This is a genomic window from Pseudomonas jessenii, from assembly GCF_002236115.1.
GTDB lineage: Bacteria > Pseudomonadota > Gammaproteobacteria > Pseudomonadales > Pseudomonadaceae > Aquipseudomonas > Aquipseudomonas jessenii.
On sequence record NZ_NIWT01000005.1, the window covers coordinates 230,687 to 286,631 of the forward strand.

General features: G+C 60.9%; 56 protein-coding genes (2 of these 56 cut by a window edge). 33 read left to right on the forward strand and 23 right to left on the reverse strand.

What is annotated here, in order from left to right; all coding sequences use genetic code 11:
- The 7 genes from mdcA to pilG form a co-directional block, all read right to left on the reverse strand.
- Window positions 1-497 carry the beginning of a malonate decarboxylase subunit alpha gene (mdcA, locus tag PSJE_RS17800; protein ID WP_008001151.1) on the reverse strand. It extends 1,174 nt beyond the left edge of the window, so only the first 497 of its 1,671 coding nucleotides appear in the window; it begins with the start codon at window positions 495-497; the stop codon falls past the left edge of the window.
- A 232-nt stretch (window positions 498-729) separates the two neighbouring features.
- Window positions 730-1,191 (reverse strand): chemotaxis protein CheW, encoded by a 462-nt coding sequence (locus PSJE_RS17805; RefSeq protein ID WP_090451931.1) that lies wholly within the window; start codon window positions 1,189-1,191, stop codon window positions 730-732.
- Window positions 1,184-7,204: an Hpt domain-containing protein gene (locus tag PSJE_RS17810; protein ID WP_090451933.1), complete on the reverse strand. Its 6,021-nt coding sequence runs from the start codon at window positions 7,202-7,204 to the stop codon at window positions 1,184-1,186. Before PSJE_RS17810 ends, PSJE_RS17805 begins: the two co-directional genes overlap by 8 nt.
- 37 nt (window positions 7,205-7,241) lie before the next feature.
- Window positions 7,242-9,302 carry a methyl-accepting chemotaxis protein gene (locus PSJE_RS17815; protein WP_057712927.1) on the reverse strand — a complete coding sequence of 687 codons (2,061 nt, stop codon included), beginning with the start codon at window positions 9,300-9,302 and terminating at the stop codon, window positions 7,242-7,244.
- A 156-nt stretch (window positions 9,303-9,458) separates the two neighbouring features.
- A complete protein-coding gene (locus PSJE_RS17820; RefSeq protein WP_090451935.1) occupies window positions 9,459-9,998 on the reverse strand; it encodes a chemotaxis protein CheW in 540 nt (179 codons plus the stop codon).
- A gap of 10 nt (window positions 9,999-10,008) precedes the next feature.
- A complete protein-coding gene (gene pilH, locus PSJE_RS17825; protein ID WP_007897961.1) occupies window positions 10,009-10,374 on the reverse strand; it encodes a twitching motility response regulator PilH in 366 nt (121 codons plus the stop codon).
- A gap of 57 nt (window positions 10,375-10,431) precedes the next feature.
- Complete coding sequence (gene pilG, locus PSJE_RS17830; RefSeq protein ID WP_090451937.1) at window positions 10,432-10,836, reverse strand: twitching motility response regulator PilG; 405 nt, start codon at window positions 10,834-10,836, stop codon at window positions 10,432-10,434.
- Between the two features lie 348 nt (window positions 10,837-11,184).
- On the opposite strand from pilG, the gene gshB reads away from it, so the two are divergent.
- The 7 genes from gshB (at window position 11,185) to PSJE_RS17865 (ending at window position 17,190) form a co-directional block, all read left to right on the forward strand.
- Complete coding sequence (gshB, locus tag PSJE_RS17835; protein ID WP_090451938.1) at window positions 11,185-12,138, forward strand: glutathione synthase; 954 nt, start codon at window positions 11,185-11,187, stop codon at window positions 12,136-12,138.
- Window positions 12,139-12,202: 64 nt separating this feature from the next.
- The gene (locus PSJE_RS17840; RefSeq protein WP_057712923.1) at window positions 12,203-13,102 is read left to right on the forward strand and encodes an energy transducer TonB; all 900 of its coding nucleotides are present in this window, start codon (window positions 12,203-12,205) and stop codon (window positions 13,100-13,102) included.
- A 180-nt stretch (window positions 13,103-13,282) separates the two neighbouring features.
- A complete protein-coding gene (locus PSJE_RS17845) occupies window positions 13,283-13,855 on the forward strand; it encodes a YqgE/AlgH family protein (RefSeq protein WP_057712922.1) in 573 nt (190 codons plus the stop codon).
- Window positions 13,855-14,292: a Holliday junction resolvase RuvX gene (gene ruvX, locus PSJE_RS17850; RefSeq protein WP_090451939.1), complete on the forward strand. Its 438-nt coding sequence runs from the start codon at window positions 13,855-13,857 to the stop codon at window positions 14,290-14,292. The genes PSJE_RS17845 and ruvX overlap by 1 nt, the downstream gene beginning before the upstream one ends.
- 79 nt (window positions 14,293-14,371) lie before the next feature.
- Window positions 14,372-14,875: a bifunctional pyr operon transcriptional regulator/uracil phosphoribosyltransferase PyrR gene (gene pyrR / locus PSJE_RS17855; protein ID WP_057712921.1), complete on the forward strand. Its 504-nt coding sequence runs from the start codon at window positions 14,372-14,374 to the stop codon at window positions 14,873-14,875.
- Window positions 14,876-14,902: 27 nt separating this feature from the next.
- The gene (locus PSJE_RS17860) at window positions 14,903-15,922 is read left to right on the forward strand and encodes an aspartate carbamoyltransferase catalytic subunit (protein WP_046039254.1); all 1,020 of its coding nucleotides are present in this window, start codon (window positions 14,903-14,905) and stop codon (window positions 15,920-15,922) included.
- Complete coding sequence (locus PSJE_RS17865; protein ID WP_090451941.1) at window positions 15,919-17,190, forward strand: dihydroorotase; 1,272 nt, start codon at window positions 15,919-15,921, stop codon at window positions 17,188-17,190. The genes PSJE_RS17860 and PSJE_RS17865 overlap by 4 nt, the downstream gene beginning before the upstream one ends.
- Window positions 17,191-17,304: 114 nt before the next feature.
- Here the strand turns inward: PSJE_RS17865 and PSJE_RS17870 are convergent, their stop codons facing one another.
- Window positions 17,305-17,733, reverse strand: coding sequence for an NINE protein (locus tag PSJE_RS17870; RefSeq protein WP_090451942.1), 429 nt, complete (start codon window positions 17,731-17,733; stop codon window positions 17,305-17,307).
- A 251-nt stretch (window positions 17,734-17,984) separates the two neighbouring features.
- Here PSJE_RS17870 and PSJE_RS17875 point away from each other — a divergent pair, with 251 nt between their 5' ends.
- Window positions 17,985-18,605: a C40 family peptidase gene (locus tag PSJE_RS17875; protein ID WP_057712918.1), complete on the forward strand. Its 621-nt coding sequence runs from the start codon at window positions 17,985-17,987 to the stop codon at window positions 18,603-18,605.
- A gap of 131 nt (window positions 18,606-18,736) precedes the next feature.
- Here the strand turns inward: PSJE_RS17875 and PSJE_RS17880 are convergent, their stop codons facing one another.
- Window positions 18,737-19,771 (reverse strand): type IV pilus twitching motility protein PilT, encoded by a 1,035-nt coding sequence (locus PSJE_RS17880; RefSeq protein WP_090451945.1) that lies wholly within the window; start codon window positions 19,769-19,771, stop codon window positions 18,737-18,739.
- A gap of 56 nt (window positions 19,772-19,827) precedes the next feature.
- On the opposite strand from PSJE_RS17880, the gene PSJE_RS17885 reads away from it, so the two are divergent.
- From PSJE_RS17885 to PSJE_RS17930, 10 genes are all read left to right on the forward strand, one after another.
- Entirely contained in the window at window positions 19,828-20,514 is a 687-nt protein-coding gene (locus tag PSJE_RS17885; RefSeq protein ID WP_057712916.1) for a YggS family pyridoxal phosphate-dependent enzyme, read from the forward strand.
- A 35-nt stretch (window positions 20,515-20,549) separates the two neighbouring features.
- The gene (proC, locus tag PSJE_RS17890) at window positions 20,550-21,368 is read left to right on the forward strand and encodes a pyrroline-5-carboxylate reductase (RefSeq protein WP_090451947.1); all 819 of its coding nucleotides are present in this window, start codon (window positions 20,550-20,552) and stop codon (window positions 21,366-21,368) included.
- Between the two features lie 10 nt (window positions 21,369-21,378).
- Complete coding sequence (locus PSJE_RS17895; RefSeq protein WP_057712914.1) at window positions 21,379-21,969, forward strand: YggT family protein; 591 nt, start codon at window positions 21,379-21,381, stop codon at window positions 21,967-21,969.
- A gap of 4 nt (window positions 21,970-21,973) precedes the next feature.
- The gene (locus tag PSJE_RS17900; RefSeq protein WP_090451949.1) at window positions 21,974-22,270 is read left to right on the forward strand and encodes a DUF167 domain-containing protein; all 297 of its coding nucleotides are present in this window, start codon (window positions 21,974-21,976) and stop codon (window positions 22,268-22,270) included.
- Between the two features lie 181 nt (window positions 22,271-22,451).
- On the forward strand, window positions 22,452-23,591 hold the full coding sequence (gene metX / locus PSJE_RS17905; protein ID WP_090451950.1) for a homoserine O-succinyltransferase MetX: 1,140 nt from the start codon (window positions 22,452-22,454) through the stop codon (window positions 23,589-23,591).
- A gap of 7 nt (window positions 23,592-23,598) precedes the next feature.
- Window positions 23,599-24,219 carry a methionine biosynthesis protein MetW gene (gene metW / locus PSJE_RS17910; protein WP_056726485.1) on the forward strand — a complete coding sequence of 207 codons (621 nt, stop codon included), beginning with the start codon at window positions 23,599-23,601 and terminating at the stop codon, window positions 24,217-24,219.
- A 26-nt stretch (window positions 24,220-24,245) separates the two neighbouring features.
- Window positions 24,246-24,680: a DUF4426 domain-containing protein gene (locus tag PSJE_RS17915; RefSeq protein WP_057712913.1), complete on the forward strand. Its 435-nt coding sequence runs from the start codon at window positions 24,246-24,248 to the stop codon at window positions 24,678-24,680.
- Window positions 24,677-25,273 (forward strand): RdgB/HAM1 family non-canonical purine NTP pyrophosphatase, encoded by a 597-nt coding sequence (gene rdgB / locus PSJE_RS17920; RefSeq protein ID WP_007987823.1) that lies wholly within the window; start codon window positions 24,677-24,679, stop codon window positions 25,271-25,273. Before PSJE_RS17915 ends, rdgB begins: the two co-directional genes overlap by 4 nt.
- The gene (hemW, locus tag PSJE_RS17925; protein WP_090451952.1) at window positions 25,270-26,475 is read left to right on the forward strand and encodes a radical SAM family heme chaperone HemW; all 1,206 of its coding nucleotides are present in this window, start codon (window positions 25,270-25,272) and stop codon (window positions 26,473-26,475) included. The genes rdgB and hemW overlap by 4 nt, the downstream gene beginning before the upstream one ends.
- Before the next feature lie 9 nt (window positions 26,476-26,484).
- The gene (locus tag PSJE_RS17930; RefSeq protein ID WP_090451954.1) at window positions 26,485-26,808 is read left to right on the forward strand and encodes a DUF3392 domain-containing protein; all 324 of its coding nucleotides are present in this window, start codon (window positions 26,485-26,487) and stop codon (window positions 26,806-26,808) included.
- Between the two features lie 117 nt (window positions 26,809-26,925).
- On the opposite strand, the gene trmB is transcribed toward PSJE_RS17930, so the two are convergent.
- From trmB to PSJE_RS17950, 4 genes are all read right to left on the reverse strand, one after another.
- Window positions 26,926-27,651 (reverse strand): tRNA (guanosine(46)-N7)-methyltransferase TrmB, encoded by a 726-nt coding sequence (gene trmB, locus PSJE_RS17935; RefSeq protein ID WP_057712910.1) that lies wholly within the window; start codon window positions 27,649-27,651, stop codon window positions 26,926-26,928.
- Window positions 27,652-27,660: 9 nt separating this feature from the next.
- Complete coding sequence (locus PSJE_RS17940; protein WP_007975390.1) at window positions 27,661-28,455, reverse strand: thiazole synthase; 795 nt, start codon at window positions 28,453-28,455, stop codon at window positions 27,661-27,663.
- 60 nt (window positions 28,456-28,515) lie between these two features.
- Window positions 28,516-28,716, reverse strand: a complete 201-nt coding sequence (thiS, locus tag PSJE_RS17945; protein ID WP_007953386.1) for a sulfur carrier protein ThiS — start codon at window positions 28,714-28,716, stop codon at window positions 28,516-28,518.
- Between the two features lie 71 nt (window positions 28,717-28,787).
- Window positions 28,788-29,168 (reverse strand): DUF423 domain-containing protein, encoded by a 381-nt coding sequence (locus PSJE_RS17950; protein ID WP_057712909.1) that lies wholly within the window; start codon window positions 29,166-29,168, stop codon window positions 28,788-28,790.
- 74 nt (window positions 29,169-29,242) lie between these two features.
- Between PSJE_RS17950 and mtgA the strand changes: the two genes are divergently transcribed.
- Entirely contained in the window at window positions 29,243-29,965 is a 723-nt protein-coding gene (mtgA, locus tag PSJE_RS17955; protein ID WP_057712908.1) for a monofunctional biosynthetic peptidoglycan transglycosylase, read from the forward strand.
- 202 nt (window positions 29,966-30,167) lie between these two features.
- Here mtgA and rpoH read toward each other — a convergent pair whose 3' ends face one another.
- The 4 genes from rpoH to ftsY all read right to left on the reverse strand — a co-directional run bounded on the left by rpoH (window position 30,168) and on the right by ftsY (window position 34,362).
- Window positions 30,168-31,022: an RNA polymerase sigma factor RpoH gene (gene rpoH, locus PSJE_RS17960; protein WP_007975386.1), complete on the reverse strand. Its 855-nt coding sequence runs from the start codon at window positions 31,020-31,022 to the stop codon at window positions 30,168-30,170.
- Window positions 31,023-31,142: 120 nt separating this feature from the next.
- The gene (gene ftsX / locus PSJE_RS17965; RefSeq protein WP_057712907.1) at window positions 31,143-32,165 is read right to left on the reverse strand and encodes a permease-like cell division protein FtsX; all 1,023 of its coding nucleotides are present in this window, start codon (window positions 32,163-32,165) and stop codon (window positions 31,143-31,145) included.
- Window positions 32,162-32,833 (reverse strand): cell division ATP-binding protein FtsE, encoded by a 672-nt coding sequence (gene ftsE / locus PSJE_RS17970; protein ID WP_007975383.1) that lies wholly within the window; start codon window positions 32,831-32,833, stop codon window positions 32,162-32,164. The genes ftsX and ftsE overlap by 4 nt, the downstream gene beginning before the upstream one ends.
- Complete coding sequence (gene ftsY / locus PSJE_RS17975; RefSeq protein WP_090451956.1) at window positions 32,830-34,362, reverse strand: signal recognition particle-docking protein FtsY; 1,533 nt, start codon at window positions 34,360-34,362, stop codon at window positions 32,830-32,832. The genes ftsE and ftsY overlap by 4 nt, the downstream gene beginning before the upstream one ends.
- Window positions 34,363-34,704: 342 nt before the next feature.
- On the opposite strand from ftsY, the gene PSJE_RS17980 reads away from it, so the two are divergent.
- The 5 genes from PSJE_RS17980 to PSJE_RS18000 are packed head-to-tail and all read left to right on the forward strand — an operon-like array spanning window position 34,705 to window position 40,052.
- Window positions 34,705-36,060, forward strand: a complete 1,356-nt coding sequence (locus PSJE_RS17980) for a M16 family metallopeptidase (protein WP_057712905.1) — start codon at window positions 34,705-34,707, stop codon at window positions 36,058-36,060.
- Window positions 36,053-37,543, forward strand: coding sequence for a M16 family metallopeptidase (locus PSJE_RS17985; protein ID WP_090451958.1), 1,491 nt, complete (start codon window positions 36,053-36,055; stop codon window positions 37,541-37,543). Before PSJE_RS17980 ends, PSJE_RS17985 begins: the two co-directional genes overlap by 8 nt.
- Window positions 37,543-38,154 carry a 16S rRNA (guanine(966)-N(2))-methyltransferase RsmD gene (gene rsmD, locus PSJE_RS17990; protein ID WP_090451960.1) on the forward strand — a complete coding sequence of 204 codons (612 nt, stop codon included), beginning with the start codon at window positions 37,543-37,545 and terminating at the stop codon, window positions 38,152-38,154. Before PSJE_RS17985 ends, rsmD begins: the two co-directional genes overlap by 1 nt.
- Window positions 38,155-38,210: 56 nt before the next feature.
- Window positions 38,211-39,209: a hydrolase gene (locus PSJE_RS17995; protein ID WP_090457712.1), complete on the forward strand. Its 999-nt coding sequence runs from the start codon at window positions 38,211-38,213 to the stop codon at window positions 39,207-39,209.
- Between the two features lie 3 nt (window positions 39,210-39,212).
- Complete coding sequence (locus PSJE_RS18000; RefSeq protein WP_057712902.1) at window positions 39,213-40,052, forward strand: AraC family transcriptional regulator; 840 nt, start codon at window positions 39,213-39,215, stop codon at window positions 40,050-40,052.
- Window positions 40,053-40,183: 131 nt separating this feature from the next.
- Here the strand turns inward: PSJE_RS18000 and PSJE_RS18005 are convergent, their stop codons facing one another.
- Both PSJE_RS18005 and PSJE_RS18010 read right to left on the reverse strand, forming a co-directional pair.
- Complete coding sequence (locus PSJE_RS18005) at window positions 40,184-41,038, reverse strand: sulfurtransferase (protein WP_090451962.1); 855 nt, start codon at window positions 41,036-41,038, stop codon at window positions 40,184-40,186.
- A gap of 32 nt (window positions 41,039-41,070) precedes the next feature.
- On the reverse strand, window positions 41,071-41,742 hold the full coding sequence (locus tag PSJE_RS18010) for a TetR/AcrR family transcriptional regulator (RefSeq protein ID WP_057712900.1): 672 nt from the start codon (window positions 41,740-41,742) through the stop codon (window positions 41,071-41,073).
- 145 nt (window positions 41,743-41,887) lie between these two features.
- On the opposite strand from PSJE_RS18010, the gene PSJE_RS18015 reads away from it, so the two are divergent.
- From PSJE_RS18015 to PSJE_RS18035, 5 genes are all read left to right on the forward strand, one after another.
- Entirely contained in the window at window positions 41,888-43,318 is a 1,431-nt protein-coding gene (locus PSJE_RS18015) for a coniferyl aldehyde dehydrogenase (RefSeq protein ID WP_057712899.1), read from the forward strand.
- 28 nt (window positions 43,319-43,346) lie between these two features.
- Window positions 43,347-43,892 carry a twin-arginine translocation pathway signal protein gene (locus PSJE_RS18020; protein ID WP_090451964.1) on the forward strand — a complete coding sequence of 182 codons (546 nt, stop codon included), beginning with the start codon at window positions 43,347-43,349 and terminating at the stop codon, window positions 43,890-43,892.
- Between the two features lie 140 nt (window positions 43,893-44,032).
- On the forward strand, window positions 44,033-45,628 hold the full coding sequence (locus tag PSJE_RS18025) for a GMC family oxidoreductase (RefSeq protein WP_090451966.1): 1,596 nt from the start codon (window positions 44,033-44,035) through the stop codon (window positions 45,626-45,628).
- Window positions 45,629-45,743: 115 nt separating this feature from the next.
- Entirely contained in the window at window positions 45,744-46,223 is a 480-nt protein-coding gene (coaD, locus tag PSJE_RS18030; protein WP_046039203.1) for a pantetheine-phosphate adenylyltransferase, read from the forward strand.
- A gap of 171 nt (window positions 46,224-46,394) precedes the next feature.
- A complete protein-coding gene (locus tag PSJE_RS18035; RefSeq protein ID WP_003195146.1) occupies window positions 46,395-46,646 on the forward strand; it encodes a YfhL family 4Fe-4S dicluster ferredoxin in 252 nt (83 codons plus the stop codon).
- A 135-nt stretch (window positions 46,647-46,781) separates the two neighbouring features.
- On the opposite strand, the gene mutM is transcribed toward PSJE_RS18035, so the two are convergent.
- Both mutM and PSJE_RS18045 read right to left on the reverse strand, forming a co-directional pair.
- Window positions 46,782-47,594: a bifunctional DNA-formamidopyrimidine glycosylase/DNA-(apurinic or apyrimidinic site) lyase gene (gene mutM / locus PSJE_RS18040; RefSeq protein WP_057712896.1), complete on the reverse strand. Its 813-nt coding sequence runs from the start codon at window positions 47,592-47,594 to the stop codon at window positions 46,782-46,784.
- Between the two features lie 42 nt (window positions 47,595-47,636).
- Window positions 47,637-48,506: an HDOD domain-containing protein gene (locus tag PSJE_RS18045; RefSeq protein WP_090451968.1), complete on the reverse strand. Its 870-nt coding sequence runs from the start codon at window positions 48,504-48,506 to the stop codon at window positions 47,637-47,639.
- Between the two features lie 153 nt (window positions 48,507-48,659).
- Between PSJE_RS18045 and PSJE_RS18050 the strand changes: the two genes are divergently transcribed.
- From PSJE_RS18050 to ilvD, 4 genes are all read left to right on the forward strand, one after another.
- On the forward strand, window positions 48,660-49,856 hold the full coding sequence (locus tag PSJE_RS18050; protein WP_057398123.1) for a class I SAM-dependent rRNA methyltransferase: 1,197 nt from the start codon (window positions 48,660-48,662) through the stop codon (window positions 49,854-49,856).
- A gap of 252 nt (window positions 49,857-50,108) precedes the next feature.
- Complete coding sequence (locus PSJE_RS18055; protein ID WP_090451970.1) at window positions 50,109-51,305, forward strand: MFS transporter; 1,197 nt, start codon at window positions 50,109-50,111, stop codon at window positions 51,303-51,305.
- A gap of 204 nt (window positions 51,306-51,509) precedes the next feature.
- Window positions 51,510-51,968, forward strand: a complete 459-nt coding sequence (locus PSJE_RS18060) for an REP-associated tyrosine transposase (protein ID WP_090451972.1) — start codon at window positions 51,510-51,512, stop codon at window positions 51,966-51,968.
- 356 nt (window positions 51,969-52,324) lie between these two features.
- On the forward strand, window positions 52,325-54,166 hold the full coding sequence (ilvD, locus tag PSJE_RS18065) for a dihydroxy-acid dehydratase (RefSeq protein ID WP_057712890.1): 1,842 nt from the start codon (window positions 52,325-52,327) through the stop codon (window positions 54,164-54,166).
- Between the two features lie 180 nt (window positions 54,167-54,346).
- Here the strand turns inward: ilvD and PSJE_RS18070 are convergent, their stop codons facing one another.
- Window positions 54,347-54,634, reverse strand: coding sequence for a DUF6124 family protein (locus PSJE_RS18070; protein WP_057712889.1), 288 nt, complete (start codon window positions 54,632-54,634; stop codon window positions 54,347-54,349).
- Between the two features lie 538 nt (window positions 54,635-55,172).
- Window positions 55,173-55,945, reverse strand: the 3' portion of a protein-coding gene (locus PSJE_RS18075) for an HAD family hydrolase (RefSeq protein WP_090451974.1). It continues 283 nt past the right edge of the window; the window shows 773 of its 1,056 coding nt (coding positions 284-1,056); its start codon lies beyond the right edge, outside the window — the gene reads right to left on this strand; its stop codon occupies window positions 55,173-55,175.

The following is a 55,945-nucleotide window of genomic DNA, read 5'->3' on the forward strand; positions in this document are numbered from 1 at the left end:
CCGGTGTAGATGTTGCCGGCGCGGTCGGCCATGAACCCGGCCGACAACACGACGTTGGGAATCAGGTCCACCACCAGCCGTGCGTAAAGTTCGATGTAGGTGTGGATCGCGCCGACTTCCAGCAGGCCGTCTTCAAGCAACTGGCTGATGCGCAGGCTCTGGGTGCCGGCGAAAGAGAAGTCGAGTTTGCGGGCGATGCCCCGTTCGAACAGATCCAGGTGCTCGGAGCGTCCGACGCTGGGCATGATCATGTGCAGGTCATGCAGCTTCGCGGGGTCGGCCTTGGCCAGGGAGCGCGAAAGGAAATCCGCCTGCTTCTGGTTGTTGCCTTCGAGCACCACGCGGTCGCCGGGCAGAATCAGCGCTTCAAGCGCCGCGACGATGTTGTCGGTGGGCAACACCACACCGTCGGCAAGACCTCGCACCAGCTCGAGGCGCCGCTGCTTTTCGCTGCGCCGCCGCGTCCATCGCGAGTCGGGGGATATTGTTGTTGTCATGACCACTCCACGGGTTCGCTGTCGTGGGGGTCACCTTAGGAGTGTTGGTTGGGGGTATCAATCAAGCAGAGTGGTGGATCGTTACGCTCAGGTTAATGATCGAGATCTGCGTCGTTCATGCGGGCCTCTTCGCGGGCAAGCCCGCTCCCACAGGGTTTTGTGTTCACCACAGATCAACTGTGGGAGCGGGCTTGCCCGCGAAGAGGCCGGTGCAGTCAACGCAAGACCGCGATCAGATGGTCAACCCGGCATCCACCAGCAACGCCTCCAGCGCCAGCAGATCCGGCACCTTGGCCACTTGCTCGCCCACCTGTACCGCTGCCTGCTCCAGCGGACACAACGGCACATCCACATAACTCAACTGGCTATCGAGCTTGCAGGAGCGCGGAATCCCCTGCACCAGCAGGGCGATGAATTTCAGCTCGGGGCGCCCGCCCAGGGCGTTGAGAATGACGATCCGCGCGCGTTCGCCGATGACAATTTTCTGCGCGCATGCCGACTCGAAACTCAGCAGCGGAATCTGCCGGTCACGCCATGTCACCAGGCCTAGGTACCACGGCGGCGTGTCGAGGTCGAACGTCCCCGGCTGCTGGTAATCGATCAGCTCGGCAACGGCGACGTTGGGCAGGATCAGGTTGCGGTCGGCCAACGGCAGCAGCAGGCCGGTGAGGTTGCTGGTGCGGTGCTCAAGCATGGGTCTTGCTCCACAAGGCGATGCTTTCGAGCAGCACCGATTCCTGGTACGGCTTGCCAAGGTAGTCGTTGACGCCAATGGCCATGGCGCGGTCGCGGTGTTTCTGTCCGGTGCGGGAGGTGATCATGATGATCGGCAGGTGTTGCAGGCGTTCGTCGTTGCGCACCTGGGTCGCGACTTCGAAGCCATCCATGCGCGGCATCTCGATGTCCAGCAGCATCAGGTCGGGCATGTGCTCTTCCAGCAGCAGCATGGCATCGACTCCGTCCTTGGCGGTCAGCACGCTCATACCGTGGCGTTCGAGCAAGCGGCTGGTGACCTTGCGCACGGTGACCGAGTCGTCGACCACCATCACCAGCAGCGGCCGATGCGGTTCGGCCTCGACCTCTTGCCCCGCCGGACGCTGGGGCACACGGGCCTGCATGGCGCGGATCGGCGCCAGCAAATCCAGAATCAGCACCACCCGGCCGTCCCCGAGAATCGTCGCCCCGGACACCCCTTGCACCGCCGCAAATTGCGGCCCCAGGCTCTTGACCACGATTTCGCGAGTGCCGGCCATGGCATCCACCAGCACCGCGATGTGCCGTTCGTTGCACTGCACCAGCAACACCGGCAATGGCAGGCTCTGGCCCAACAGCTTCGGGCGCGGGCTGGTTTTCAGCAGCTCCCCCAGATAGCACAGCTCGTAATGTTGGCCGGCGTATTCGTAGATTGGCGAATCGAAGCGGAAATACCCTTCGAGTTCATTGGGCAGAACGCGAACGATGCCGTCGATGGTATTGAGCGGGATCGCGTATTGGTCCTCACCGCACTGCACCATCAACGCCCGGTTGACCGATACGGTAAACGGCAGGCGAATGCGAAAATGCACGCCCTGCCCGGGCACCGAGTCAATGCTCATGGTGCCGCCCAGTTGTCGCACCTCTTCATGCACCACGTCCATGCCGACGCCGCGCCCGGAGATCTGGGTGATTTTTTCGGCGGTGGAAAAACCCGGTTGCAGGATGAACTGCAACACGTCGTGATCACTGATGATGCTGTCCGGGGCGAGCAGGCCGCGCTTGATCGCCTTGCGCCGCACCGCGTCCAGCGGTACACCGGCGCCGTCGTCGCGGATGTCGAAAATGATGTCGCCGCCTTCGCGCAGCAGATCGAGGGTGATTTTCCCCTTGGCCGGCTTCCCCGCCGCCAACCGCACTTCAACGGACTCCAGGCCATGGTCGACGGCGTTGCGCAGCATGTGTTCCAGCGGCGCGGCCATGCGTTCGAGAACGTTGCGATCCATCTCGCCTTCGGCGTTGTCGACGATGAAATCCACGTCCTTGCCCAGTTCGCTGGACACCTGCCGGACGATGCGCTGCAAACGCGGGAGCATGCGTTCGAACGGCACCATGCGCGTGCGCATCAGGCCTTCCTGCAGTTCGGTGTTGATGCGGCCCTGCTGTTGCAGGAGGTTTTCCGTGTCCTGATTGCGTCGCTCGAGGGTTTCCTTGAGGTCGAGCAAGTCAGAAGCCGACTCGAACAATGCCCGGGACAGTTGCTGCAACTGTGAGTGGCGGTCCATTTCCAGCGGGTCGAATTCCTCGTAGCCCAGGCGTTCGGCCTCGACTTGCTGGCGGCTGAGGATCCGCCCCTGGGTTTCGGTATCGAGGCGGCGCAACTGGTCGCGCATCCGCTCGATAGTGGTCTCCATCTCATTCAGGGCGATGTGCGCATCGTTGACCTGTTGTTCGATTCGGCCACGGAAGATCGATGTTTCACCGGCCAGGTTGACCAGATCGTCGAGCAGCTCCGCCGAGACCTTGACCATGTCCGCGCCGGCATCGGAGGGCGGCGCCAGCGGCTCGGGCTTGGGCGTGGCCGACGGCGCAACCGACGCGGGTGTTTCCGGCACGGCCGGATGGCTGAAGTTCTTGATCGCATCGATCAAGCGATCGGCCGGCGGCATCGGCTCACCGGCGCGGGCCGCATCGAGCATCTGCGCCAGGCGGTCATGGCTGCGCTGCAACAGCGCGAACAACGGCTCCGTCGGTTGCAGCACGCCGGTGGACAGGCCTTCGTAGAGGAACTCCAGTTCATGGGCCAGATCACCAATCGCGGCGATTTCCACCATGCGCGCACCGCCCTTGAGGGTGTGCAGATCGCGCAGCAGGGTTTCCACTTCCTGACGACTCGAAGGCTGGGCCTGCCAGCGCTCAAGCGCCGCCCCGGAGCTTTCGATAATGTCGAAACCTTCCTCGAGAAAGATCTCCAGCAATTCAGTATCGTGCGCAGCCGCGTCGCTGCCGGTCGCCTGCCGGGTCCCCTCGGCGACACCCGCATGCCCTTGACGGTAGGCACGAATGGCTTCGATCAGCTCACGGGAATCGTCCAGCGGCTGGTTGAGTTGCAACTGTTCAAGGTACAACGCCAGTCGCTCATGACTCTGTTTGAGCAGCACCGCCAGTGAATCGCTGAAGGCATAACGACGGTCCACCAGACCCTGGTAAAGGCTTTCCAGCTCATGGGCCAGATCGCCGACCGGCCCGACCCCGGCCATGCGCGCACCGCCTGTGAGGGTGTGCAAATCCCGTTGCAGGGACGACAGCGGCGCGGCGTTGTCCGAATCGCGCAACCAGCGCTGCAAGGCCTGACCGGCGCTTTCGAGGATATCCACCGCTTCTTCAAGGAAGATCGCAACGATTTCATCGTCCAGTTCGCGCCCCTCTCCTGTAGGAGCGAGTTCGCTCGCGATGGGCGTTAACGATGACGCGTTGTCATTGGATAAGCGCGGCGCATTTGAGTCCATCGCGAGCGAGCTCGCTCCTACAGGGGCAGGGGGTAGCGTGCGCTCAAGTTCCTTGGTGGCAGAACCCAGTTCGCGAATGCTCAGGCTTCGGCTGCCATCGCTGCGGATCAGGCCCATGGCCGACGGGTCAAGGCTCTCGTCGAGCAGCTCGCGCAAGGCCCTGATCCGTTGCGGCTGCGGGCTGACTTCCTGACCGGCAGCCAGTTCGTCGAGCATGTTGATCAGCGCTTCGTGGGCACCCTGTGCTTCATGGAAAAACCGCTCGCTGACCGCCAGGCTGCTTTCTTCCACGGCACCGTACAGGTCGAGCAACGCTTCGCACAACTCGTCCACCGGGTGCAGGTCGGCCAGATGGGCGCCTTCGCCGAGGGTGGTCAATTCGTCCAGCAGCGCGCTGAGCTCCTGACGTTCGCCGGGGTGTTGCTGCCAACGTTGCAACAGGCTTTCGGCGTCCAGCAGGATGTCCATGCCCTGGGCGAGGAAGTTGTTGATCAGTTGCGGGTCGCGCTTGATTCGCAGCCCGGTGTTCGGTGTGCTCAGGAGGTTTGCCAGGCGCTCGGCCAGCTGCGCCCTGGCGCGCTCGGTCAAACCCTGGGCACCGGGAATTTCCGCCAGCGGATCGCGCTTGAGCTGGCGCAAGCCGAGGCGAAACAGTCCTTCTGCCTCCAGCAGCAATTCGACTTCATCCAGATCCAGCGCGATCAGGTGCGCCTTGTATTCCCGGGCCAGTTGATCCAGGGGCGCGGCCAGCTCGGCAATCGGCAACACACCGGCCATATAAGCGCTGCCCTTGAGGGTGTGCAAGGCGCGCTGCAATTCGTCGCTGGCCTGCAACGGCACATGTTCGGCGGCCTGATCAAGGAAGCGATTGAGGCTGCCCAAGTGGGTTTCGGCCTCTTTGCGAAAGATCTCCAGCAACAGCGGATCGAGGGCCGCGACATCTTGCGTATCCTCATCGGACACCGGTTCATCGCCCTTGGCCAGGGCATGGGCGCGGGCGGCCAACTGATCAACATCGTTGCGCTGACGCTGGGCATTGGCGGCGTATTCAGCCACCAGCTCCGGCAGCAGATGCAGCACATCGCCGATCAGTTGCTGCACCGTAGCGCCCGGCTCCACACTGTTCTCCAGTACGCGATTGAGCAGGTTTTCCACGGCCCAGGCCAGCTCGCCCAGCACCAGGGCGCGCACCATGCGGCCACTGCCCTTGAGGGTATGGAAGGCACGGCGCAACTCACTCAGGGCCGAGCGGTTGTCTGGGTTGGCGGACCAGCGCGGCAAGTAATCGCGCAGGATTTCCAGGACTTCGTCGGTTTCTTCGAGGAACACTTCGCGCAGTTCTTCGTCCACCGGCTCTTCGCCTGCGGGTGGCGGCAGCAGGCTGCCCGGAGTGTTCAGCGCGGGCGGATTCAGAGTCGAAACCGGACTGGCGAGCACATCGGCCAAGGTCTGGACGACCTGTGGATCCTCCAGCTCCTGCATCATCTGCATGACCTGCGCCTGGGTCGGGTTGAGCACATCATCAAGCACTGGCACATGCTGCTCACTGGGGAAAAAACCGAGGTTCGCCAGGCTTTTTTCCGCGACATCGAGCAGGTTTTCGCCCTGCGCTTGCGGGTCATCACCGAGGCGTTCGAGATAGTACTCGATGCTGGTGATCACATCGGCCAGGCTGTCCAGTTCCTGCCAGCCCGGTTGACCCGGCTCGAGCAACAGGTGCTCGCGAATAAAGTGGTTGCAGGTTTCGACCAGGCTCGCCGCCCGGCTCAACGGAATCATCGCCAGCGCCCCGCGCACCTGGGTGAGCAAGGCCGGCAACGCCTGCAAGTGCTGGCGGTCCCAATCGGCGTCGATGTAGTCGACAATCATGTCCTTGGCCTGCTGCAAACAGATGCGGGCCTCCTTGATCACGATCTGATGGATCTGCGTCAGGTCGGTGGTGGGCAGGCGGTTGTCGTCCTGGCTCTCCGGCTCCACGGTACCGACCATGCCGGCCAGCGTCGCTTCGACGTACAACAAGGCCCCTGCAACGTCCATGAGGATCGCATCGTTGGGTTCGCGCTGGCCCTGAGCGAGGCTGAGCACCACCGCCAATTGATCGATGATCACCTTGCGCGGCTGGCCGAAGCCCAGGACCGCCAGGGTGTCGGCGATTTGCCGCAGCGGCGCCAGCAGGCTGTCGAGGTCGGAAGTGTGCTGGCGGTCACTGCGCACGAACAGGTCCAGGCGCTCCTTGACCCGCACCAGCTCTTCGCACAGCGCAGCCAGCACCGAGCGCATGGCGTCGCGGTCGGGACCGGCCAGGCGCGCGCGTTCTTCATCGACCATCACGCTGTCGGGCAGCGCGTCGTCCAGTGAGTAGCGTTCTTTCATGGTCAGCATCTGCCCGGTGGGATGTTCGGCCTTGGCAATATAGAAGAGCAAACTCTTGAGCAGCTCCGGCGGGGCCGGCTGGTTGATGCCAGGCATGCCTTGTTCGAGCAGGCGCTTGAGTTCCTTGTCGGCATCCTTGAACAGGCTGCGCAAGGCCGGGCTATTGGCGATCGCACCGCCCTGCATGCCTTCGACCAGCGCCGATGCCACCTGCCATAACGGGCTCAGGGGGGCGTTGTCGCACAGTGCTTCGAGGCGGGTGAATACCTTGGCCAGGTAATCGAGGTTGGTGTCGTTGTCCTGTTCACGCAAAAATCCGACCAGCGCCATTTGCAGCATCTGCCGCAGCTTTCGCAGCACACCGGGCAATTCGGCCGGTTCCAACTGCGCCAGCGCTTGTGCGTCCAACGCTGGCAACTCGGGCAATTGCGGGCTGAACAGGCTGGTTTCCGACAGCAGGCTTTCGCCGCGGGCGCTGCGCAGGTCGTTGATCAGTGGCAACACCACCAGTGGCAAGTCGCGGCGCGCGCCTTGCACCCGGTCCAGGTAGATCGGCAACTGCCCCAGGGCCTGCATCAACAGGTGCAACGCCTCGTCGCGATGGCTGACACGGTTGCCCTGCAAGGCCATGGCCAGTTGTTCCATTTCTTCGGCGAGCAACGCCGCGCCGTAGAACTCGACCATCTGCAAACTGCCGTGAACCTGATGGATGCACGAAAGACTTGCATCCAGCGCTTGCGTCGCCTGCGGGTCATCGAGCAGGTTTTCAATCGCGTGATGAGCCTGTTTCAGCGTTTCGGCAATCTCGCCCTTGACCCACTCGAGGGCCACATAGTCGTGCCGATCACCCATAACCACTCCAATCACAATTCAGATACCCATGGGCGGTTCAAGCTTTGTCCACAACCTGCGCCTTGGCATCCGGCAAGGTGAAACCGGACACTGAACGACGCAACTGACTGGCCATTTTCGCCAGGTTGCCGATGCTGTCGGCCGTAGCGGTGGAACCCGACGATGTCTGCGAGGTGATCTGCTGGATCACGTTCATTGTCAGGGAAATCTGACCGGCCGACGACGTCTGCTGTTGCGCCGCATTGGAAATACTCTGGATCAACGCCGCAAGAGTCTTGGAGACGCCTTCGATTTCTTCCAGGGCCACACCGGCATCCTGCGCCAGACGGGCGCCACGCACCACTTCGGTCGTCGTTTGTTCCATGGAGATGACCGCTTCATTGGTATCGGTCTGGATCGCCCGCACCAGGGTTTCGATCTGCCGGGTGGCGGCGGACGAGCGCTCGGCCAGGCGCTGCACTTCATCGGCGACCACGGCGAAACCGCGACCGGCGTCACCGGCCATGGACGCCTGGATGGCCGCGTTGAGGGCCAGGATATTGGTCTGATCGGCAATGTCATCGATCAGGCTGACAATGTCGCCGATTTCCTGAGAAGACTCGCCCAGGCGCTTGATGCGTTTGGCGGTGTCCTGAATCTGCTCTCGAATGTTGTCCATGCCGTGGATGGTGTTGTGCACCACCTCGTTGCCCTTGTTGGCGATTTCCACCGAGCGTTCGGCAACCGCCGAAGATTCCGCCGCGTTGGCCGACACCTGGTCGATGGACTCGGCCATGTCGTTGATCGCCATCGACGCTTCGGAAATCTGCTGGGCCTGGTGTTCCGACGCCTGGGCCAGGTGCATGGCGGTGGCCTGGGTTTCCTGCACGGCGGCGGCCACCTGGCCGGCGGTGAGGTTGATGGTCGCGACCAGATCGCGCAACTGGTCGACGGAGTAATTGATCGAGTCGGCGATGGTGCCGGTAAAGTCTTCGGTCACCGAGGCCGTCACCGTGAGGTCGCCGTCGGCCAGGTCTTCGATCTCGTCGAGCAAGCGCATGATCGCGTTCTGGTTACGCTCGTTTTTCTCGGCGGTCTCGCGCAACTGACGATTGGTTTCGCGCACCATCACCAAACCGATCAGGATGATCGAAGCGAGCGCCAACAGGCCCAGCACATAGCCGCCAATGGTGTCGGTGGTTCGCCCGCCTACCATGTTTTCAAAACCGCTGGCCAGGTGTGAGGCTTCGTCGAGCAGGGTTTGCGACAGACTGAAAATGTTCGAGGCCGATTCGCGGACCTTGAACAGCTCCGGCGAGGTTTCGAGGATCTCGTCCACCGAGCCCGAGACGAACTCGAACAGCTCGGAGATTTCCGCGAGTCGCGCACGGGCGTCGCGGTCTTCGACCTGGCTGACCTTGAGCGCCGGGTCGCCCTGGAGCATGCCGTTGAGCACCTTGCCGAACTGCGTTGCGTCACGCCCGAACGCATCGGCGGCCTGCTGTGAATTTTCGTCGCCGGCCAACACCGTGTTGACTGCGCCGAGGATACGCTCGGCCAGCAGCGATTGGCGCTGAGCCATGGCCACCTGGGCCGCCGGGGCGCCCCGCTGCAGGAGAGTCTCGACGACTTTCTCGTACTCGACCTGCAATTGCGGCACGGTTTCGGCCAGGGTCGCGGCGACCTGATGCAGCGACAGTACGGTTTGCTCGCTGGAGAGAATCGCATCGGTGTTCTTCAGCAGCCGCTCCCAGTCCTGTTGCACCGCGCGCATCTCCGGACGCACGGTGGCGGGGGCCGGCGGCAGGCCCGTGGCCGGGTCACCCTTCTTCAGAAAACCCCAGCGCCGGGCAAAATCGTTGCGCGCATCGCTGAGCAACTTGAACGCGGCAGCCTTGCCGGCGGCGGCTTCGGTGGCGTTCTTGGCGATACGCTGGGACAGCACGCGCAGTTCGCCGGCGTGGCCGATGTACTGTTTGTCGTAGATAGCCTGGGTGTTGAGGTACGCGAAGTTGGCGAACAGCAGCATGATGAAGACGATCAGCGCGATGAACAGCACGATAATCTGCGACCGGCTGCGCGACCCTTCCATTGGCTTGCCTGCTTTTGCTTTTATCATCGGTCCTCGCCTGTTAACCCACACCTTCCAAGACTTGCCGAGGAACCTGTGGGAGCGAGCTTGCTCGCGATAGCGGTGTGTCAGTCGACATTAATGCTGGCTGCAAGTCCGTCATCGCGAGCAAGCTCGCTCCCACAAGGTTCTCTGTTGCTCCAACTACACCGCGACGCTCATGAACCCCTGGGACTGCGTCAACGCAAACGGGCTGAACACCTGCCAGCACTGCTCACGCTGAAACCGGCCTTTGACGAACGTCGCCACCGGCCCCTTCAATTCGTCTGCCGGCACCGGCTCCAGGCTGTCCTGGGCAAAGTGCTGGAGGCCGAAAACTTCATCGACCAGCAACCCGGCGAACACCTCTTCATGTTCCACCACCAATACCCGCCGCTGTCGGCGCACCGCCGAAAGCTCGTGCCCGAAGAAGCCGCACAAGTCCATGACCGGCAGCAAACGGCCGCGCAGGTTGGCGACACCCTTGACCCAGGGTTTGACCCCCGGTAGCTGAGTGCAGCGCGGTTCATGCAAGACTTCGCTGACTTCGCTCATGGGCGCGACATACCAGTGCTCGCCCAGGCGAAAACCGATGCCGCTCCAACTGTCCCGCCGGGCCGGCTGGGACGGCAAGTCCGCCGCCAGCAAACGACAGCGCTGGTCGATCTGCAGCAGCAGTTCGAAAGCCGTCAGCGACTCGTTCATGGTCTGACGATCAACCGGCCAGCACGTTGTTCAGGGTCTTGATCAGGGTGTCTTCATCGACCGGCTTGGTCAGGTAGTCCTTGGCGCCCTGGCGCGTGCCCCAGACTTTGTCGGTTTCCTGATCCTTGGTGGTGATGATGATCACCGGGATGTGCCCGGTTTCCGGGTCCTTGGTCAACTGGCGGGTGGCCTGGAAGCCATTGAGGCCTGGCATGACGATGTCCATCAGCACCGCATCGGGCTTTTCCTGGCGGGCCAGGGCCACGCCGTCGGCGCCGTTTTCGGCTTTCAACACTTCATGACCGTGCTTTTCCAGCATGCCGGTCAGTTTGTACATTTCGGTCGGCGAATCATCGACGATCAGAATACGTGCCATGGTCTTCCCCATTCTTGTCGACGCCTGGCCCGATGGCCGAGCGTCACTGTGCGTGTCCTACTGCGGCAAAACGGCGGCGAAGCCAGGAACATGGGCCTGGATCGCATCAAGCAATTCTTCCTTGCTGAAAGGCTTGGTCAAAAACTGGTCGGAGCCGACGATGCGCCCCTTGGCCTTGTCGAACAGCCCATCCTTGGACGACAGCATAATCACTGGCGTGGACTTGAATGCGCTGTTGTTCTTGATCAGGGCGCAGGTCTGATAACCATCCAGGCGCGGCATCATGATGTCGACAAAGATGATGCCGGGATGGTTGTCGACAATCTTGGCCAGGGCATCAAAACCGTCGATGGCCGTGATGACCTCACAACCCACGTTCTTGAGCAGCGTTTCGGCGGTGCGACGGATCGTCTTCGAATCGTCGATCACCATGACCTTCAAGGCGCTGGGGTGCTGTTCCATAAAATGCTCTACCGTCGCCTTTGCGAAACAAATTGTCCGTTTGCAGGTTAACGCGGCTCGAAACCCTTGGTGTTCAAGGGCCGGCACGACATGGCAGCCTTTTTAGCACAGTCTCCAACACCAATCTATCGGCCGACCCGCAAGGTGGTTTTTCCTTGACCGGGAACACACTCAGCGCCACTCTGACGCCACTTTTATACGCTGATCTTTTGTAGGAGCGAGCTCGCTCGCGATGGCCGTCAACGATAACGCGTGCTGGCTGGATAAGCGTGTTGTTCTCGGGTTCATCGCGAGCGAGCTCGCTCCTACAGAGATCGACATAGCCCCCCAAATTTCGAGGAAACACCCATGAGCGTTCGCGTCGGGATTGTCATGGACCCTATCGCCAGCATTTCCTATAAAAAGGATAGCTCGCTGGCCATGCTGCTGGCCGCGCAGAAGCGTGGCTGGGAGCTGTTCTACATGGAACAGCGCGACCTGTATCAGGGCGAAGGCCAGGCTCGGGCCCGGATGCGTCCGCTGCAGGTTTTTGCCAACCCGGAAAAATGGTTCGAACTGGGGGCCGAAAGCGACGCGCTGCTGAGCGATCTGGACGTGATCCTGATGCGCAAGGATCCGCCGTTCGACCTGGAGTTCGTCTACTCCACCTATTTGCTGGAGCAGGCCGAGCGCGCCGGCGTGCTGGTGGTCAACAAACCGCAAAGCCTGCGCGACTGCAACGAGAAGCTGTTCGCCACGCTGTTCCCGCAGTGCACACCGCCGACCGTGGTCAGCCGCCGCGCCGACGTGCTGCGTGAGTTCGCCGCCAAACACGGCGATGTGATCCTCAAGCCGCTGGACGGCATGGGCGGCACGTCGATTTTCCGTCACCGCGCGGGCGATCCGAACCTGTCGGTTATCCTCGAAACCCTGACCGCCCTCGGCGCCCAGCAGATCATGGGCCAGGCCTACCTGCCGGCGATCAAGGATGGCGACAAGCGCATCCTGATGATCGATGGCGAGCCTGTGGATTATTGCCTGGCGCGGATTCCGGCCCAGGGCGAAACCCGTGGCAACCTCGCTGCCGGGGGGCGTGGCGAAGCCCGCCCGCTGACCGACAAGGACCGCTGGATCGCCGCGCAAGTCGGCCCGACCTTACGTGAAAAAGGCCTGCTGTTCGTTGGCCTGGACGTGATCGGCGAGTACCTGACCGAGATCAACGTCACCAGCCCGACCTGCATTCGCGAGATTGATAACGCGTTTGGCACCGACATCGGCGGCATGCTGATGGATGCCATCGATCAGAAGCTCAAGGCACGTTGATTAGCCAAACCAACATTGCGTTATCATGCGCGGCCTGTGAAAACGCGATGTTGGTTTCCTTGTCATGACACTCCCGTCCGATCTGCCTGCCGAACTCGCCCACCGTGGCGTGCGCCCGGTCGATCGCCTCGGTTTTACCCTGTTTCTGGCAGCGCTGATCCACCTGGCCTTGCTGTTGGGTGTCGGGTTTGCAGTGGTCGAGCCCAAGCAGATCAGCAAAACCCTGGAAATCACCCTCGCCACCTTCAAAAGCGAAAAAAAGCCCGAGAAAGCCGATTTCCTGGCCCAGGAGAATCAGCAAGGTAGCGGCACCCTGGATAAAAAGGCGATTCCCAAGACCACCGAGGTCGCGCCGTTCCAGGACAACAAGGTACAAAAAGTCACGCCACCGCCGGCTGCCAAGCCTGAAGTGCAGGAAGCCCCGCCCAAGGCTGCCGTGACCACCGTGGCGCCGAAGCCGAAAAAAGCCCCCGCCAAGACCGAGGAGCCCAAGACCGAGGTAAAAACCCAGGTCCAGGCGCCGACCTTCGACAGCGAGCAACTGTCCAGCGACATCGCCAGCCTGGAAGCGGAACTGGCCGCCGAACAACAGCTGTACGCCAAGCGCCCGCGCATTCACCGCTTGAGCGCGGCCTCGACCATGCGCGACAAGGGCGCCTGGTACAAGGACGAATGGCGCAAGAAAGTCGAGCGCATCGGCAACCTCAACTACCCCGACGAAGCGCGGCGCAAACAGATCTATGGCAACTTGCGCCTGATGGTGTCGATCAACCGTGATGGCTCGTTGTATGAAGTGCTGGTGCTGGAGTCTTCAGGCCAGCCGCTGCTGGACCAGGCGGCGCAACGGATCGTCCGGCTGGCGGCACCGTTTGCACCGTTTACCGGGGATTTGTCGGATATTGACCGGCTGGAGATCATCCGCACCTGGAAGTTTGCTCGTGGGGACCGTCTCTCAAGCAACTGACCACACCCCCCACCTGTAGGAGCGAGCTTGCTCGCGATAAACCTGAGAGCACCGCGGGGTGTCAACCTGGCAGCGTTATCCTTGACGACCATCGCGAGCAAGCTCGCTCCTACAGAATTGCGCTAATTCCTGTGCATCCCCAGCTTGTCAGTTCGCCCCTCGAACGCCACACTAGCGGTCATGAAAAACGTCAGCCCCAGCTACCTCAAGCATCAATTCCTGATCGCCATGCCGCACATGGCCGACCCGAACTTTGCGCACACCTTGACCTACATCGTCGAGCACACGGCCAATGGCGCCATGGGGCTGGTGGTCAACCGTCCGCAAGATCTGAACCTGGCCGATATCCTTGAGCAATTGCGCCCGGAAATCGAACCTCCAGCGCTCTGCCAGCATGTACCGATCTTCATCGGTGGCCCGGTGCAGACCGATCGCGGTTTCGTCCTTCACCCCAAGGGCCAGAGTTTCCAGGCGACCGTTGATCTGGAAGACGAGTTGGCCCTGTCGACCTCCCAGGACGTGCTGTTCGCCATCGCTGACGGCGTCGGCCCGGCAAAAAGCCTGATCGCCCTCGGCTACGCCGGTTGGGAAGCCGGGCAACTGGAGGCCGAACTGGCGCAGAACGCCTGGCTGAACTGCCCGTTCGACGCGGACATCCTGTTCAACACCAGCAGCGAACTGCGTCTGGAAGCGGCCGCCAAACACCTGGGCGTCAACCTCAGCCTGCTGACCAGCCAGGCGGGGCACGCCTGATGGCCCTGAAGCTGATTCTGGGTTTTGACTACGGCACCAAACAGATCGGCGTTGCGGTCGGCCAGGTGATAACCGGCCAGGCCCGCGAGCTGTGCACCCTGAAGGCGCAGAACGGCATTCCTGACTGGAACCAGGTCGAAGCCCTCATCAAAGAGTGGAAACCCGATGCCGTGGTGGTCGGCCTGCCGTTGAACATGGACGGTACGCCCAGCGACATGTGCACCCGCGCGGAAAAGTTCGCCCGGCGCCTGAACGGCCGCTTCAACCTGCCCTTCTATACCCACGATGAACGTCTGACCACCTTCGAGGCCAAGGGCGAACGCCTGGCTCGTGGCGGCCAGAAAGGCAGTTACCGCGACAATCCGGTCGATGCCATCGCCGCCGCCCTGCTGCTGCAAGGCTGGCTCGACGAAAACACCGCACTGTTTGAATCCTGAAGAGCCGCTGTGCGTCTCTCTTAGCTACAACCCGAGCCACTTCCCGCACAGGCTGGCTCGGGCCCAAGAAGGAGCAACCATGAGCCTGCCCAATCCCGCCGAACTGATCAGCCAGATGGCGACCCGACTTGACGCCTATCTGGCCAAACGAGGCATCAGCGACCCGCGCTTCATCGGCATCCGCACCGGCGGCGTCTGGGTGGCCCAGGCTCTGCTCAAGGAGCTGGGCAGCAATGACCCCCTCGGCACCCTGGACGTGTCCTTCTACCGCGACGATTTCAGCCAGAACGGCCTGCACCCGCAGGTTCGCCCTTCGGCGTTGCCGTTCGAGATCGAAGGCCAGCACCTGGTGCTGATCGACGACGTGCTGATGAGCGGCCGGACCATCCGCGCCGCCATGAACGAACTTTTCGACTACGGCCGCCCGGCCAGCGTAACGCTGGTGTGCCTGCTGGACCTGGACGCCGGCGAACTGCCGATCCGCCCGAACGTGGTTGGCGCGACCCTGTCGCTGGCGGCCCACGAACGGGTGAAGCTGTCCGGTCCCGAGCTCGCGCTCGAACTGCAAGACCTCGCCCTTTAATTCGCCCTATTGAGAGTCCCCCTTGCGATGACGCCTCTAGAAACCAAGCGCCCGCTGCAGCTCAATGATCAGGGCCAGCTGCGCCACTTCCTCTCGCTCGACGGTTTGCGCCGCGAACTGTTGACGGAAATCCTCGACACTGCCGACTCCTTCCTTGAAGTCGGCGCCCGGGCCGTGAAGAAAGTCCCGCTGCTGCGCGGCAAGACCGTGTGCAACGTGTTCTTCGAGAACTCCACCCGTACCCGCACCACCTTCGAACTGGCGGCCCAGCGCCTCTCGGCGGACGTGATCACCCTCAACGTGTCGACATCGTCGGCAAGCAAGGGCGAAACCCTGCTCGACACCCTGCGCAACCTGGAAGCCATGGCTGCCGACATGTTCGTCGTGCGTCACGGCGATTCGGGTGCCGCGCACTTCATCGCCGAACATGTTTGCCCACAAGTGGCGATCATCAACGGCGGTGACGGCCGGCACGCTCACCCGACCCAGGGCATGCTCGACATGCTCACCATCCGCCGGCACAAGGGCGGGTTCGAAAACCTTTCGGTGGCCATCGTCGGCGACATCCTGCACTCGCGGGTTGCGCGTTCGAACATGCTGGCCCTGAAAACCCTGGGTTGCCCGGATATTCGCGTGATTGCGCCGAAAACCCTGCTGCCGATCGGCATCGAGCAATACGGCGTGAAGGTCTACACCGACATGACCGAAGGCCTGAAGGACGTTGACGTGGTGATCATGTTGCGCCTGCAGCGTGAACGCATGACCGGCGGCCTGTTGCCGAGCGAAGGCGAGTTCTACCGCCTGTTCGGCCTGACCACCGCGCGCCTGGCCGGCGCCAAGCCCGATGCCATCGTGATGCACCCGGGGCCGATCAACCGTGGCGTGGAAATCGAGTCTGCGGTGGCCGACGGCCCGCACTCGGTAATCCTCAACCAGGTGACCTACGGGATCGCCATTCGTATGGCGGTACTGTCCATGGCCATGAGCGGGCAGACTGCGCAACGCCAATTCGAGCAAGGCCAATTCGAGCAGGAGAAAGCCCAGTGAAGCTCAGCATTCTCGGCGCCCGCGTGATCGATCCGGCCAGCGGCCTGGATCAAGTGACCGATATCCACATTGAAGCCTGCAAAGTCGTCGCCCTTGGCGCGGCGCCAGCCGGTTTTGTCGCCGTCGACACGATTGACGCCAAAGGCCTGGTGGCCGCTCCCGGCCTGGTCGACCTCAACGTTGCCCTGCGCGAGCCGGGTTACAGCCGCAAAGGCTCGATTGTCAGCGAAACCCGCGCAGCGGCGGCTGGCGGTGTGACCAGCCTGTGCTGCCCGCCAAAGACCAAACCGGTGCTGGACACCTCGGCGGTGGCCGAACTGATCCTCGACCGTGCCCGCGAGGCCGGCAACACCAAAGTCTTCCCGATTGGCGCCCTGAGCAAAGGCCTGGACGGTGAACAGCTGGCAGAGCTCGTAGCATTGCGCGATGCCGGTTGCGTGGCCTTCGGCAACGGCCTGGAGAGTTTCCGCAACACCCGCACCCTGTGCCGCGCGCTGGACTACGCAGCGACTTTCGACCTGACGGTGATTTTCAACTCCCAGGATTACGACCTGGCCGAGGGCGGCCTGGCTCACGAAGGCCCGACCGCCAGCTTCCTTGGCCTGCCGGGCATCCCGGAAAGCGCTGAAACCGTCGCCCTGGCCCGGGATCTGCTGCTGGTTGAACAAACCGGCGTGCGCGCGCACTTCAGCCAGCTCACCAGCGCACGCGGCGTAGAGCTGATCGCCCAGGCCCAGGCCCGAGGCCTGAAGGTGACAGCGGATGTCGCCCTGTACCAGCTGATCCTGACCGACGAAGCCCTGATCGACTTCAGCAGCCTGTATCACGTCCAGCCACCGCTACGCACCCGCGCCGACCGCGACGGCCTGCGCGCAGCGGTGAAGTCGGGCGTGATCTCGGCCATCTCCAGTCATCACCAACCCCATGAGCGTGACGCCAAACTGGCACCGTTCGGCGCGACCGAGCCGGGCATCAGTAGCGTTGAACTGCTATTGCCACTGGCAATGACCCTGGTCGAAGACGGCTTGCTGGACCTGCCGACACTGGTCAAGCGCCTGAGCGTCGGCCCTGCAGAGGCCCTGCGCCTGCCGGCAGGCAAACTGGCGGTAGGTGGCGCGGCGGACATCGTGCTGTTCGACCCTGCGGCCTCGACCGTGGCCGGTGAAACATGGCTGTCCAAGGGCGAAAACTGCCCGTTCATTGGCCACAGCCTGCCGGGTGTGGTGCGTTACACCCTGGTGGATGGACGGATCAGCCACCAGGCTTAAGACCGCTTCGCTCCAATCGCGGGCAAGCCCGCTCCCACATTAGTTCTGCGATGAACACAGTACTTGTGAACACCGAAGATCAAATGTGGGAGCGGGCTTGCTCGCGAAGACGATTTAGAAGGCGCCTCTATTCTGAGCATTACGCACAGAAACCTGGTCGTTCAACGTCCAGAAGTCATACAGCACCCCGAGAAAGAACAACCCGCCCGTCAGCAGGTACAGCAACCCGCTGATCCATTTCCCCTGATACATCCGGTGCACGCCGAACACCCCGAGAAACGTCAGCAGGATCCACGCCACGTTGTATTCGACGGGGCCTGCGGTGAACCGCAGGTCCGCTTCACGGTCCATGGACGGGATCAGGAAAAGGTCGATCAGCCAACCGATCCCCAGCAAGCCGAAGGTGAAGAACCAGATCGTCCCGGTCACCGGCTTGCCGTAATAGAAGCGGTGAGCCCCGGTAAAACCGAAAATCCACAGCAGGTAACCGATCACTTTGCTGTGGGTGTCTTGCTGCTGGACAGCCTGTTGATAGGGGTTCATGAATGACCTCGATTCACACGATAGATAAATATTCTTTAATTCTTTGTGACTTTTTTACAGGCACCCGACGTATGGCAAGTGCTACCTTCACTCCCGTCAAAGCCTTGTAACACCGGACTCCTGTCCGACAATTGCACCATTTTGCCGCTTTTTTGCCACCATTGCCCCCCGGATTGAATCGACCAACGGCCTCGGAAGCGGCAAAAAAGCTGTTATAAAGTTGCGCGCTAACCTATTAAGAGCCTTGCCTAATGCGTTCATTTTTCAAGACATGGCTAACCATTTGCCTTTTGATGCCACTGGCCGCCCACGCCACCAATCGTGAGCAACGTCTTCCAAACGTTAATGGTTACACCCCAAAATCCCATGCCTCTGCTCCTTCGAGCAAAGACAAGAAATCCGCTAAATATGCTCCAAGCCTGGCCAGCAGCAAAAGCGGCCTGGTTCCACCGATGGGCACCAAGGAAAGCAGCGACGTGCTTAGCCGCGCGGTGAACGTCCTCGGTACCCCTTATCGTTGGGGCGGCAGCAGCCCAAGCAAAGGCTTCGATTGCAGCGGCCTGGTGAAATACGCGTTCAACGACGCCACGTTCGACCTGCCACGCACCTCCAACGCCATGGCCAGCGGTCATGGGGAGAAAGTCGATCGCAACGACCTGAAGCCGGGCGACCTGATTTTCTTCAACATCAAGAGTCGTCGGGTCAATCACGTTGCCATTTACCTGGGTAACGACCGCTTCATCCACGCGCCACGTCGTGGCAAGTCGGTATCCATCGACACTTTGAAGAAACCGTACTGGGAAAACCACTACGTGGTTGCCAAGCGGGTTCTGCCGAAAGAACAAAATGCGTTGCGGGTTGTTCAGCGCTGATTTCATCGCCCTGAATCTGCATCGAACATGATGACCCCATCGCGAGCAAGCTCGCTCCCACAGGATTGATGCAGTCCATGTGGGAGCGAGCTTGCTCGCGAAGAGACCCTTGAAAGCACCTCAAATCTTCCTCAAAAATTATCCGGCGACCGCGCCTTCTCCCGCGCATGGTCACGACTGACCAACCCCTTGGTCACCAGGTCCTTCAAGCTCATATCCAGCGTCTGCATCCCCAGCGACCCTCCCGACTGAATCGCCGAGTACATCTGCGCCACCTTGTCCTCGCGGATCAGGTTCCGGATCGCCGATGTCCCCAGCATGATCTCGTGGGCCGCGATGCGTCCGCCGCCGATTTTCTTCACCAGGGTCTGGGACACCACCGCCAGCAGCGACTCGGAGAGCATCGAGCGCACCATCGACTTCTCGTCCCCCGGAAACACATCGACCACCCGGTCGATGGTTTTCGCCGCCGACGTGGTGTGCAGCGTGCCGAACACCAGATGACCGGTTTCGGCCGCGGTCAACGCCAGGCGAATGGTTTCCAGATCGCGCATCTCCCCCACCAGGATCACATCCGGGTCTTCCCGCAGTGCCGAACGCAAGGCGGTGGCGAAACTACGGGTATCACGATGGACTTCACGCTGATTGATCAGGCATTTGCGCGACTCGTGAACGAACTCGATGGGGTCTTCGATGGTGAGGATGTGGTGATGACGATGGGTATTGAGGTAATCGATCATCGCCGCCAGCGTGGTGGACTTGCCGGAACCGGTAGGGCCGGTTACCAGCACCAGGCCACGGGGAGCGTCGGTCATCTTGCGGAACACGTCGCCCATGCCCAGCTCATCCATGCTCTGCACTTTCGCCGGGATGGTGCGAAACACCGCGCCCGCGCCACGGTTCTGGTTGAACACATTGACCCGAAAACGCGCCACGCCGGGTACTTCAAAGGAAAAGTCGGTTTCCAGATGCTTTTCGAACTCCACCCGCTGGGCGTCATTCATGATGGCATGGATCAGAGTCTGTACCTGTTGGTGATCCAGGGCCGGCAGATTGATGCGTCGCACATCACCGTCGACGCGAATCATCGGCGGCAGGCCGGCGGACAAGTGCAGATCGGATGCCCCCTGTTTGGCGCTGAATGCCAGCAGCTCAGTGATATCCATAGCGCCTCTCAATTCCAGTAGAATGCCGCGAACCTTCAGACCGCTGGCGCCTCTTGATGTCCACCATAGCAGACAACATTCTTCAGGTTAGTTCGCGCATACATGCTGCAACACTTGCCGCGAACCGCGCCGAAAACAGCGTCCAGTTGCTGGCTGTGAGCAAGACCAAACCCGCTCAAGACCTGCGTGAAGCCTACGCCGCCGGCCTGCGCGACTTTGGCGAGAACTACCTTCAGGAAGCGCTGGGCAAGCAACTCGAACTGGCCGACCTGCCCTTGATCTGGCACTTCATCGGCCCCATTCAATCGAACAAGACTCGCGCTATCGCCGAGCACTTCGACTGGGTGCATTCCGTGGATCGCCTGAAAATCGCACAACGGCTGTCCGAACAACGTCCCGCCGATTTGCCGCCCTTGAACATCTGCATTCAGGTCAATGTCAGCGGCGAGGCCAGCAAGTCCGGCTGCACCCCGGCCGATCTGCCGGCCCTGGCCAACGCCATCTGCGCCCTGCCGCGCCTGAAACTGCGCGGGTTGATGGCAATCCCCGAGCCGACGGAAGATCGCGCCACCCAGGATGCCGCTTTCGCTACCGTGCAAAGTCTGCAAGCCAGCCTGAACCTGCCGCTCGACACACTTTCCATGGGCATGAGCCACGATCTCGAATCGGCCATCGCCCAAGGCGCCACTTGGGTGCGGATCGGTACCGCCCTGTTTGGCGCCCGCGACTACGGCCAGCCTTGAAAAATGGCTGACTCTTCTCTTTATAAGGACCTGACATGAGCAAGACACGTATTGCCTTTATCGGTGCCGGCAACATGGCCGCCAGTCTGATCGGCGGCCTGCGGGCCAAGGGTCTGGAAGCAGCACAGATCCGCGCCAGCGATCCGGGCGAAGAAACCCGTGCCCGCGTGAGCGCTGAACACGGCATAGAAACCTTTGCCGACAACGCCCAGGCCATCGACGGTGCCGACGTGGTCGTGCTGGCGGTCAAACCCCAGGCGATGAAAGCCGTGTGCGAAGCCATTCGCCCAAGCCTCAAGCCCCATCAACTGGTGGTTTCGATTGCCGCAGGCATCACCTGCGCCAGCATGAACAACTGGCTCGGCGCCCAGCCGATCGTGCGCTGCATGCCCAACACCCCGGCGCTGGTGCGTCAGGGTGCGAGCGGCCTGTTCGCAACAACCGAAGTGTCAGCCGAACAGCGTCAGCAGGCCCAGGAACTGCTGTCCGCGGTGGGCATCGCCCTATGGCTGAATGACGAGCAGCAATTGGATGCCGTCACCGCCGTTTCCGGCTCGGGCCCGGCGTATTTCTTCCTGCTGATCGAGGCCATGACCGCCGCCGGGGTGAAACTCGGCCTGCCAGCGGACATCGCTGCGCAACTGACCTTGCAAACCGCCCTGGGCGCCGCACATATGGCAGTCTCCAGCGACGTCGACGCGGCCGAGTTACGCCGCCGTGTTACCTCGCCTGCCGGCACCACGGAAGCTGCAATCAAGTCGTTCCAGGCCAATGGCTTTGAAGCCTTGGTCGAAAAAGCACTCGGCGCTGCCGCGCATCGCTCGGCCGAGATGGCCGAACAACTGGGTCAATAAGGAGCTTTTCATGATTGGATTGAATACCGCAGCGGTCTACGTGCTGCAAACCCTCGGCAGCCTGTACCTGCTGATCGTGCTGATGCGCTTCGTACTGCAACTGGTGCGGGCGAACTTCTACAACCCGATCTGCCAGTTCATCGTCAAGGCCACCCAGCCGCTGCTCAAGCCGCTGCGCCGGATCATCCCGAGCGTATTCGGCCTGGACATGTCCTCGCTGGTGCTGGCGATCCTGGTGCAACTGGCGCTGATGGCCCTGACCCTGCTGCTGACCTACGGCACCATCGGCAACCCGCTGCAATTGCTGATCTGGTCGATCATCGGCGTGACCGCGCTGTTCATGAAGATTTTCTTCTTCGCCCTGATCATCAGCGTGATCCTGTCCTGGGTCGCCCCGGGCAGCCATAACCCGGGCGCCGAGCTGGTGAACGACGTCTGCGAACCGGCCCTGGCGCCGTTCCGCAAGTTCCTGCCGAGCCTGGGCGGCCTGGATCTGTCGCCGATCTTTGCGTTCCTGGCACTCAAGCTGATCGACATGCTGGTGATCAACAACCTCGCCGCCATGACCATGATGCCGCAAATCCTCCGTGTGTTGATCTGACCCGGTGAGCTGGTTTCGCTGGGACGGTGACGACCTGATTCTGGAGTGTCACCTGCAACCGGCAGCCCGCAGTGATGACTTCTGCGGGCTGCACGGCGATCGCCTGAAGATCCGCCTGACCGCGCCGCCGGTCGAGGGCAAGGCCAACGCGCATCTGATGGCGTTTCTGGCCAAGGCCTTTGGCGTGTCCAAGAGCCAGGTCAGCCTGATCAGTGGCGAGTTGAACCGGCAGAAACGGGTGCGAATCTGCTCGCCGAAGAAGTTGCCGGACCTGCCTGATTTGGTGCGTCCGGCAGGCTGACCGCGTCATCGTTCATCGCGAGCAAGCTCGCTCCCACATGGACCGCATCAATCCTGTGGGAGCGAGCTTGCTCGCGAAGGCCGCACCGCGGTTCTGCTTAATGAAATCAGGCCCGATCGTTGCTTGCCGCTAACCCCAGCGGTCTTTAGACTTACGCCTCATTTCAATGAGAGCAGGGTCGATGCCAGCTGCCTTTCCCCCCGATTCTGTTGGTCTGGTGACGCCGCAAGTGGCGCACTTCAGCGAACCCCTGGCGTTGGCCTGCGGTCGCTCGCTCCCGGCCTATGACCTGATCTACGAAACCTACGGCACGCTCAACGCCACGGCGAGCAACGCCGTGCTGATCTGCCACGCCCTGTCCGGCCATCACCACGCCGCCGGCTACCACAGCGCCGACGACCGCAAACCCGGTTGGTGGGACAGCTGCATCGGTCCCGGCAAGCCGATCGACACCAGCAAGTTCTTCGTGATCAGCCTGAACAACCTCGGCGGCTGCAACGGTTCCACCGGCCCGAGCAGTATCAACCCGGATACCGGCAAGCCGTTCGGCGCCGACTTTCCGGTATTGACCGTGGAAGACTGGGTGCACAGTCAGGCGCGTCTGGCGGACCGTCTCGGCATCGCCCAGTTCGCGGCCGTGATCGGCGGCAGCCTCGGCGGCATGCAGGCGATGCAATGGAGCATCACTTACCCTGACCGCATCCGTCACTGCCTGGCCATCGCCTCGGCACCCAAGCTGTCGGCGCAGAACATCGCGTTCAACGAAGTGGCGCGCCAGGCGATCCTCACCGACCCGGAATTCCACGGCGGTTCGTTCCAGGAACACAACGTGATCCCCAAGCGCGGCCTGATGCTGGCGCGGATGGTCGGGCACATCACCTACCTGTCCGACGACTCCATGGGCGAGAAATTCGGCCGCGGGCTCAAGAGCGAGAAGCTCAACTACGACTTCCACAGCGTCGAGTTCCAGGTGGAAAGCTACCTGCGCTATCAGGGCGAGGAGTTCTCCGGGCGCTTTGATGCCAACACCTACCTGTTGATGACCAAAGCGCTCGACTACTTCGATCCGGCGGCGAACTTCGACGATAACCTGGCGAAAACCTTTGAAGGCGCCAAGGCCAAGTTCTGCGTGATGTCGTTCACCACCGACTGGCGCTTCTCCCCTGCCCGCTCGCGGGAACTGGTGGACGCGCTGATGGCCGCGCGCAAGGACGTCTGCTACCTCGAGATCGACGCTCCGCAAGGCCACGACGCCTTCCTGATTCCGATCCCGCGCTACCTGCAGGCATTCGGCAATTACATGAACCGCATTACGTTGTGAGAAAGCCATGAGAGCTGATCTGGAAATCATCCAGGAATGGATCCCCGCCGGCAGCCGCGTGCTCGACCTCGGGTGCGGCGATGGCGAACTGCTGACCTGGCTGCGCGATAACAAGCAAGTCACCGGTTATGGCCTGGAAAACGACGCCGACAATATCGCCGAGTGCGTGGCCAAGGGCATCAACGTCATCGAACAGGACCTGGACAAGGGCCTGGGCAACTTTGCCAGCAACAGTTTCGATGTCGTGGTCATGACCCAGGCGCTGCAAGCGGTGCACTACCCGGACAGGATCCTCGAGGAAATGCTGCGCGTCGGTCGCCAGTGCATCATCACCTTCCCCAACTTCGGCCACTGGCGGTGCCGCTGGTACCTGGCGAGCAAGGGCCGCATGCCGGTTTCCGAGTTCCTGCCGTACACCTGGTACAACACGCCGAACATTCACTTCTGCACCTTCGCCGACTTTGAAGCCTTGTGTCGCGAACGTGAAGCGAAGGTCATTGATCGGCTGGCCGTGGATCAACAGCATCGGCACGGGTGGGCCAGCAAGCTATGGCCTAATCTGTTAGGTGAGATCGGTATCTACCGCGTCAGCAGTCCGGGACTTTCCGACCACAAGGTCGCGGTCTGATCCACCCTACTTCAAGGAGAACGATCATGGGTCGTCTAGCGTTGTTTCTACTCACTGCCTGCCTGAGCGTCACCGCCATGGCCGCCGACGCCATCAAGAGCGAACGCAAGGAAACCTTCGGTGACGTGACGGTGCACTACAACACCTTCAACTCCACCTACCTGCTACCGGACGTTGCCAAGGCCGCCCAGCTGACCCGCAGCAAGGATCAGGGCGTGATCAACATTTCGGTGATCAAGGCCGGCACGCCGATGGCGGCCGACGTCAGCGGCACCGTCAAAGACCTGACCAGCCAAAGCTACACACTGAACTTCAAGCAGGTCACCGAGCAAGGAGCGATTTACTACATCGCCCAATACCCGGTACCGCAGCAGGAAATCCGCACCTTCAACATCAAGGTGCAGACCGGCGACAAGATCAACACCATCAATTTCAACCAAGAGCTCTTCCCTGGCCAATGATCAACTTCACGCAACTCGTACTGGCCAGCCATAACGCCGGCAAACTCAAGGAACTCCAGGCCATGCTCGGCGAGTCGGTGCACCTGCGCTCGATCGGCGAGTTCAGCAGCGTCGAGCCCGAAGAGACCGGTTTGTCGTTCGTCGAGAACGCCATCCTCAAGGCCCGCAATGCCGCGCGCATTTCCGGCCTGCCGGCGCTGGCCGACGATTCCGGGCTGGCAGTGGATTTCCTTGGCGGCGCGCCCGGTATCTACTCGGCGCGTTATGCCGATGGCAAGGGCGATGCGGCGAACAACGCCAAGCTGCTCGACGTGTTGAAAGACGTGCCTGAAGCCGAACGTGGCGCGCAGTTCGTATGCGTGCTGGCACTGGTGCGCCACGCCGATGATCCGTTGCCGATCCTCTGCGAAGGTTTGTGGCACGGGCGAATCCTGACCCAGGCCAGCGGCGAACACGGCTTTGGCTACGACCCGCTGTTCTGGGTGCCGGAGCGCGATTGCTCCAGCGCCGAACTGAGCCCAGGCGACAAGAACCAGATCAGCCACCGCGCCCGTGCAATGGATCTGCTGCGCCAGCGTCTGGGCTTGAAATGACCCGTGAATCATCCGCGTCGCCGCTGATCTTCGGCGGCGATGCTCTATCGCCTCGGGCGGCCCTGCCTGTGCTGCCGCCGCTGGCGCTGTATATCCACATCCCGTGGTGCGTGCGCAAATGCCCTTATTGCGACTTCAACTCCCACACGGCCAGCCCCGTGCTGCCGGAAGAAGAGTACGTCGACGCATTGCTGGCCGATCTCGATCAGGACCTGCACGCCGTTTATGGTCGTGAGCTGAGCTCGATTTTCTTTGGTGGCGGCACGCCAAGCCTGTTCAGCGCTGATTCGCTGGGTCGTTTGCTCAAAGGCGTCGAACAGCGCATTCCGTTTGCCAGCGACATCGAAATCACGCTGGAAGCCAATCCGGGGACATTCGAGCAAGACAAGTTCGTGGCGTACCGGAAACTGGGGATCAATCGCCTATCGATCGGTATTCAGAGCTTTCAGCAAGAAAAGCTCGAGGCCCTGGGACGGATTCACAACGGTGACGAAGCCGTACGCGCCGCCGGTATGGCGCGGCAGGCCGGGTTCGACAACTTCAACCTGGACTTGATGCATGGCTTGCCGAATCAGTCCCTGGACGATGCCTTGACGGACCTGCGCACAGCCATCGCCCTGAAACCGACTCACCTGTCGTGGTATCAACTGACCCTGGAACCGAACACAGTATTCTGGAACCAGCCACCGACTCTGCCGGAAGACGACACGCTGTGGGACATTCAGGAGGCCGGGCAAGCACTGCTGGCTGAACATGGTTACGTGCAATACGAAGTTTCGGCCTATGCCCTGCCCGGTCGCCCGGCGCGCCACAACCTCAATTACTGGAGTTTTGGCGACTTCATTGGCATCGGCGCCGGCGCCCATGGCAAGCTCAGCCATCCGGACGGGCGCATCATTCGCACCTGGAAGACCCGCCTGCCGAAGGATTACCTGAATCCGGCGAAAAGCTTTAAGGCCGGCGAGAAAGCGCTGGGCAACGATGAAATGCCGTTCGAATTCCTGATGAACGCACTGCGCCTGACTGAAGGCGTCGAATCGCGGCTGTACCCGGAACGTACCGGCATGACGCTGGAAAGCCTCGCTGAAGGCCGCCGTGAAGCCGAACAAAGCGGCCTGTTGCAGGTCGAACCTTCACGTCTGGTAGCCACCGAGCGCGGACAACTCTTCCTCAACGACTTGCTGCAGAAATTTCTGACATAAGGAAATCGAATGGATTTGGTACTCGACCTGCTTGCCACTGTGTCTCGCTGGAGCCGCAGCAACCTCTCGGAAATCGCCCTGGCCCTGGTGGGCTGCCTGCTGGTGCTGTTTGGTGCGGATTTCAAAGGCTGGGTCGAGCAACGCCTGGGCAGCATTGCCGGCGCCTTGCGTGTGCCGCTGATGTCCCTGCTGTGCATGATCGGCAGCGGCGCGGCACTGATCTATGCCACGCCGTGGGTCGTGCGCGGCTTGAGCCAGTTCAACAACTACAGCCTGGCGCCGGTTTTGCTGGTGGTGCTGGTGTTGCTTGGCGTGGTCGCTGACCGCCGCTGATCTCAGCCACACCCTAAAACAACTGTGGGAGCGAGCTTGCTCGCGATGAGGCCATAACATCCAACATCTCTGTTGACTGCCAGGCCGCCATCGCGAGCAAGCTCGCTCCCACAGGTTTTACGCCAGCTTCTCGAACTTCAAATCCCACACCCCATGCCCAAGACGCTCGCCACGGCGTTCGAACTTGGTGATCGGGCGCTCGGCCGGGCGTGGTACGCACTTGCCGTCTTCGGCAAGGTTGCGGTAACCCGGCGCGACGTTCATCACTTCCAGCATGTATTCGGCGTACGGTTCCCAGTCAGTGGCCATGTGCAGAATGCCCCCAACCTTCAACTTGCTGCGCACCAACTCAGCGAAGGACGCCTGAACGATACGACGCTTGTGGTGACGGCTCTTGTGCCACGGGTCCGGAAAAAACAGCATCAGGCGATCGAGGCTGTTATCGGCCACGCAGCGGTTGAGCACTTCGATCGCATCGCAATCGTAGACCCGCAGGTTGGTCAGGCCTTGTGTCAGCACGCCGTTGAGCAGCGCTCCGACACCCGGACGGTGAACCTCAACGCCAATGAAATCCTGATCCGGCGCAGCCGCTGCCATTTCCAGCAGCGAATGGCCCATGCCGAAACCGATTTCCAGCGAGCGCGGTGCCGAGCGACCGAACACCTGGTCGAAATCCACCGGCGCGTCGGCCAGCGGCAGCACGAACAGCGGAGTGCCCTGCTCCAGGCCCTTTTGCTGGCCTTCGGTCATGCGCCCGGCGCGCATCACGAAACTCTTGATGCGGCGGTGTTGGCGCTCGTCGCCTTCTTCCGTCTGGATAGGCGTGTCGTTCGATTCAGTCATCAATGGCTCTTACTTGATCAGACCATCCAGCGGCGAAGAGGCGCTGGCATAGAGTTTTTTCGGCATGCGGCCGGCGAGGTAGGCCAGGCGGCCTGCGACGATCGCATGTTTCATGGCTTCGGCCATCATGACCGGCTGCTGGGCGTGGGCAATGGCCGAGTTCATCAGCACGGCATCACAACCCAGTTCCATGGCGATAGTGGCGTCGGAAGCAGTACCGACACCAGCATCCACCAGCACCGGGATCTTGGCTTCTTCGAGGATGATCTGCAGGTTATATGGATTGCAGATCCCCAGACCGGAGCCGATCAGACCGGCCAGCGGCATCACCGCGATGCAACCGATTTCCGCCAATTGACGGGCGATGATCGGGTCATCACTGGTGTAGACCATCACGTCGAAGCCTTCCTTGACCAGCGTTTCGGCGGCCTTGAGGGTTTCGATCACGTTGGGGAACAGGGTTTTCTGATCCGCCAGTACTTCCAGCTTGACCAGGTTGTGGCCATCGAGCAGCTCACGAGCCAGGCGGCAGGTGCGCACGGCCTCGATAGCGTCATAGCAACCGGCGGTGTTCGGCAGGAAGGTGTAGCGATCCGGCGACAGCACTTCGAGCAGGTTCGGCTCGCCCTCGATCTGGCCAAGGTTGGTGCGGCGCACGGCGAAGGTGACGATCTCGGCACCCGAGGCTTCGATGGCCAGGCGGGTTTCTTCCATGTCACGGTACTTGCCGGTACCGACCAGCAAACGCGACTGGTAAGTACGACCGGCCAGGACGAAAGGCTTGTCGCTGCGAACGATGCTCATGGGAAATCCTCTGTAGGGGTGAGGTACTTGCAGAATTCTGTGGCCACTGGGGCGAGGCTGCTAGCCGCCGCCGATGGCGTGTACCACTTCGACGTTGTCGCCGTCGTTCAACGTGGTGTCTGCGTGCTGACTGCGCGGGACGATATCCAGATTGAGTTCGACCGCCACCCGGCGACCGGTCAGGTCCAGACGGGTCAGCAGGGCCGCAACGGTTTCACCGTCGGGCAGTTCAAAGGATTCGCCGTTCAACTGAATGCGCATGCCGGATGCCGCCATCATTTTTAGGGGCTGGCATTCTAGCCCGATCGTGACCTAAAGGTCAGCAATAAGCGTCAAGTGGTCAGCGGCAAGCGCCAGGCGGCGAGGCCCAGGCAGAGCCAGCCCGCGAGGAAGGCCAGGCCGCCGAACGGGGTGACAATGCCAAGCTTGCTGATACCGGTCAGCGTCAGCACGTAAAGGCTGCCGGAGAACAGCAGAATGCCGATGGCAAAGGATGCGCCGGCCCACGTGAGCAAACGGCCGGGAATCTGCGTGGCCAGCAGCGCCACGCCCAGCAGCGCCAGGGTGTGCACCAGTTGGTAAGTGACGCCGGTATGAAAAATCGTCAGATACTCAGGTGTCAGACGGTTTTTCAGGCCATGGGCGGCAAAGGCCCCGAGGCCGACACCGGTGAAGCCGAAAAAAGCGGCCAGCATCAGAAAGCCACGCAGCATGCAGAACTCCAGTCAGTTTCGATCCAAAGGGTCTGTATAATGGCCCGCTCAACGGGTTCGGCCAAGCCATCTCTATGCTGCGTATCTATTTCCGTCATTTCTCCAAGGCCGTGCTCTGGTTCATGGGTGGCAGCGTATTGCTGGTGCTGATCTTTCGCGTAGTGCCACCACCGGGGACGACGCTGATGGTCGAGCGCAAGATCGAATCCTGGTTTGACGGCGAACCCATCGACCTGCAACGGACCTGGAAACCCTGGGACGAGATCTCCGATGACCTGAAAGTCGCGGTGATTGCCGGCGAAGACCAGAAATTCCCGGAGCACTGGGGCTTCGATATCGGCGCGATTCAGGCGGCGTTTGCCCATAACGAGCGCGGCGGTTCGATCCGTGGCGCCAGCACCCTCAGCCAGCAAGTCTCGAAAAACCTGTTCCTGTGGTCTGGCCGCAGCTGGCTGCGCAAAGGCCTGGAAGCCTGGTTCACCGGACTGATCGAAGTGTTCTGGCCCAAGCAACGGATTCTTGAGGTGTACCTCAACAGTGTCGAGTGGGATGACGGCGTGTTTGGCGCCGAAGCGGCGGCCCGGCATCATTTTGGCGTGAGCGCCAGGAACCTCAGCCGTCAGCAATCGAGTTTGTTGGCCGCTGTACTGCCCAACCCTCGCGTGTGGAGTGCGAGCCATCCGACCGCTTACGTGGCGCGACGCGCAGGCTGGATTCGGCGACAGATGAGCCAGTTAGGTGGCGACAGCTATCTGGTCGGGCTGAACGATTCGCGCCGGGCGCCTTGGGCCCAATAAAAAGACGCCTTCCCCTGTAGGAGCGAGCCCGCTCGCGAAAAACCCAAGGGCACCGCTGGGCATCTGGCTTTACGCGTTATCGTTCACGACCATCGCGAGCAGGCTCGCTCCTACAGGGATTGGGGCGCGAATCAGGAATAGTAGGCACAAACAAAAACGCCCCGATCAATGATCGGGGCGTTTTTTATTGCCTGCTCGCCAGTTACGCAGCGATCGACAACTTGAGCTTGTTCATCGCGCTTTTCTCAAGCTGACGAATACGCTCGGCCGACACGTTGTACTTCTGCGCCAGGTCGTGCAGCGTGGCTTTTTCTTCCGCCAGCCAGCGCTGGTAGAGGATGTCACGGCTGCGGTCGTCCAGCACTTCCAGCGCTTCGTGCAGGTTGTGGTTGGAGTTGTCGCTCCAGTCGGCATCTTCCAGTTGACGGGCCGGATCGTACCGGTGGTCTTCCAGATAGTTGGCCGGCGACTGGAATGCACTATCGTCGTCCGCTTCGGCAGCCGGGTCGAAGGCCATGTCATGGCCGGTCAGGCGGCTTTCCATCTCGCGTACTTCCCGAGGCTCTACACCCAGGCTTTCCGCTACGCGATGGACTTCTTCGTTGTTCAGCCAGGCCAGACGTTTCTTCTGGCTGCGCAGGTTGAAGAACAACTTGCGCTGGGCCTTGGTGGTCGCGACTTTCACGATGCGCCAGTTGCGCAGGATGAACTCGTGGATTTCCGCCTTGATCCAGTGCACGGCAAAGGACACCAGGCGCACGCCCATTTCCGGGTTGAAGCGCTTCACGGCCTTCATCAGGCCGACGTTGCCTTCCTGGATCAGGTCAGCCTGAGCCAGGCCGTAGCCGGAATAGCTACGGGCGATATGTACGACAAAACGCAGGTGGGCGAGCACCATCTGCCGAGCCGCCCCCAAATCCTGCTCATAATAGAGACTCTCGGCCAGTTCACGCTCCTGCTCCGGCGACAGCAATGGAATGCTGTTGACGGTGTGCACATAGGCCTCCAGGTTCGCACCCGGGACCAGAGCATATGCAGGTTGCAAAGAATTGGTCATACGAAAAAACCTCCGACTTACAAACTCGTGCAGTTCAGCACTGCGAAAATTGACCGGAAACCGAAAGACAAGTTCCCTAAAACCCAAAAACGCTGAAAGGTCAATACGAGCAAAATGATACTACTTAGGCGCAAGCTCCCTCAGGTGGCGTGCGACTGCAATCCATGCACCGATATACCCCAACAGCACCGCGCCAAGCAAGAGAGACAGACCGTCGGCAACTGGCACTCCAGCCAGCGCAAAATCACTGCCGTACAAACCGGCCAGCCCCACCACCGCGTCGTTCAGCCAATCAAGGCCGAACGCCAGAACGCCCCAGGACAGAATCCCCGCACCGAAGCCATACAGCGCGCCCATATACAGAAAGGGCCTGCGCACATAGCTGTCAGTGCCGCCGACCAGTTTAATCACTTCTATCTCTGTGCGGCGGTTTTCAATATGAAGACGAATGGTATTGCCTATCACCAAAAGTAATGCAGAAACCAGAAGCACGGTCAGACCGAAGACAAAACGGTCACCCAGCTTGAGGATGGCTGCCAGACGCTCGACCCAGACTAAATCAAGTTGCGCCTGTTGTACCTTCGGCAGCTCGGATAGTTTTTGTCTTAATGCTTCAAGGGCCGGCTTGTCGACTTCAGTCGGCGTCACCAGGACCACGCCCGGCAGCGGGTTCTCCGGCAACTCCTTGAGCGCCTCGCCCAGCCCGGACTGTTGCTGGAACTCTTCCAGCGCCTGATCCCGGCCAACGTATTCGGCCTCGGCGACGCCAGGCATGCCCTTGATCTGATCGCGCAGCGCTTCGCCTTCGGCCGGCTTGGCCTCAAGATCCAGATACAGGGAAATCTGCGCCGCACGCTGCCAGGAACCACCCAGACGCTCGACGTTACTTAGCAAAAGTGACAGCCCCATGGGCAAACTCAGTGCTACCGCCATCACCATGCAGGTGAAAAAACTGCCGATAGGCTGCTTGCCCAGGCGGCGCAGGCTGTCCACCAGACTGGCGCGATGACTTTCGATCCAGGCGCGGAACAACGTGGCAAAGTCCGGCCCGTCGTCATCGTCGTGTTTTTTCTTTTGCGGCTGCGGATCGGCGGCCTTCGGGGCCACACGCTCGGAAACCTTGGGGCTACGTGTTGCACTCATACCGCGGCCTCCCCGTCACCGATCAATCGACCGCGTTGCAAGGTCAGCATGCGATGGCGCATGCGGGCGATCAGGGCCAGGTCGTGACTGGCGATCAGCACGCTGGTACCCAGGCGATTGATGTCTTCGAACACACCCATGATCTCGGCGGCCAGGCGCGGGTCGAGGTTACCGGTCGGCTCATCCGCCAGCAGCAAGGCCGGACGGTGAACGATGGCGCGGGCGATGCCGACGCGCTGTTGCTGACCGGTGGACAGGTCACCCGGGTATAGATCGGTTTTATCCGACAGCGCCACGCGCTCCAGTGCCGAGTCCACGCGCTTGGCGATCTCGGCCTTGGACAGCCCCAGGATCTGCAAAGGCAACGCGACGTTATTGAACACCGTGCGATCGAACAGCAACTGGTGATTCTGGAACACCACGCCGATCTGCCGACGCAAGAAAGGAATCTGCGCGTTGCTGATGGTGCTCAGGTCTTGCCCGGCGAGCAGCAACTTGCCGCTGGTCGGGCGTTCCATCGCCAGCAACAGGCGCAACAGCGTGGATTTACCGGCGCCGGAATGGCCGGTGACAAACAAAAACTCACCACGACGGACTCGAAAGCTCAGCTCATGCAAGCCGACGTGACCATTCGGGTAGCGTTTACCGACCTGTTCGAAACGAATCATGAACGCTCCCGCTCGGCAAACAATGCCTGGACAAAGGGTTCTGCTTCAAAGGTACGCAAATCGTCGATGCCTTCGCCGACGCCAATGTAGCGGATCGGCAGGCCGAATTGCTTGGCCAGGGCGAAAATCACCCCGCCTTTGGCGGTACCGTCGAGCTTGGTCAGCGCCAGGCCGGTCAGTTCGACGGTCTGGTTGAATTGCTTGGCCTGGTTGATGGCGTTCTGGCCGGTACCGGCGTCAAGCACCAACAGCACTTCGTGAGGTGCGTCAGCGTCGAGCTTGCCAATCACCCGGCGAACCTTTTTCAGCTCTTCCATCAGGTTGTCTTTGGTGTGCAGGCGGCCGGCGGTGTCGGCGATCAGCACATCGATGCCACGGGCCTTGGCGGCCTGCACGGCGTCGAAGATCACCGAGGCCGAGTCGGCACCAGTGTGCTGCGCGATCACCGGGATCTTGTTGCGCTCACCCCATACCTGCAATTGCTCCACCGCCGCGGCACGGAAGGTGTCGCCGGCGGCGAGCATGACTTTCTTGCCCTCCAGCTGCAGTTTCTTCGCCAGTTTGCCGATGGTGGTGGTCTTGCCGGCACCGTTGACGCCGACGACCAGAATCACGAACGGCTTGTTTTGCGAGGCGATTTTCAGCGGCTGCTCGACAGGCTTGAGCATCGCTGCCAGCTCGGCTTGCAGGGATTTGTACAGGGCATCGGCATCGGCCAGCTCCTTGCGCGCAACCTTCTGCGTCAGGCGCTGAATGATCACCGAGGTGGCTTCGACACCCACGTCGGCGGTCAGCAAACGGGTTTCGAGGTCTTCGAGCAACTCGTCATCAATGACCTTTTTGCCCAGGAACAGGCTGGCCATGCCTTCGCCGATACTGGCGCTGGTCTTGGACAGGCCCTGCTTGAGGCGGGCGAAGAAACCGGCCTTGGTTTCTTCGGTGCGTACCGGCTCGACCGGAGCTTCGACGGGCGCCGCGATCGGCTCAGGAATCGGAGCGGGTGCCGGTGCTTGAGCAACCGGAGCAACCGGAGCAACCGGAGCAACCGGAGCAACGAATACCGGAACCTCTGGCTGACTGACAACGGGCACAGGCTCGGCCACGACGACTGGCTGAACAATCGGTTCGACCACAGGCGCGTGAACCGGTGCAGGCGTAAACGCTGCCGGAGCCGGAATCGGTGGTGTCACGTGAGGAGCCAGGTCATTTTCGACCAATGCCACGGGTTCTTCGGCCACTGGCAGGGTCAACCACGGTTCGGCCGTCGGGACCGGAGGCTGTTCGGTGACGATTTCGCTGACTGGCTGGGGAACGGCTTCAACCTTGGGTTGCAGCGACGGCTCGGCAATCGGCAGAACAACCGGCGCGGGCGTTTCTTCTATTACCGGGACCGGTGTCTGCGCAGGTTCAGGAATGGCTTGTGGCTGTTCGACGACGGGTTCCTGCGGCTTTTTGCGCAGCCATCCGAACAGGCTTTTCTTCTCGCCAGCCGCAGCTGGGGTCTTCTTGTCGTCGTTGGAACCAAACATGGAGGACGGCTATCTCACGGTAGCGACGCGCCAATGGCGCCCCGGCAAATAAATATTCGATGCAGAACAGACTGCGATTGACCCAGCTTGTTCACGCGCAACATTTTGTCGAGGTGCGAACGGCACCTCACGGAAACGCTTTTACGAAGGACTAAAGCAGCAAAATCGGCGAAAAAGCAGAGTTTAGTTGATAAATTCCAACCTTCTGCTGCAAACCCATACAACCTGATCAAACGCAAAGGCCTGATAGGCGTGGCCGCCAGTAAAACGGATCAGTATCCTAGCACCCTCTCGCCCGCTGACGCTAAGAACAAGCGGGCAGCCCCAAAGGTTTGAAAACGAATGAATGCTCTTGCCCGCCGCGCCGCAGGCCTGCTGCTCAGCACAGTTTGCCTGCCCCTTTCGGCCCTGGCTGCCGACCCGCAACCCACCCACGAATTCACTCTCGACAATGGCTTGAAGGTGGTCGTGCGCGAAGACCACCGTGCGCCCGTGGTAGTTTCCCAGGTCTGGTACAAGGTCGGCTCCAGCTACGAGACACCGGGTAATACCGGCCTGTCCCACGCCCTGGAACACATGATGTTCAAAGGCAGCGAGAAAGTCGGCCCCGGCGAAGCCTCGCTGATCCTGCGCGACCTCGGCGCCGAAGAGAACGCATTCACCAGCGATGATTTCACCGCCTATTACCAGGTGCTGGCCCGGGATCGCCTGGGCGTGGCCTTCGAACTGGAAGCCGACCGCATGGCCAGCCTGCGCCTGCCGCCCGACGAGTTCGCCAAGGAAATCGAGGTCATCAAGGAAGAGCGTCGCCTGCGTACCGACGACAAGCCGATGGCCAAGGCCTACGAGCGTTTCAAGGCCATGGCTTACCCGGCAAGCGGCTATCACACACCGACCATCGGCTGGATGGCCGACCTTGAGCGGATGAAAGTCGAAGAGCTGCGCCATTGGTACGAAACCTGGTACGTGCCCAACAACGCCACGCTGGTGGTAGTTGGCGATGTCACCCCGGACGAAGTCAAAACCCTGGCCCAACGCTATTTCGGCCCGATCGCCAAGCGTGAAGTGCCCGCCGCGAAAAAACCGCTGGAACTGGCCGAACCGGGCGAGCGCCAGATCACCCTGCACGTGCAGACCCAACTGCCTAGCCTGATGCTGGCCTTCAACGTGCCGAGCATCGCCACAGCCGAAGACAAGCGCCTGGTCAATGCCCTGCGCCTGATCTCCGCACTGCTCGACGGCGGCTACAGCGGACGTATCCCGACGCAACTGGAGCGCGGAGAAGAACTGGTGTCCGGCGGCTCGTCGAGTTACGACGCCTATACCCGTGGTGACAGTCTCTTCACCCTGTCGGCATCGCCAAACTCGCAGAAACACAAGACCATCGCCCAGGCGCAAGCCGGTTTGTGGAAGCTGCTCGACCAGCTGAAAACCACGGCGCCAACCGCTGAAGAGCTGGAGCGCGTACGCGCACAAGTCATCGCCGGCCTGGTCTTCGAGCGCGACTCGATCACCAGTCAGGCCACCGCCATCGGCCAACTGGAAACAGTCGGGCTGTCATGGAAACTGATGGACACCGAACTGGCCGATCTGGAAAGCGTCACGCCGGAAGATATCCAGAAAGCCGCCAAGCTGTATTTCACTCGCGAACGTCTCAGCGTCGCCCATGTACTGCCTCTGGAGACGACTCATGAGTGAGCGTAAACCCTCCCGCCTGGCCCTGATCGGCCTGATCGCCGTCACCGTTATCGGTTCCGCAGCGTTCTATTTGTCGCGCTCTGTCGAAACCAATGCCAGCGAAGCCCTCGACAAGGCCAAGGCCAGTCAGAAACTGCAGTCGCTGACCGAACTCAACGGCAAGGCACCGAACCACCGCAAGCTGGACGTGCAGACCTGGAACACCGCCGAAGGCACCAAGGTGCTGTTTGTCGAAGCCCATGAGCTGCCGATGTTCGACATGCGCCTGATCTTCGCTGCCGGTAGCAGCCAGGACGGCGATGCACCGGGCGTGGCGGTGTTGACCAACGCCATGCTCAACGAAGGCGTGGCCGGCAAAGACGTCGGTGCCATTGCCCAGGGCTTCGAAGGCCTGGGCGCCGATTTCGGCAACGGCGCGTTCAAGGACATGGCAATCGCTTCGCTGCGTAGCCTGAGTGCCAAGGACAAGCGCGAGCCGGCCCTGAAGCTGTTCGCCGAAGTCATCGGCAAGCCGACTTTCCCTGCCGATTCGCTGGCCCGCATCAAGAACCAGATGCTTGCCGGTTTCGAATACCAGAAACAGAACCCCGGCAAACTGGCGAGCCTGGAGCTGATGAACCGCTTGTACGGTGATCACCCGTATGCACACGCCAGCGACGGCACGGCGAAAACCGTACCGGCGATTACCCAGGCCCAGCTGCGTGCTTTCCACGAGAAAGCCTACGCAGCCGGTAACGTGGTGATCGCACTGGTCGGCGACCTGTCCCGCACGGAAGCCGAAGCGATTGCCGCCCAGGTTTCCGGCGCCCTGCCCAAAGGCCCGGCCTTGCCGAAAATTGCGCAACCCGCTGAGCCCAAGGCCAGCGTCGGCCATATCGAGTTCCCGTCCAAGCAGACCAACCTGATGCTCGCGCAACTGGGCATCGATCGCGATGACCCGGACTACGCTGCATTGTCCATGGGTAACCAGATTCTCGGTGGCGGCGGCTTCGGCACCCGCTTGATGAGCGAAGTGCGCGAGAAGCGTGGCCTGACTTACGGCGTGTATTCGGGCTTTACGCCGATGCAGGCGCGTGGCCCGTTCATGATCAACCTGCAAACCCGCGCCGAGATGAGCGAGGGCACCCTGAAACTGGTGCAGGACGTGCTGGCCGACTACCTTAAAACCGGCCCGACCGAAAAAGAGCTCGACGACGCCAAGCGCGAACTGGCTGGCAGCTTCCCGCTGTCCACCGCCAGCAACGCCGATATCGTCGGCCAACTGGGCGCCATCGGCTTTTACAACTTGCCGTTGAGTCACCTGGAGGACTTCATGCAACAGTCCCAGTCCCTGACCGTCGAGCAGGTCAAAGCCGCCATGAACAAACACCTGAGCACGAACAAGATGGTCATCGTCAGCGCTGGCCCGACCGTGCCGCAAAAGCCGTTACCGGCCCCTACTGATAAACCTTCCGAGCAGCCGCTCGGGGTTCCGGAGCATTAATGGCTACTCATTCGAAAAAACCTGCCCGCAACGTCCACAACGGCGTGAACCAGCTGCGCATCATCGGCGGCGAATGGCGCAGCCGGAAGCTGAGCTTCCCCGACGCCCCGGGCCTGCGCCCGACGCCGGACCGCGTGCGTGAAACCCTGTTCAACTGGCTCGCGCCTTACGTGCCGGGCGCCAAGGTGCTCGACCCGTTCACCGGCAGCGGCGCGCTGTTCCTCGAAGCCCTGTCCCGTGGCGCGGCCATGGGCCAGGCGCTGGACGCCAGCAGCATCGCGGTGTCCAGCCTGAAGGAGCACCTGGGTACATTGCGCTGCACCAACGGCCAGGTCCAGACCGCCGACGCCCTGCGCTACCTGGAAACCCAGACCGCAATGGCCTACGACCTGGTGTTCCTCGATCCACCGTTCAACCAGAACCTGCTGCCCGCCGTTTGCAAGTTGCTCGAAGAGCGTCAATGGCTGGCCGAAGACGCCTGGGTGTACACCGAAAGCGAGTCGGCACCGTCGACCCTGGGCCTGCCGCAGAACTGGCGCCTGCACCGGGAGCAGAAATCCGGGCGCGTCTACTACTCGTTGTGGCAACGTATGGCAGAGATCGTCGGTTAACCGACCGACCTGAAAAAGGTGCGTACCCGCTACGCACCGCTGCATCGAGAATGATCGTGTCTCATCCGCCAGAACGCTTCACCCCCGCCTTCGGCCTCGGCAATCCGCACTTGCAAACCTTGTGGGGGCCGCTGTGGCGTAAAACCGTGCACATCGGTCGCGAACGCGAGCGTCTTTGGCTTGAAGACGGCGATTTTCTCGATCTCGACTGGCACGGCCCGCACAGCGCCGACGCACCGTTGGTGCTGGTATTGCACGGGCTCACCGGGTCCTCGAATTCGCCTTATGTCGCCGGCATGCAAAAAGCCCTGGGTGACCGAGGCTGGGCGAGCGTCGCACTGAACTGGCGTGGCTGTTCGGGCGAACCCAACCTGTTACCGCGCAGCTACCATTCCGGCGCCAGCGAAGACCTGGCCGAAACCATCAGGCACTTGCGGGCCAAACGACCTCTCGCGCCACTGTATGCGGTGGGTTACTCCCTGGGTGGCAATGTCCTGCTCAAGCACCTGGGCGAAACCGGCAGCGACAGCGGCGTGACGGGCGCTGTGGCGGTGTCGGTGCCGTTCCGCCTGGACCAGTGCGCCGACCGTATCGGGCAAGGCTTCTCCAAGGTTTACCAGGCGCATTTCATGCGCGAGATGGTCGCCTACATCAAGAACAAGCAGCGGCAATTCCAGCATGACGGACGCGAGGAGGGCCTGGCAGCCCTGGCGGCCCTCGGATCCCTGGAAAACATGCGCACGTTCTGGGATTTCGACGGACGCGTCACTGCACCACTGCACGGTTTCGCCGATGCCGAGGATTACTATCGCCGCGCCTCCAGCCGCTATTTCCTTGGCGAAATTCGTACGCCGACCTTGATGATTCAGGCCGCCGACGACCCCTTCGTGTTTCCCCACAGCCTGCCGCAGGTCGATGAGTTGTCCGCTTGCACGCAATTCGAACTGCAAGCCAATGGCGGGCATGTCGGCTTCGTCGACGGTACGCTCAGGCAACCGGGTTACTACCTGGAGCGACGTATCCCCGAGTGGCTGGCCGCCATAGGGCACTCTTGAATCATGGACGCTGACCAAGGCGAATCAATCCACTTCTGGCAAACCCCGCCACTGGCCGGGGTCGAGTTATTGTCCGCCCGCTACATCGACCATCGTTTCGCCCCACATGTGCATGACGGCTATGTGATCGGCATGATCATGGCCGGCGCCCAGCGTTATCGCTATCGCGGCGCTGAACACCTGGCGGGCAGCGGCACGCTGGTGCTGATCAACCCTGATGAACTGCACACCGGTCACAAAGGCACCGAGGATGGCTGGCTTTACCGGGCGTTCTATCCGGACAGCGGGCAGATGACCTCGCTGCTGGCCGAACTCGAACTGCCAACCCACCACTTGCCGGCCTTCGGTGCCACGCTGTATCGCGACCAGGATCTGGTGAACGGCTTCTGCCAACTTCACCGCTTGCTGGAAAGCCCCGCCAGCGCATTGCAGCAACAAACGGTCTGGCGTGAACTGGTGCTGTCGCTGTTGCAGCGTCATGCGGCGGTGCCTGATGCCGGCAAACCCGGCAAGGAACACCGTGCCGTAAGCCTGGCCAAGGAATTGCTGCACTCGCAATTGGCAGCACCGCCCTCACTGGAAGCGCTGGCGACGGCGGTCAATCTCTCGCCATTCCATTTCGCCCGGGTGTTCCGCCGGGCCACCGGTATGCCGCCGCACACCTGGCTGATGCAACAGCGCATCGCCCGGGCGCGGGCGTTGCTGCAAAGTGGTTGTCTGCCGCTGGAAGTCGCGATGCAACTGGGGTTTGCCGACCAGAGCCATCTGAGCCGGCAGTTCAAGCAGGTGTATGGGGTTGGACCGGGGGCGTATCGCAGTGCAAAGCGGGGACTTGAGGCATGATGTGGTCTCACAAACCCCATCCATCCCCGTGGGAGCGAGCTTGCTCGCGATGGCGGCTTAACAATCAGCATCAATATTGAATGTAATGGCCCCATCGCGAGCAAGCTCGCTCCCACAAGGTTTCGTGGCGTTCATTCGCCGGTGGCGATGCCCCGCGCAGGCTCGTTGATCCACTCGCTCCACGACCCGGCATACAACGAACCCAACGGATAACCGGCCAGACACAACGCAAACAGGTTGTGGCACGCCGTCACGCCGGAACCGCAGTACGCCACCAGATCATTTGGCGAACGATCGCCCAGTTTCGCGGCGAAACGCTGCTTGAGCTGATCGGCCGGCAGGAAGCGCCCGTCACTGCCCAGGTTCTCGGTAAACGCAGCACACTGGGCACCTGGGATGTGCCCGGCAATCGGATCGATCGGTTCCACCTCACCCTTGAAGCGCGGCAGTGCGCGGGCATCGAGCAGGGTCAGTTCCGGCCGTGCAAGGCGCTTTTGCAGCTGCTCGGCACTGATCAGCAACGCCGTATCAGGACTGCCGGTGAAGGAACCACAGGGAATCGCCGGCGCATCCAGGCTCAGCGGCAAACCGGCCGCGTGCCAGGCCTTCAGACCGCCATCAAGGATGAACACACCGTCGCGCTTGCCCAACCATGCCAGCAACCACCAGGCCCGCGCCGCATAGGCCCCCGGACCGTCGTCATACAGAACCACTTCGCTATCGGCATTGATGCCGAAGGCTTGCAGGCGTTCGATCAGTTGCGCCGGCTCGGGTAACGGATGACGCCCGGTCACGCCCTTGACCACGGCGCCACTCAGGTCACGCTCGAGGTCGGCATAGCTCGAACCGGCGATGTGCCCTTCGGCATAGCTGCGCTGACCGTAATCCGGGTCTTCGAGGGCAAAACGACAATCCAGAATCACCAGCCCCGGCTGGTCCTTTTTCAGGTCCAGTGCTTGCGGGCTGATCAGTTGCGCAATGGGCATAGCGGGCTCCTGTGATTAACTCGGCCTTGATCCTACTGTACTTCTTCCAGTGCCTGGGCCAGGGGCACGTAAAACTCTTCGAACAAGGCGCTGACCGCATCGCGGGCCTGGTCCGTAACGAACCCGGCCTCCAGCACCAGCACCTGATACACCCCGCGTTTAATGGCCTGCTCGCTCAAGTGGCTGGAGTTCTCCCGCGTGGTGCACAGGAAGCGCACCCAGGACGTGAGGATGATCCAGGCATTGAGCGTCAAGGATTCGATCTGCACCTTGTCCATCTTCAGGATGCCGGCGGCGACGAAACCTTCGTAGATCGCCCCCCCCTGTATCAGGCAGCGCTGGGAGAAACGTCGATAGCGGTCGGCCAGGTCCGGATCGCTGTCGAGCAAATGTTCGAGATCGCGATGCAGAAACCGGTAGCGCCACATCGCCGACAGCAGCTCCTTGAGGTAGAAGCGTTTGTCTTCCACCGTTGCGGCACGGCCCTGGGGCGGGCGCAGGAAGCTGTCCACCAGGCTTTCGTACTCGCTGAACAGCACCGCGATGATCGCCTGCTTGTTCGGGAAGTGGTAGTACAGGTTGCCCGGGGAAATTTCCATATGGGCAGCGATGTGGTTGGTGCTGATGCTGCGCTCGCCCTGCTGGTTGAACAGCTCCAGGCTGTTCTGCACGATGCGCTCGCTGGTTTTGATCCGTGGGGCCATGGCTTGAGCTTTAATTCAGAGTGCGTTGACGGGCATCTTAGATCTATCCGCGAGCGGATAAAACAAAGCTGTTCCAGGATGTCATTTGACTTTTTAGAGCATAGACTCTAAAAAGTGCTTCATTACAATAAATCCGGAGCCGACCATGACTGCTGAAATTTCCTACCTGCAGAACCTACAGCAGCCGCTGGAAGAGCTTCAGGCCCTGTTCGACGCCCAGCGTGCCGCGTACGCCGCCAACCCGATGCCACCGGCCGCGCAGCGCCAGCAATGGCTCAAGGCGCTAAAGGATTTGTTGAACAATGAACGCCAGGCCCTGATCGATGCGATCAGCCAGGACTTCAGCCATCGCAGCGCCGATGAAACCCTGCTCGCGGAACTGATGCCCAGCCTGCACGGCATCCATTACGCCAGCAAACACCTCAAGGGCTGGATGCGAGCCTCGCGACGCAAGGTGGGCGCCGCTTTCCAGCCGGCTTCGGCCAAAGTGGTTTACCAACCGCTGGGCGTGGTCGGGGTCATCGTGCCGTGGAACTACCCGTTGTATTTGGCCATCGGTCCGTTGGTCGGCGCGCTGTCGGCGGGCAATCGGGTGATGCTCAAGCTCAGTGAGTCGACCCCCGCGACCGGCTTGCTGATGAAGCAACTGCTGGCGCGAATCTTCCCCGAAGACCTGGTTTGCGTGGTCCTGGGCGAGGCTGATATGGGCGTGGCGTTTTCACGCCTGCCGTTCGATCACCTGCTGTTCACTGGCGCCACCAGCATCGGCAAACACGTCATGCGCGCCGCCGCGGAAAACCTGACCCCGGTGACCCTGGAACTGGGCGGCAAATCCCCGGCCATCGTTTCCCGGGATGTGCCGCTCAAGGACGCCGCCGAGCGCATCGCCTTCGGCAAGACCCTGAATGCCGGCCAGACCTGCGTGGCCCCGGACTACGTGCTGGTGCCGGAGAATCGCGTCGGAGGTTTCGTCGAGGCCTATCGCACAGCCGTCCGTGGGTTTTATCCGACGCTGGCCGACAACCCGGACTACACCGCGATCATCAATGAGCGACAACTGGCGCGTCTCAACGGTTACGTCAGTGACGCCACCAGCAAGGGTGCGCTGCTGATGCCGCTGTTCGACCAGGGCCAGGGCCGCCGCATGAGCCATAGCCTGCTGCTCAATGTCACGGACGAGATGACGGTGATGCAGGACGAAATCTTCGGGCCGCTGCTGCCGATCGTGCCGTACAAGGATCTGGAGCAGGCATTTGCCTACATCAACCAGCGCCCTCGCCCACTGGCGCTGTATTACTTCGGCTACGACAAGCGCGAACAACAGCGCGTGCTGCACGAAACCCATTCCGGCGGCGTGTGCCTGAACGACACCCTGCTGCACGTCGCCCAGGACGACATGCCGTTTGGTGGCATTGGTGCCTCGGGCATGGGCCACTATCACGGACATGAAGGGTTCCTGACCTTCAGCAAAGCCAAGGGCGTGTTGATCAAACAACGGTTCAACGCCGCGAAGTTGATCTATCCGCCGTACGGCAAGTCGATTCAGAAGCTGATCCAGAAACTGTTCATCCGCTAACGATAATCACCGTCGGGTAATAACAATAATGACCCCCAGCCTGTCCGATACACCCGCGCTGTCACGGCGCGGGTTGCTTAAATTCAGCCTCGGCGCCACAGCTTTCCTCGCCACCGCCGGACTCGGAGCCAGCCTCAGCGGCTGTTCGTCGAGCGTCCCGGCCAATGGCTTCGTCACGTTACGCAGCGGCGACCTGCTGTTTTTGCGGGCGTTGATCCCGGTCATGCTCGAAGGTGCCGTGACCGCAGAACGGATGCCCGAGGCTGTCGGTGGCACGCTGAAAAGCCTGGATTACAGCCTGGCCCACCTGTCGCCGGAAATGCTCAAGCTGACTCAACAACTGTTCGATGTGCTGGGAATGGCCGTGACCCGCGGACCGCTGACCGGGATCTGGGGCAGCTGGGAAAACGCCAGTGCCAACGACATCCGAGCTTTTCTCGATCGCTGGGAAAACAGCTCGTTGAGCCTGTTGCGCATGGGCCACAGCTCCTTGCTGCAACTGGTGATGATGGCCTGGTACGGCCGCAAGGAATCGTGGGCGCATTGCGGGTATCCCGGGCCGCCAACCGTCTGATACCGAGTCGCCTCCATCGCGAGCAAGCTCGCTCCCACACTGACCGTGTGAACACTGGAGGTCCCCTGTGGGAGCGAGCTTGCTCGCGATAGCGTCAGCCGCTTCACCGCCTACTCCAACAATAAAAAGAGAATCCGAAAATGCCCGTACCCGATCCGTTCCGCGAAGGCATGGCCCGAGGCTGGAAAACCTACAACGGCTCGCAACTGACCCAGGACCTTACACTCGAAGCGGACGTGGCGATCATCGGCAGCGGTGCCGGCGGCGGCACCACCGCCGAAATCCTCAGCGCAGCCGGCTACAAGGTATTGCTGATCGAGGAAGGCCCTCTCAAGACCAGCAGCGACTTCAAGCTGCTCGAAGATGAGGCCTACGCCAACCTTTATCAGGAAGGCATTGGCCGCATGAGCAAGGACGGCGCGATCACCATCCTCCAGGGCCGGGCGGTGGGCGGTACCACGCTGATCAACTGGACCTCAAGTTTCCGCACCCCGGAGCCGACCCTGGAACACTGGGCCAAAGAGCACAACGTCAAGGGCCACAGCCCGGCGGAAATGGCGCCGTGGTTCGAGAAAATGGAGCAACGCCTGGGCGTCGCGCCGTGGATGGTGCCGCCCAACGCCAACAACGATGTGATCCGCAAGGGCTGCGAAGCACTGAATTACTCATGGCACGTCATCCCGCGCAACGTTCGCGGCTGCTGGAACCTCGGATACTGCGGCATGGGCTGCCCGACCAACGCCAAGCAATCGATGATGGTCACCACCATTCCGGCGACACTGGAAAAAGGCGGTGAGCTGCTTTACCTGGCCCGCGCCGAAAAACTCACGATCAGCGGCGACAAGGTCACCGGCCTGCAATGTTCGGCGATGGATGAACGCTGCGTCGCACCGACCGGACGCACCATCACGGTCAAGGCGCGGCATTTCGTGCTGGCCGGTGGCGGCATCAACAGCCCGGCCTTGCTGATGCGTTCCGGGGCACCCGACCCGCACAAGCGCCTGGGCAAACGCACATTCCTGCACCCGGTAAACATGTCCGCCGCGTTGTTCGACGAAGTGGTCAACCCCTTCTACGGCGCGCCGCAGTCGATCTATTCCGACCATTTCCAATGGCAGGACGGCACCACGGGCAAAATGTCCTACAAACTGGAAGTCCCGCCTCTGCACCCGGCGCTGGCCACGACATTGCTCGGTGGTTTCGGTCAGGAAAACTCGCAACACATGGCCAATCTGGCCCATACCCACGCCATGCTGGCGTTGCTGCGGGACGGTTTTCACCCGGACAGTCCCGGTGGCAGCGTCGAATTGCGCAGCGATGACACGCCGGTGCTGGACTATCAGCTATCACCCTACGCCTGGGATGGATTGCGCCGGGCGTTCCATACCATGGCCGAGATCCAGTTTGCCGGTGGCGCCAAGGCCGTGATGCCGATGCACGCCGACGCCCGCTACGTTAAGACCCTCGCCGAAGCGCGCTCGCTGATCGACGGCCTGAGCCTGGAGTTGTATCGCACACGCCTGGGCAGCGCCCATGTGATGGGCGGTTGCGCCATGGGTGAAGACCCGACAATCGCAGTGACCGACAGCCTCGGCCGGCATCATCAACTGGGCAATCTGTCGATCCACGACGGCTCGCTGTTCCCCACCAGCATTGGCGCCAATCCGCAGCTGTCGGTCTACGGACTGACGGCGCAACTGGCGACATCCCTGGCGATGCGTTTAAAAAACCCATGAAAATGACGATAATTCCCATCGTCTATAGTGCTTTCTTACCCAACAGGCGACTTGGCCGACCGGGAAGGCTGCGATACCATCCGACTCCCCAACGGATTCCCGCCAGGACGACGCGATGAACCGAGTGTTGTACCCAGGTACCTTCGACCCTATTACCAAGGGCCATGGCGATCTGGTCGAACGCGCCTCGCGCCTGTTCGATCACGTGATCATCGCCGTCGCCGCGAGCCCGAAGAAAAACCCGCTGTTTCCTCTGGAACAACGGGTAGAACTGGCGCGCGAGGTGACTAAACATCTGCCGAACGTTGAAGTCGTCGGCTTCTCGACGCTGCTGGCGCACTTTGCCAAAGAGAAGAATGCCAACGTGTTCCTGCGTGGTTTGCGCGCGGTGTCGGACTTCGAATACGAATTCCAGCTGGCCAACATGAACCGCCAGTTGGCGCCGGACGTGGAAAGCCTGTTCCTGACCCCGTCCGAGCGTTATTCGTTCATTTCCTCGACGCTGGTCCGTGAAATCGCAGCCCTGGGCGGCGATATCACCAAGTTCGTTCACCCTGTGGTGGCGGACGCACTGACCGAACGCTTCAAGAAGTAAACTGTAGGAGCGAGCCTGCTCGCGATGGACGTCAACGATAACGCGGGAAACCTGACACCCCGCGGCGTTCTCAGGTTTTTCGCGAGCAAGCTCGCTCCCACAGCGCCAATGCGGCACAATTAGACGCATTGGTTTATTGCGCCCGGGCCTGCCGCCCCGGCTGGAGTTAGCATGTCCCTGATCATCACCGACGATTGCATCAACTGCGACGTCTGCGAACCCGAGTGCCCGAACGCCGCCATTTCCCAAGGCGAAGAGATCTACGTGATCGACCCGAACCTGTGCACCCAGTGTGTCGGCCACTACGACGAACCGCAGTGCCAGCAAGTCTGCCCGGTGGATTGCATTCCACTGGACGAAGCTCATCCGGAGACTGAAGAACAGTTGATGGAGAAGTACCGGAAAATTACCGGCAAGGCTTGAATGATGCAGTGCTCTTTCGGGCCTCATCGCGAGCAAGCTCGCTCCCACACTGGAATTGCATCGTTCACAAACCCCCTGTGGGAGCGAGCTTGCTCGCGATGACGTCATCAGCCTCACTGAAAATCTGACTGACTGTCAGCTCTGGCAGCGCGGGCAAAAAACGCTGGCACGCTGCCCGAGTTTCACTTCCCGAAGGCCCGTGCCACAGACCTTGCAGTGCTCACCACCACGGCCGTACACGAACAGTTCCTGCTGGAAATAACCAGGCTGACCGTCGCCACCGATAAAGTCCCGCAGCGTGGTACCGCCGCGCTCGATGGCGGCCGCCAGGATGCGCTTGATCTCGATGGCCAGCTTCAAGTAACGCGCACGGGAAATGCTCTTGGCTTCGCGGCGCGGGTCGATCCCGGCAGCGAACAACGCTTCGGTCGCGTAGATATTGCCGACGCCCACCACTACCGCGTTATCCATGATGAACGGCTTGACCGCCATCGAACGTCCACGGGACAGCTGGAACAGGCGCTCGCCGTCGAACAGGTCGGTCAGTGGTTCCGGCCCCAGGCGGATCAGCAATTCGTGATTGAGCGGGTCGAGGCTCCAGAGCATTGCACCGAAGCGCCGTGGGTCGGTGTAACGCAGGGCCAGGCCCGACTCCAGTTCGATGTCCACATGCTCATGCTTGGCCGCCGGCAGCCCGGCCTCCACCAGACGCAAATTGCCTGACATGCCCAAATGGCTGATCAAGGTGCCGACTTCGGCATTGATCAGCAGGTATTTGGCGCGCCGCTCCACCAGTACGATGCGCTGCCCGGACAACCGCACATCAAGGTCCTCGGGAATTGGCCAGCGCAAGCGGCGTTCACGCACGATCACCCGGCTGACCCGCTGGCCTTCCAGGAACGGCGCGATACCGCGACGGGTGGTTTCGACTTCTGGCAATTCAGGCATGGTGCTCTCGGATCAGGCGCATGGCCTGGAAGGTTCCGACACTCAGCGATGAGTGCCGAGGTCGCGGATCGTCTGTTTGAGGGTCTCGAAGTCGTAGTCCGAGAGGCCGACATAATCGAGCACCAGCGGCGCGATGCTGTTCCACTCATGATCTTCGGCCTGATTGCCCAGCACCCGGTACGACGCGCAAATATGCTCGGCCATCTTCAGGATCGCCAACAGATTCTTCAACGAACTGTTGCGCGAAGATTCATCGCTGAATATCGCCAGGGCATTGTGGTGATTGGCGATCGCAGCACTCACATGTTCCGGCAGACGCCAGGACTTGGCCGTGTAATACCCGACCACCGAGTGATTGGTATTGAACACCTGATTCTCCGTATCCACCACCCGGCATTCGGCGCTGGCGTTGGCATAGGCCTGCTCCAGAACGCCCATGTAGTCGGGGAAACGCTGGAGCATCAAGGGCACGCCGCAGTCGTGGAACAAACCCAGGGCGTACGCTTCGTCGCCATTTTCAACGCCGATGCGCTTGGCCAGGGTCAGACAGGTCATGGCCACGTCCTGAGCGGTGTCCCAGAAACGGTTCAGGGTGACGATGGTGTCGTCATTCATCTCGCCCTTGATCGACTGTGCATTGATCAGGTTGATGACCGAGCGGCTGCCCAGCAGATTCACCGCACGCTGGATCGAGGCAATCTTGTTGCTCAGGCCGTAATACGGCGAATTGACGATTTTCAGCAAGGAACCGGAAAGGCCCGGATCCTGGGAGATCAGCTTGGCGATGACTTCCAGATCCGGGTCGGGCATGTACTGCTCCATCTGCAAATCCACCATGATTTGCGGCTGGGCCGGTACGCTGATGCCCTGCAGGGCTTGTTGGATCTGTTCGGAAGTCAGCTCTTGGGACATGTGTGCACACTCTGGGTCAGACGGCGATTCTAACCTTTATGAAGTTGGATCCGACATACCAAATCGCAAGACAACCCTCGCCACATGTCCACTTGCAGGCCAATCCGGGGCCTCAACACGCTATACTCCCGCTCTTTTTTCCGGAGCGACGACATGTCCCTGCCTAGCCTGCGCCTCAAAGCCAACGCCGACCGTCGTCTGCGCAACGGTCACTTGTGGGTCTACAGCAACGAAATCGATGTAGCCGCTACGCCTTTGCACGGTTTCAAGGCCGGCGACCAGGCGATCCTCGAAGCCGCCGGCGGCAAGCCGCTGGGCATCGTCGCCATGAGCCCGAACAACCTGATCTGCGCCCGTTTGCTGTCGCGCGACATCAAGCTGCCGCTGGACAAATCGCTGCTGGTGCACCGCCTGAACGTGGCCCTGTCCCTGCGCGAGCGCCTGTTCGACAAGCCGTTCTATCGCCTGGTCTACGGCGACTCCGACCTGTTGCCAGGCCTGGTGGTCGACCGTTTCGGCGACATCCTGGTGGTGCAGATCGCATCGGCGACCATGGAAGCCCATAAAGACGACGTGATCGCGGCGCTGACCCAAGTGCTCAAGCCAAGCGGCATTCTGTTCAAAAACGACTCCGCTGCCCGTGACGCCGAAGGCCTCAACCGCTACGTCGAAACCGTGTTCGGCCTGGTGCCGGAGTGGGTTGCCCTTGAAGAGAACGGCGTGAAGTTCGAAGCCCCGGTCATCCAGGGTCAAAAAACCGGCTGGTTCTACGACCACCGCATGAACCGCGCACGCCTGGCGCCTTATGCCAAGGGCAAGCGCGTACTGGACCTCTACAGCTACATCGGCGGTTGGGGCGTGCAGGCTGCCGCATTCGGCGCCAGTGAAGTGTTCTGCGTCGACGCATCGGCCTTCGCCCTCGACGGCGTCGAGCGCAACGCCGCGCTGAACGGCTTCGCCGAGAAAATGACCTGCATCGAAGGCGACGTGTTCGAAGCCCTCAAAGAGCTGAAAGCCAGCGAAGAACGCTTCGACGTGATCGTGGCCGACCCGCCGGCGTTCATCAAACGCAAGAAAGACATGAAGAACGGCGAAGGCGCCTACCGTCGCCTGAACGAACAAGCCATGCGCCTGCTGACCAAGGACGGCATCCTGTTCAGCGCATCCTGCTCGATGCACCTGCCGGAAGACGACCTGCAGAACATCCTGCTGACCAGCGCCCGTCACCTGGATCGCAATATCCAGATGCTGGAACGCGGCGGCCAGGGTCCGGATCATCCGGTGCATCCGGCCATCCCGGAAACCCGCTACATCAAGAGCATTACCTGCCGGTTGCTGCCAAACAGCTAACAACCCAGACCACTGTAGGAGCGAGCTTGCTCGCGATGGTCGTCAACGATTACGCGGGGAACCTGATGCCCCGCGGCGTTCTCGGGTTCATCGCGAGCAAGCTCGCTCCTACGGGGTTATTTCCTTCGGGATAATCCCGCATCAAAACGGGAAACTCCCTACAGCGCTTTTGATTGTATTCCCTGCGCCCCAGACTAGTATCGGTTTCTGGTTTCAAGCATGACCGCTTGATCACTCCGGAAAACAAAAACAATGTCTGAGTCCTCTTACCCAGCTCTAAGTGACGACCTGAAACGCCAACGGGCCTCCCGCTTTATCCTCATTACCAATATTTCGTTAATCAGTTTTTTCCCGCTGAATATCCTCCTGCCTTCTTTTCCTGCCTTGGCCGAGGAATTCAACACTTCAACCGCAGAAATCGCCCTGTCCACAAGCCTGTTCACGCTGGTTTTTGCGATTTCTCAATTAATAACCGGCCCGCTCTCAGATAAGTGGGGGCGTAAGAAAGTTCTTCTTGGTTGCATCGTTGTTTCTACGCTTGGCTCGATAGGGTGCGTGCTGGCTACGGACTATCCGGGCTTCCTGCTATTTCGCGCCATCCAGGCAATCGGATGTGGTTTCTTTGTGCTGGGTCATGCACTGGTGGAAGACTTGTTCGAAGAGCAGGATCGGGCCCGAGTGCGAATTTACTACATGACACTGAGCGGCTCCTTTGTGGCACTGTCGCCGCTATTGGGATCATGGTTGCAAACCACGTTCGATTGGCAGGGAAGCTTTTATGGTTTTGCACTCACGGCGCTCGGCATGTTTATCCATGCCCAAGCAATACTGCCCTCTAAAGCAGTCAGCCATCAAAGAGCACCTGTTTCCGTTCTACGCACGCTGAAATCCATTGTTGGAAATCGAGACTTCATCCGCTACTGGTGGATTGCCGCATTAGTGTTTGCTTGTTATTTCGCATTGATCAGCGTGACGCCGCTGATTTTCATGGATGAGTTCAAGTTATCCGAATACCAGTACGCGCTGGTGCTTATGGTGTATGGGTTGGCCTATTTCCTTGGCGGGATAGTTGCCAGCGCCGTGCAGAAACATATCTCCCTCACGCTGCAAATCAACACCGGGCTTGGATTGCTGGGTGTCGCCGGTGTGTTGTTAGCATTGATTGTCCGTTATGAAGCGATGACAACTATCACCCTGCTTATACCGATGCTGATCAGTGCCCTGGCAGTCACCCTGGTGCGACCTGCCGCTATTTCCGCAGCGATGTTGCTGTTCTCAAACAGCGCTGGAACGGCAGCCTCTGCGGGCAATAGCATTATGTTCATCACCGCCGCGCTCAGCAGCGCTGCGCTCGCACAAAACGGGGACAATTTGCTGATGACCATCGCGGTTAGCTTCATCGCCTTCAGCCTTTTGGGGTTGCTGACGAATGCCAGGATAGGGCACTGACTGCAGGAACAGCCTGTCGACGCTTGGTTGCTCGTGATGGTCGTCAACGATAACGCGGGATACCTGGCACCCCGTGGTGTTCTCGGGTTCATCGCGAGCGAGCTCGCTCCTACAGTGCACGACACATCCTGACCCACAGTCGAAGCGGCAACCTCCCATCCCGCGCCTACCGTTTCTCTTCTAACCACAGAAGAGGACAACGGAATGTCCAACACGCCGCAAGCTAACCGTTTACGTACTGGTCGCCGCTCGGAATCCGGTCGCGTCTATCTCCTGACCGCAGTCACCCATGAACGGCAACCGTTCTTCAATGATTTGTACGTTGGACGTTTGGTAGTGAACGAATTCAGAAGAGCTCATGAAGCCGGCAATGCCACCTCTATAGCCTGGGTGGTCATGCCGGATCACTTTCATTGGCTGGTTGAATTGCACAACGGTGATTTGCCGAAACTGATGCAGGCGGCTAAATCCAGAAGTGCTCGCGCCATCAACCAGCAAAGAGGTCGCCACGAAACGCTATGGCAAAAGGGTTACTTCGACCGGGCCTTGCGTCGCGAAGAAGATTTGAAAGCAGCAGCCCGATACATCATCGCCAACCCTTTGCGGGCCGGGCTTGTGACTCGGGTTGGAGACTACCCGCTGTGGGATGCCATGTGGCTCTGATGCACAACGCAAACCCTTGTAGGAGCGAGCTCGCTCGCGATGGTGGTCAACGATGACGCGGGAAGCCTGGCACCCCGCGGCGTTCTCGGGTTCATCGCGAGCAAGCTCGCTCCTACAGGGGTGGTCGCCGAACGTCTTGTGAATGCTTGCAGCCATTCCCTCCAGCCGCCAGCCGTGTAGAATCGCGAACATTCATCGCCAGTCATCCCCGGCGGGTTTATGAGCTCAAGCTGAAGCGCGCGGCGATCCCGCAAAGTTATCGGCAACTTCCGGACACGCGGCCATTTCTGAGTGTTCCAGACGTCAATAGAAGCTCACTTCCCTTTTGATACCTGATTAGCCGCCCGGAGTGCTTCATGCCTGATTACCGCTCGAAAACATCCACCCACGGCCGCAACATGGCCGGCGCCCGCGCTCTGTGGCGCGCCACGGGGATGAAAGATGACGACTTCAAGAAGCCGATCATCGCCATTGCCAACTCCTTCACCCAGTTCGTACCGGGCCACGTCCACCTCAAGGACCTGGGCCAACTGGTCGCCCGCGAGATCGAACGCGCTGGCGGTGTTGCAAAAGAATTCAACACCATCGCCGTGGACGACGGCATCGCCATGGGCCACGACGGCATGCTGTATTCGCTGCCGAGTCGCGAGATCATCGCCGACTCCGTCGAGTACATGGTCAACGCCCACTGCGCCGACGCCATCGTGTGCATCTCCAACTGCGACAAGATCACCCCTGGCATGCTGATGGCGTCACTGCGCCTGAACATCCCGGTGATCTTCGTCTCCGGCGGCCCGATGGAAGCCGGCAAGACCAAACTCGCTTCCCACGGCCTCGACCTGGTCGACGCCATGGTGATCGCCGCCGACTCCAGCGCTTCTGACGAGAAAGTCGCCGAGTACGAGCGTAGCGCCTGCCCGACCTGCGGTTCGTGCTCCGGCATGTTCACCGCCAACTCGATGAACTGCCTGGTCGAAGCGCTGGGTCTGGCATTGCCGGGCAACGGTTCGACCCTGGCCACCCACAGCGACCGTGAGCAGCTGTTCCTGCAGGCCGGCCGCACCATCGTCGAGCTGTGCAAGCGTTACTACGGCGAGAACGACCAGTCGGTACTGCCGCGCAACATCGCCAACTTCCAGGCGTTCGAAAACGCCATGACCCTGGACATCGCCATGGGCGGTTCCACCAACACCATCCTGCACTTGCTGGCTGCCGCCCAGGAAGCCGAGATCGATTTCGACCTGCGCGACATCGACCGTCTTTCTCGCAACGTGCCACAACTGTGCAAGGTCGCGCCGAACATCCAGAAGTACCACATGGAAGACGTGCACCGTGCCGGCGGGATCTTCAGCATCCTCGGTTCGCTGGCCCGTGGCGGTTTGCTGCACACCCAGCTGCCGACCGTGCACAGCCGCAGCATGGAAGAAGCCATCGCCAAGTGGGACATCACCCAGACCAACGACGAAGCCGTGCACCACTTCTTCAAGGCCGGTCCGGCGGGCATCCCGACGCAAACCGCGTTCAGCCAGTCGACCCGTTGGGAAACCCTGGACGACGACCGTGAAAACGGCTGCATCCGCAGTGTCGAGCACGCTTACTCGCAAGAAGGCGGCCTGGCCGTGCTCTACGGCAACATCGCTCTGGATGGCTGCGTGGTGAAAACCGCTGGCGTCGACGAATCGATCCACGTGTTCGAAGGCAACGCGAAGATCTTCGAAAGCCAGGACAGCGCCGTACGCGGCATCCTCGCCGACGAAGTGAAAGAAGGCGACATCGTCATCATTCGCTACGAAGGCCCGAAAGGCGGCCCGGGCATGCAGGAAATGCTCTACCCGACTTCGTACCTGAAATCCAAAGGCCTGGGCAAAGCCTGCGCCCTGCTCACCGACGGCCGTTTCTCCGGCGGCACCTCGGGCCTGTCCATCGGCCACGCTTCGCCTGAAGCGGCTGCCGGCGGCGCGATTGGCCTGGTACAGGACGGCGACAAAGTGCTGATCGACATTCCGAACCGCTCGATCAACCTGTTGGTCAGCGACGAAGAGCTGGCCGCACGCCGAGTGGAGCAGGACAAGAAAGGCTGGAAACCGGTGGAAGTGCGTCCACGTAAAGTGACCACTGCGTTGAAAGCCTACGCCCTGCTGGCGACCAGTGCCGACAAGGGTGCTGTGCGTAACAAGGCGATGCTCGACGGGCTGTAAGGCTTAAGCGTCGGACAAAAAATGCCCCGCCAAGTGCGGGGCATTTTTGTTTCTGCCGGTCACCTTTCACCTGTAGGAGCGAGCCTGCTCGCGATGGACTGGAGAACGCCGCTGGGTGTCAGGTTTCCAACGTTATCGTTAACGACCATCGCGAGCAGGCTCGCTCCTACAAGGGCAGAACTATTCCTGCGGATCGAGATTATCGAGAGCCTGATTCACCGCCAGCTCGCCCAGCATGATGACCTGCGCAATCCCCAGCATCGTGCTGCGTTGGGAGCCTTCCAGCAGGCCGGCGAAATCGTTGGCCATGACATTGGCCGAGGCGAGTGATTCGCAGGCGTGGGCCAACAGGGTTTCGGTGTCGAGGCCGGGCGCGATCAGGAATGTTCGGCTGGGTTTGCGCGGGGTGGCGTTGATGTGGGCGGAGAGGTTGTTTGATTCGGGAGGATCGGGGGTAATTTTCAGCATTGATAAAACTCCTTACACCATAAGACAAGGAGCCATCACCCTCGCTACCAAACGAAGGTGGCGGCCATGCGCAGGTTGGTAGACCGGGGTGTAAGGAAACCGGCGCGCCCGAAAGCGCCCTGTGCATGACCACCATAAAAAGCAGAGACGCAAGAACGTCTGCAAATCATGATGCTTTGCACCCTACACAGCCAGGCTACCAAACCCGATCACTGATGTTCAGCGACAGGTAGACGGTAGAGTCCGGGAGTAAGGCGCACAAGCCGGCGGATTCTGGCGTAGTCGTAGTCCCTTACGCAAGAATGCGTAGGTTGCGACTGTCAGGAGATGTCGATCAAACGGAGGCTTTCATTGCACCGACTGGCCTCATCGCGAGCAAGCTCGCTCCCACAATGGATCTGCGTGAACACTGGATTGGGGAACAACACCGATCAAACTGTAGGAGCGAGCTTGCTCGCGATGGACACAAGGACACCGCGTCAAATCAGACAGCACGCGTCATCGTTAACGACCATCGCGAGCAAGCTCGCTCCTACAATTACTGGATTTCTTCAGGCTTGACGATCACCCAGTTCTTGTCGGCAGTCACCGTCATCCCTTCCTTGGCCTGGGCCGCGGCATTCTTGGCCATCATGCCGTTAATCTGGGTCATGTATTTGTCCTTGCGATTGACCCACAGGTGGATGCCACCCTTGGCCACGTCAACACTGTGGAACAACATGTAACCATCACTGGTCGGGGTATCGCCGCCGACCAGCACCGGTTTTTTCCACTCGTCGATGTAGGTCAGGATTGCCGCGTGCTTACCGGCCATCCAGGTCGCCGGGGTCCACAGGTACGGGGTCAGTTCAAGGCCGAGGTTGGCCTTCTCGTCATACTTGCCGGCGGTGATCTGCTTGCGCGCAGTGGTCAGCTCGCCAGTCTTCGGGTCCTTGAGCAGCAGCGACACGCCGATCACGTTCTGCGGTTTGACGTTGTAGCCGTACTTCGGGTCGGCCGCGACCATGCGCACCAGTTCTTCGGAGGCGGCGGTCATCACGTAGACCTCGATGCCGTTCTCCATCAGTTTGTTGTACAGCTCTTGCTGGCCCGTGAAGATCTTCGGCGGGTTGACGTCGAGTTTCTTGACCACGTCGCCTTCGTAATAAGTGGCCGGTACCGGTTTGCCCGACGCCATCATCTCGTCGACGTAGCCCTTGAGTTCCTTGAGCGTAAAGCCGGAGAACACCTGGGCGACCCATGGATAGCAAACCATGTCGTCGAGTTCACAGAGGCGGTAGTAGTAGCTGAACAGGCTTTCCTTGTGGTCGG

Coding starts and splice junctions, on each gene's coding strand:
- PSJE_RS18005 (WP_090451962.1), bottom strand. CDS start 41,038: ATGCCCATTGCGCAACTGATCAGCCCGCAAGCACTGGACCTGAAAAAG.
- gshB (WP_090451938.1), top strand. CDS start 11,185: ATGAGCGTTCGCGTCGGGATTGTCATGGACCCTATCGCCAGCATTTCC.
- PSJE_RS18020 (WP_090451964.1), top strand. CDS start 43,347: ATGACCCCCAGCCTGTCCGATACACCCGCGCTGTCACGGCGCGGGTTG.
- PSJE_RS17980 (WP_057712905.1), top strand. CDS start 34,705: ATGAATGCTCTTGCCCGCCGCGCCGCAGGCCTGCTGCTCAGCACAGTT.
- PSJE_RS17950 (WP_057712909.1), bottom strand. CDS start 29,168: ATGCTGCGTGGCTTTCTGATGCTGGCCGCTTTTTTCGGCTTCACCGGT.
- PSJE_RS17805 (WP_090451931.1), bottom strand. CDS start 1,191: ATGCTTGAGCACCGCACCAGCAACCTCACCGGCCTGCTGCTGCCGTTG.
- mtgA (WP_057712908.1), top strand. CDS start 29,243: ATGCTGCGTATCTATTTCCGTCATTTCTCCAAGGCCGTGCTCTGGTTC.
- PSJE_RS18025 (WP_090451966.1), top strand. CDS start 44,033: ATGCCCGTACCCGATCCGTTCCGCGAAGGCATGGCCCGAGGCTGGAAA.
- PSJE_RS17885 (WP_057712916.1), top strand. CDS start 19,828: ATGTCCACCATAGCAGACAACATTCTTCAGGTTAGTTCGCGCATACAT.
- PSJE_RS17820 (WP_090451935.1), bottom strand. CDS start 9,998: ATGAACGAGTCGCTGACGGCTTTCGAACTGCTGCTGCAGATCGACCAG.
- coaD (WP_046039203.1), top strand. CDS start 45,744: ATGAACCGAGTGTTGTACCCAGGTACCTTCGACCCTATTACCAAGGGC.
- PSJE_RS18055 (WP_090451970.1), top strand. CDS start 50,109: ATGTCTGAGTCCTCTTACCCAGCTCTAAGTGACGACCTGAAACGCCAA.
- PSJE_RS17875 (WP_057712918.1), top strand. CDS start 17,985: ATGCGTTCATTTTTCAAGACATGGCTAACCATTTGCCTTTTGATGCCA.
- PSJE_RS18000 (WP_057712902.1), top strand. CDS start 39,213: ATGGACGCTGACCAAGGCGAATCAATCCACTTCTGGCAAACCCCGCCA.
- pilG (WP_090451937.1), bottom strand. CDS start 10,836: ATGGAACAGCACCCCAGCGCCTTGAAGGTCATGGTGATCGACGATTCG.
- rpoH (WP_007975386.1), bottom strand. CDS start 31,022: ATGACCAATTCTTTGCAACCTGCATATGCTCTGGTCCCGGGTGCGAAC.
- PSJE_RS17840 (WP_057712923.1), top strand. CDS start 12,203: ATGACACTCCCGTCCGATCTGCCTGCCGAACTCGCCCACCGTGGCGTG.
- metX (WP_090451950.1), top strand. CDS start 22,452: ATGCCAGCTGCCTTTCCCCCCGATTCTGTTGGTCTGGTGACGCCGCAA.
- PSJE_RS18060 (WP_090451972.1), top strand. CDS start 51,510: ATGTCCAACACGCCGCAAGCTAACCGTTTACGTACTGGTCGCCGCTCG.
- mutM (WP_057712896.1), bottom strand. CDS start 47,594: ATGCCTGAATTGCCAGAAGTCGAAACCACCCGTCGCGGTATCGCGCCG.
- PSJE_RS18015 (WP_057712899.1), top strand. CDS start 41,888: ATGACTGCTGAAATTTCCTACCTGCAGAACCTACAGCAGCCGCTGGAA.
- PSJE_RS17930 (WP_090451954.1), top strand. CDS start 26,485: ATGGATTTGGTACTCGACCTGCTTGCCACTGTGTCTCGCTGGAGCCGC.
- ftsE (WP_007975383.1), bottom strand. CDS start 32,833: ATGATTCGTTTCGAACAGGTCGGTAAACGCTACCCGAATGGTCACGTC.
- pilH (WP_007897961.1), bottom strand. CDS start 10,374: ATGGCACGTATTCTGATCGTCGATGATTCGCCGACCGAAATGTACAAA.
- ruvX (WP_090451939.1), top strand. CDS start 13,855: ATGGCCCTGAAGCTGATTCTGGGTTTTGACTACGGCACCAAACAGATC.
- hemW (WP_090451952.1), top strand. CDS start 25,270: ATGACCCGTGAATCATCCGCGTCGCCGCTGATCTTCGGCGGCGATGCT.
- metW (WP_056726485.1), top strand. CDS start 23,599: ATGAGAGCTGATCTGGAAATCATCCAGGAATGGATCCCCGCCGGCAGC.
- PSJE_RS18035 (WP_003195146.1), top strand. CDS start 46,395: ATGTCCCTGATCATCACCGACGATTGCATCAACTGCGACGTCTGCGAA.
- PSJE_RS18045 (WP_090451968.1), bottom strand. CDS start 48,506: ATGTCCCAAGAGCTGACTTCCGAACAGATCCAACAAGCCCTGCAGGGC.
- ilvD (WP_057712890.1), top strand. CDS start 52,325: ATGCCTGATTACCGCTCGAAAACATCCACCCACGGCCGCAACATGGCC.
- PSJE_RS18070 (WP_057712889.1), bottom strand. CDS start 54,634: ATGCTGAAAATTACCCCCGATCCTCCCGAATCAAACAACCTCTCCGCC.
- PSJE_RS17815 (WP_057712927.1), bottom strand. CDS start 9,302: ATGATAAAAGCAAAAGCAGGCAAGCCAATGGAAGGGTCGCGCAGCCGG.
- PSJE_RS18050 (WP_057398123.1), top strand. CDS start 48,660: ATGTCCCTGCCTAGCCTGCGCCTCAAAGCCAACGCCGACCGTCGTCTG.
- PSJE_RS17985 (WP_090451958.1), top strand. CDS start 36,053: ATGAGTGAGCGTAAACCCTCCCGCCTGGCCCTGATCGGCCTGATCGCC.
- rsmD (WP_090451960.1), top strand. CDS start 37,543: ATGGCTACTCATTCGAAAAAACCTGCCCGCAACGTCCACAACGGCGTG.
- ftsY (WP_090451956.1), bottom strand. CDS start 34,362: ATGTTTGGTTCCAACGACGACAAGAAGACCCCAGCTGCGGCTGGCGAG.
- thiS (WP_007953386.1), bottom strand. CDS start 28,716: ATGCGCATTCAGTTGAACGGCGAATCCTTTGAACTGCCCGACGGTGAA.
- trmB (WP_057712910.1), bottom strand. CDS start 27,651: ATGACTGAATCGAACGACACGCCTATCCAGACGGAAGAAGGCGACGAG.
- PSJE_RS17810 (WP_090451933.1), bottom strand. CDS start 7,204: ATGGGTGATCGGCACGACTATGTGGCCCTCGAGTGGGTCAAGGGCGAG.
- proC (WP_090451947.1), top strand. CDS start 20,550: ATGAGCAAGACACGTATTGCCTTTATCGGTGCCGGCAACATGGCCGCC.
- PSJE_RS17915 (WP_057712913.1), top strand. CDS start 24,246: ATGGGTCGTCTAGCGTTGTTTCTACTCACTGCCTGCCTGAGCGTCACC.
- PSJE_RS17870 (WP_090451942.1), bottom strand. CDS start 17,733: ATGAACCCCTATCAACAGGCTGTCCAGCAGCAAGACACCCACAGCAAA.
- PSJE_RS17845 (WP_057712922.1), top strand. CDS start 13,283: ATGAAAAACGTCAGCCCCAGCTACCTCAAGCATCAATTCCTGATCGCC.
- PSJE_RS17940 (WP_007975390.1), bottom strand. CDS start 28,455: ATGAGCATCGTTCGCAGCGACAAGCCTTTCGTCCTGGCCGGTCGTACT.
- pyrR (WP_057712921.1), top strand. CDS start 14,372: ATGAGCCTGCCCAATCCCGCCGAACTGATCAGCCAGATGGCGACCCGA.
- PSJE_RS17860 (WP_046039254.1), top strand. CDS start 14,903: ATGACGCCTCTAGAAACCAAGCGCCCGCTGCAGCTCAATGATCAGGGC.
- rdgB (WP_007987823.1), top strand. CDS start 24,677: ATGATCAACTTCACGCAACTCGTACTGGCCAGCCATAACGCCGGCAAA.
- ftsX (WP_057712907.1), bottom strand. CDS start 32,165: ATGAGTGCAACACGTAGCCCCAAGGTTTCCGAGCGTGTGGCCCCGAAG.
- PSJE_RS17880 (WP_090451945.1), bottom strand. CDS start 19,771: ATGGATATCACTGAGCTGCTGGCATTCAGCGCCAAACAGGGGGCATCC.
- PSJE_RS18010 (WP_057712900.1), bottom strand. CDS start 41,742: ATGGCCCCACGGATCAAAACCAGCGAGCGCATCGTGCAGAACAGCCTG.
- PSJE_RS17895 (WP_057712914.1), top strand. CDS start 21,379: ATGATTGGATTGAATACCGCAGCGGTCTACGTGCTGCAAACCCTCGGC.